Source organism: Mesobacillus sp. ABV4_180, assembly GCF_056158485.1.
In genome coordinates this window covers 2,274,943-2,332,613 of record NZ_JBSWTJ010000001.1, presented here as the reverse complement: position 1 = coordinate 2,332,613, position 57,671 = coordinate 2,274,943, and the positions used below count along the sequence as shown (strand labels likewise).

The window sequence follows — 57,671 nt, the reverse complement described above, 5'->3', positions numbered from 1 at the left end:
CCTTATCGGCATTTGCGGGATTGTTATCGATAAGTGCTTGGTAGGAAACCTGTCTGATCGACGGGTCCTCAGGCTGGGCATATAAAGGCACCCCAAGAACGAGTTTGTCCCTTGAAACTCCATGCTGGTCAAAGAGACCAGTCCAATAGTATACGATATTGGCAGAATAAGAATAAGGCGATAAATTTGCAGCATTGTATTCACCGTCCCATTGGCCGTCATAAGCCATAAGGTTTACATGGTCAAAGTAATGAAACATCGTTGGCTCGAAGACGACAGAATGGATTTCTGCCCCTGTTACACTATGCACCTTTGCGTTAACAGCTATGGATAATTCCTTGCCCTGGGGCTTGAGTTTTGTACCTAATTCTTTGGCAAAAGCAGCTAAAGATTGAGCATCGGAAGTTGATCGAGGGTGTTCAAAATCGATATCGATTCCATCAAGGTTCTCTTTTTCTGCCAAACTAACTAGCTCGTTAACTAGTTTTTTTCTCGATACGGGGTTCGAAATAGCTGATTTAAAATAATCATAGGATTCACCGCCATTTATATGGAACCATCCGCCAATCGCAAGCATTACTTTTGTATCTTGCTCTCGGGCTTTCGTAACGATGGCACGAAGGTTTTTTACAGCCATGTCGCCATTCAAAAGCAAATCGCCATCTGCTGTAGGATGGGCAAAAGAAAAGATGATATGGGTAAAGCTTTTGTAGTCAATCTCTTCAGGGTTCCTGTAATCCTGTACATAGCCGATCAACACTTTTGATTCTTGCTCTTTCAGTTTAGGTTCTGGTTTAGATGAAGGGTTTTTGGCCGAACGGGATGCTTTGGAGCTGTTAAAGAGTTTATTTGTTCTTTCTGTATCCGAGTATATGGTACCTGATATAAAACCGCCGATAAAGGTAAGGGCGACTACCAACAAAAGCAGAGATTTTTTTTTCATAACGAATTCCTCCTGAGATTATTCGACATCAAAATTGTATCAAAGAAAGCCCGCTAATAGGTGTGGTAATATCAGCCTATCTGAATGGCCATAGATGCTTTATCAGCTAGGATGGCATTTGAAGTGTATTATGGGCAATTAAGGGAATAACGTAAGTATAAACCTAGGATAGGAGCGTTAAGTATGGATGCTAAAAATATGAAGGCAGGAACACAAGAAATATCATATTTTGATGAAGGGAAAGGCAATCCGGTTGTACTGGTACATGGTTTTGCCGGGGGCAAGTCATATTGGGAGAAAATCATTCCGGAGCTGGCTGGCAGCCATCGTGTAATCGCTCTGGATTTGCCAGGACATGGTGAATCCGGCATGGCAATGGAGATTTATTCAATTGAGGATATGGCTGAGACAATTAAGCAACTGCTTAACCACTTAGGACTGGAAAAAGTGACATTGTTCGGGCATTCGCTTGGAGGATATATCACCCTCGCATTTGCAGAGCGTTTTCCAGAGTATTTAAATGGATTCTCATTAGTACATTCAACGGCTAACCCAGATTCTGAAGAAGCCAAAGCTGGCAGGGAAACGAATGCCAAGAAAGTTCAAAAAGAAGGCTCAGAATCATTTATTCAGGGACTTTCCCAAAAGCTTTTCGCTCCAAGCAACACAGAAAAGAATGCAAATGAGATTGATCAAACTGTGAAAATCGGTCTTTCGACTTCAACAGATGGCCTAGTAAGTGCATTATTGGCAATGAAAAACAGACCAGACCGGAATCATGTCCTAAAGGAAACGGATTTGCCAGTAATTTTGATGGCAGGGGAACAGGATCAAATTATCCCGCAAGAGAAGACATTTACCGTAAAAAGGCCAAATATAGAACAGCATGTCATTAAGGGAGCAGGGCATATGAGCATGTATGAACAGCCTGCCGAACTATTAAAAATCATGAAAGAATTTTTGGCCAAGATCTAGCTTCATTTACCTCTGCCTGCCCTTTTAGGGCAGGCATTTTTGTTCGAAATTGGGGCTGTAATGGACATTTTTGTGTGTTAATGCGTGAGAAAGTCATATAGTGAATTTCTAATGGACGATTTCTCAGAGAATCAGTGTGAGAATGTCCGATAGAGGGGCACTAATGGACGATTTGCATAAGGAATAGCATGAGAAAGTCCGTTAGAGGAGTTCTAATGGACGATTTGTATATGGAATAGCACGAGATTGTCCGATGAAGATATTATAGTCTTTATACAAGTTCAAATATCACTCAGTTCATTGGGATGTCTCCTATGGGATTTCATCAAGTAGTTCCCCCTTAACAAATTCGCTAATTAAGGTATAATATTATCTGTGAACGGCTGCATCCAAATTCAATTTTTTGAGTTGTGATGCAGTTAACTGATATAAGTTGAAAGAGAGTGGGATATATGGGTCGTAAATGGAACAACATCAAGGAGAAGAAAGCTTCCAAGGATGCCAATACTAGTCGTGTTTATTCAAAGTTTGCACTTGAAATTTATGTTGCCGCAAGACAGGGTGAACCCAATCCGGATTCCAACCAGGCCCTGAAATTCGTACTGGAAAGAGCCAAGACATATAATGTACCAAGAGTCATTATTGACCGCGCGATCGACAAAGCTAAAGGCGGTTCTGAAGAAAGTTACGATGAGCTTCGTTATGAAGGATTTGGTCCAAGCGGGTCAATGATCATCGTCGACGCATTAACAAACAATGTAAATCGCACAGCTTCCAATGTACGTGCTGCTTTTGGCAAGAATGGCGGAAACATGGGTGTGAGCGGATCGGTTTCTTACATGTTCGATGCAACTGCTGTCATTGGATTTGAAGGGAAAAATGCTGAAGAAGCTTTAGAGATTTTGATGGAGGCTGACGTGGATGCCCGTGATATCATTGAGGAAGATGATGCAGTAATCGTATACGGAGAGCCGGACCAGTTCCACGCCATTCAGGAGGCGTTCAAAAATGCGGGAATCACAGATTTTGCCGTTGCTGAACTGACCATGCTTGCCCAGAATGACATTAAACTTGATCCGGAAGCACAAGCGCAGTTTGAGAAACTAGTGGATGCTCTGGAGGATTTGGAAGACGTCCAGCAGGTTTACCATAATGTTGATTTAGGAGAATAAATGATGAAGCAGCCTCTAGCTATTTAGCGAGGCTGCTTTTTATTTGCGGAAAGAAGTATTCATTAGAATTCCCCTGTTTTTACAGGAAGGTATTTCCCATTTGGCAGCTTTTTAACCAAATCAAATTCAACCAGTTTTTTCAATGAAAGATTACAGTATGCAGAAGCATCGTATTTATCCCGTCCTACTTTCAATCCTATCTCTCTAGGACCAATCCCGGGATAATCGAATTCATTTCTATTGCTGCTGGACAACTCACATAATGCGTCATAGATTCTTTTATCTTTTTCGGTAATCTGTTTATTGGAATTCAGGGGCATAAGATCCTCCTGTAGAGATATGTGTTATCTATTTTATACCAAAGTATCGCCCCCTTCTCAATTGTCATCAAGCAGGTGAACCACTGCACATGTGAATGGGTAATTATTTTTCCCAAATAATCTATGCCACATGATGGGGTATTTCCATCATCGAAATAAATTATTTGATTGATCGAGCGGATTTGCCTCGTATATTTCCCAAGTTTCTGTTCCTTGGTTTTCTTTGATTAGAAAAGCAACAATTTACGAGAAAGATATCTTTTATAAAAAAATTATGGATGGCATGTGTTATATTGGCTGTAAAAGGAAATTGCAGGGAAGTGGAGTTTAATGAATTCACGTGATAAATGGAACCGAAAATACCTTGAGAGATTATCTAGTCCGGCAGTACCCAAAGCCAATGAGAGGCTAATTAAACTGAAGCATTATCTGGCTGGAGGGGATGCAATCGATATCGCTTCCGGACTTGGAGGAAATAGTTTTTTCCTTGCGGAGAATGGCTATTCGGTAACGGCGGCCGACCTATCTGAAATTGCGGTTAATTTTGTAAGAACACAGGCAGAAAGCCGCGCTTTGAAGATAACTCCCATTATTGCCGACCTTACGGAACCCGACAATGATCTATTTAATGCTAAATACGATTTGGCAGTGATTACCTATTATTTAGACCGTTTGATTTTACCTGTTTTAAAGGAAATGGTGAATGAACGAGGATTTTTCTTCATGGAAACATACTATAAGATTGATGGTAGACAGTGCCAGCCAGTTTCGGACCAGTACAAGCTTGAATCGAATGAATTGCTAGAGGAATTCAGAGAATGGAAGATTCTCTTTTTTGAAGAAGATGAACGTGAAGGCAGGCAGACGATTCTTTGCCAGAAACGATAGTCTCGATGCTGGTAGATGGTTGAAATTACTATAGTATGAGCAAAAACAGTCTCCTCTTTTTAAGCTGTTTACCTCATAAAGAAAGGCAACCCCTTATTAATCGGGATTGCCTTTTATTGTTCCTGGAATCTTATTGACAGGCTTTGTAGTAAAAACTTTTCTTAATAACCGACGGACTGCTGCCCAGTTCCTGAAGGAATTGAAATCCCCATTGACCTTAACGTGTCTTTCGCCTGTTTTAAGTACAATTCTGCTTGTTCTTGCCATTGAATAATGGTCTTCATGAACGATTTATATTCAGGAGGCGCATCTTCCTCCATTATCATTAAGCCTTCACGCACTTTTTTATCACGGTTTTCCGCATTTAATATACACGCTGCCAATGTGTCTATGAGGGATTGCTGCTGTTCTCCGTTTACCAGCCTGCGAGCGGACCCTGCAGCTGAAATGCGGTGGTAGGAAGCGGGTACTAATTGATTATGCATCTCGTTATTTCCCTTTAAATCTTGAGTTTGTGGTATGTGGTAAAGCTCACTGCTCATAGAGCATACCCTCTCTTCTGCATACATGCTATTAAGCAATGAATTTAAAACAGGCTCCCAGTTGTTAACTCGAAAATGATAATACGGAAACATGATCAACATCTCCTTATTTTACTAAATTGGCTCTTATCATAATTATGACTTTGAATGCGATTTGGTGTAGAGAGACTAGGTTGAATTAACTTCTTGATGATTAATTATTGAAAATTATTACCGAAAAGTATTGCTGTAATTTTTTTATGTGCCAATTAACCGAATGAATGATACAAGGTAATTCATATATTAAAATTATGGCAAAGCAGGAGGGGAAAGCTGTGTATAATATACTTTTGTTTACAGATTCAGGAGTGGACGACTCGTTGGCCTTGATGTATGCACTCTTACATCCCGAATTAAATGTAGTGGGTGTTGTTACTGGGTATGGAAATATCACAAAGGAGCAAGCAATCAACAATACTGCATACTTACTAAAGCTGGGAGGGAGGGAGGACATTCCAATCATCGCTGGATCCTCAGGCCCTTTATCTGGCGAGCTGGCTACCTTTTATCCCGAGATTCATGGACCAGAAGGACTGGGGCCGATCAGGCCGCCAGCAGATTTAGGAGAAGTGAAGGTTTATGATATCAATAAAATCATTGAGATTGTCAAACAATATCCAGATAATCTTGTGATTGTAGGAGTAGGGAGGCAGACGGATCTTGCCATTCCCTTCATATTGTATGGTCAGGAAGCATTTAAAACTGTGAACGCATTTTATATAATGGGCGGTGCGTTCCTAGTCCCAGGCAACGTCACTGCGGAAGCAGAAGCGAATTTCCATGCTGACCCGATCGCAGCCAATCAAGTACTAGAAAAGGCCAGAAATGTATTCCTTCATCCTTTGAATATTACCAATAAAGCAATCATTCCACCGGCAGTAATCGATTACCTCGCTCAAAACAGCCAATCACCATTCAAGGATCTGATTAAACCTGTTTACGACTATTACTTTGAAGCATATAAAAAGAATGTTCCTGGAATTCAGGGAGCACCACTCCATGATGTTATAACATTAAGTGCACTGGTGAATAGAAACCTTGTGAAATACCTGCCAAGGCGGGTAAAGGTAGAACTGTTTGGCGGAGCAAGAGGAAAAAGCATAGCCGATTTTCGGCCTAAGCCAGATCCGGAACCAGAGGCAACTTTGGACTGGATAGGAATGGAAGCAGATATTCCGGCGTTTATAGAGGATTTTACTATGATATTCATGGATGAGCAAAAAGCCGAAAGTTGAATTAAAAAGAACTCCCATCATTAAACGCCGGGAGTTCTTTTTAGTTTAAAGACTATGCTTTATTTCTTTACCGTTTTTTCTGATTGAACTCGAGTAAATCATTACGATAATGCTTGTAGTAATTAAGGTTCCGTGAAAAATCCAGACCATTTTAGTTAACGATAAGGTTTCCATTAGAATAGGGGCGATAACGAATCCAAATGCAAACCCCAGTGACTTCAATAGCATACCTACACCGAAAATCCTGCCTCTAATATAATTATCAGTTTTTTGCAGGATCGTAGCATGCAAAGTAGTAAAGCATGAATCAAAAACACCTGTAAGAAAAGCGAATGTTAGGACGATCCAGGGGTTTATATTGGACAAAAAAGTAATAAAGCCTGTAGACATCAGGATTGCTGAAATGAAGTATGTATAATAAAGGCGGCTGGCCAGCATGAACCTCATTCTTGGTAAAAGGATTGTTGCCAACACAGAACCGATTCCCCAAACACCCCATATCAACCCGTAATACAAGCTTTGTTTATTGGTATCAATAGATTCAGCCAATAACGGAATTCCGAGATTGTGCGAGGCACCAGCAAAGGCTCCAACCAGGAATACTAGATTCACAAGAAGAAGCATTGGCTTTAACATGATGAAAGAGAATACCTCTTTTAAGTCTCTTCCGATTTCAATAACCTTCTCTTTTATTCCATTCGAAACAATTTGGCTCTTAACAGAAACAATGGTTTGCCATTTCATTTTAACGAGGACTGCTGCTGATAAAAGATAAGTTACCGCGTCGATGACCAAGGTTACCTGATATCCAAGGAAGTCAGTAATCACCCCAGCACCGATAAATCCAAACACTAAACTGATGGACGTCAATCTCGAGATCAAGGAATTCGTTTCCAGAACTTTATCCTGACCAAAAATTTGCGGTATTTCAGCACTATAGCTCACAGCAAAAAAGCTGCTGGTCAAACCGATCAAGAAACAGACAATAAGGATCATGATTGGATTGGGGAAGGGAATCAAACATAGGATAATCATTGCCCGAATTAGGTCAGTCCAGATCATGATTTTCCTGCGGTCAAAGCGGTCAGCCAGGACCCCTGAAAACAAACTTGACAAAACTCCGCCCATAGTACGAAACGCCATTGTAGCAGCAAGCCATGCCGGACTGCCAGTGGCAACATACATCAACACATTGATAGCAATTAAATCCATGAATGTTCCTAAATCTGAAAATGCTTTTACATATAGAAAGATTTTGCGGTTCATAGTTTCTCCCTTTAACATAAGGTACTGGTCAGTTTTATTTTAAAGATTTTGAATTTACTTCGCAATACGAAGTTTTGAAAAAATGTCAGCAGAAGTTTAGTGATTGACTATCTTAATACATAATCAACCTGATGTAATAGCCCCCTGAAACAAATCAAGGAGCTCGATCATTTAACGATCTAAATCATCCTACCAAGGACGGCCATACCATGGACGTCGGCCATAGCCATACCAAGGACAGCAGCCAAAACCATACCAAGGCCTGCGGCCATACCAATACCTCGGGCGACCAAAACCATACCATGGACCCCAATAACCGTACCCGCCATAAAAGGCAGGAGCTGCAGCTGCAAGGAATAATAACGGGATAATTCTCTCATCATCTTGCTGATCATGTCTTTGTAGATAATCTTGAGGATAATTCATTAAGCAACCTCCTATACATTTATCCATATATGATATGTGTCCAGAAAGCTATTGGTATTAAAGGGAAAAAAATAGACAGAAGCACATATGTTTACTGTTTGGGGTATGACAGTATGTATATATCAATCTATCAGGTACAATGATCAAAGTGGATAAAAAAATTAAGAAGGTGAAAAAATGTTAGACTCGATCAGCAAAACGGTCATGCACAGTTATCCCGGGATGGTTGCTCTTGTAACCGTAACACATAAGGAAGAACAAAATATTATGGCTGCAGGCTGGCATTCATTAATTTCTTATGAACCACCAATCTATGGTGTTGCAATCGGCCCTGAGCGGCATACTTATCAATTAATAAAAGAATCGGGTAAGTTCGCCATTAATTTCCTGCCCTTTGAAAAAGCGAACATAATCCAGCAAGCAGGTGTTTATTCAGGTGCGAATGTGAATAAATTTAAACAACTTAATATCAACTTTGAGGAAGGGAAGGCAACTAATTCCCCGATATTACATGATGCATACTTAGCTTATGAGTGCGAAATGATCGACCGGCAAACATATGGAGATCATGACCTTTTCGTAGCAAAGATTGTACAATTCTACCTTGATAATGAAAAATTCTCGGAAAGCGGTATTCCAGATTTCCAGAAGCTTTCAATTCCTCTCTATATTGGAAGATCGTTGTATACTAGTGTAAATAAGGACAGTCGGTTCATTTCACATCAATTAAATGAATGATAAAAGGCAGGAGCCGAAATATTAAAGTAATTGTCGAATGATTAAACTAGGCAAAAAATCATGTGTTCGTTATAATGAACTCGAGAAAAAAGTTCTTCGGGGAGGTATTGAAATGGCGAAAATGATGGTAATTTATGATCAACCTAAGGATCAAGAAAGGTTTGAGAAGCATTATAATGAAGTGCATATCCCGCTCGTGCAAAAAATTCCTTCTTTGCAAGGAGCAGAAATCCATCGTGTGCTGCAATCAATGTACACAGAAGAGAAACTGTATTTAGTTGCAGAGTTAATGTTTGAAAGTCCAGAAAGCCTAACTCAGGCACTGGCAACACCAGAATTCAAAGAAGTCCAGGCAGATGTTGCGAATCTCCTTAAATATTTAAACAAACCGCCAGTTGTCATGATTGTAGATTAATTAATGACGAGAATAGAGCATTGATTTAGTCAACGCTCTATTTTTATCAGGCAGTCTTTTTATGGATAGAGGTTTATTCATAGGGTTTAAAGAAATGGGTGAGTGAAGGTCATTCTAGCCTTATAAAAATCCATTTTTCTAGTTTACATAACATAAATTCTAGGAAGTTGATTATCAGAATTGAAATGATGTCTCAATATCTAAGTATACTTAAATTAGTGAGACGGAATAAAAAATTTAATAAAAATTTCAGATCCATCTATAAATCTTTAATTGATTGATTATTAATGAACTGAGTTTTTTAAAATGAATTTATTTGTTCCTTAAGTTTATCTATTTCTTTATTTAGCTAATTGTTTCTTTAATTAAGTAATTATCATTCTATAGTTGCTTAAGGTTTTGGAAAATCTTATAACCCAATGTTTACCACTATACGGCTATATTATTTACTCAACTTAATTAGTTAACATAATATTGTTATGTAATTTTACCTGAATCCATTCGCGGTGAATCTTCATTATAAGCAGCAATAATAAAACTGATCCTCCCTTCTGTTTTCCAAAAGTAAAACACAGGTTTCATACCTGTGTTTGTTGAGATTTTTCCCGTTTGATTGAATTCAGATATTTTCTTGGTGTCCCGTAGTACAACACTTTATTGAATTCAGGAAAAATAGATGAGAATTTTACATAAATTGGTGTATCAAGGAGCCAGGGATAATATGTGAAGAAGCTCCTGTCACCGTAAATGATTGCCGTTAAAGCTAAATCAAGTTCTTTTTTAAAGATCATGTAGCGGATTCTGGACATATTCTTATCGAATTCGCCGTTGCTTATATAGACATTTCCATAAAGCAAGTATTCACCATTCATAGTGATCCAGTCTGCTAATACTTCATCTCTCATTTTATAATTGAGTGCTTGATAATCATACACATTCCCAATACTTAAATATAGCTCACCGGTCATGTCTGAATGCGTAAGTGTGTATTTCCTGTTGTCAACAGGCACAAAAGCAGTTGCCGGAGGAATGTATTTAACGGACAACTTTTCGGGCTTGAATTTGCTCATAGGTTAAGTCTCCTTCCAGAGAATCCTTTTCCCATAGCTTATGCCTGGCATTAATAATGCGTGACAAACGCCCAGTTTAAGGGGTTTTTAAGCTTTTAACTCTTGTATTCACGAGATTCCATTTCCCGTTCTCGTAAAACCAGGTAGATTCCACAAATGCGATTCCATCAGCATTGTATGCACCACTAATGCGTTGGCTGCCGGTTAAGCCGTTGAGCTTATCCTTAACAACAATCGGTTTGAGTGTTCCGAATGGAAGGACCATAAGTTCCGTAGGTTCATTTAATTTTCCATCCTGGTAAAGCCCCAGGCGTTCATAATCGTCTTTTCGGTCACTTAAATCAAAGTTGTAGGACTGCCCTGTTTCCTCAATAGTAATGGTGGCTTTATAGCCATCTTCGAACCTGCTGCTTATTGTCAAAGGCTCAGGAACCGTTATATCAGTGACCTTAAAGTCCTTTAATGTGTATAAATAAAAATTTGAAAGGCCTCCGCTTCCTCCGGTTGGAACGCTTACAAAAATATCTTTTATCCGATCATGGTTGAGATCCTTAAATGAAATCGCAGGATCGTAGCCGCCCTCAAGTTCGATTTTATATGTTTCGCCATCAGATGCCTTGATTTTTAGAAAGATTCGTTTCAGGAACTGCGCCCCTTCTTCGAACGGAACTCCCTTAACATATATAATATCCTTCTTTCCATCTCCAGTGACATCAATACGGTTCTCCGAAATGGTCGCTGTTTTTTCCTTGGATTCTCCTGCGTATGCCCCAGTCAGTGCCGTTAACGACATAAAAAAGAAAGCAGTAAATGTTAACAATAGCTCCTTCTTCATATGCATCCCTCCAATATATAGTTAACTTGTCCATTTTTGGAAAAAGCATGCATAAAAACCCTCTGATTAAATCAGAGGGTTTTACAGAATGTATTCTCTGTGTTTTTCAACTTGTAATTATTGATGATCCGATTCTGCTTCACTTTCACTTTTCCAGAGTTTAATCAGTTTTCCTGTTTCACTTTCGTCAACCAGGAAGGAACCGTTCGTATATCTGTCGCTAAAGCGCAATTCGGATGCTTTTACGGTAATAACTTGCTGTTTTTCCGATTGAAAGAAGATTCCATCGTTATCACGGACTGATTCAACACCAACAATCCGGTGTGGATTTGATTTTAATTCCCTTAGCATGACAACTCCACGTTTAGCGCGGGTGCTCTTTTCAAATTCGGACAGTTTCATTTTCTTGACTGCACCACGCTGCGTGGCCACTACGATAGTTTGGGATTGATCCAGATCCAGGAGTTTGCCGCCAATAACATAATCCCCATCTTTTAGGTTGATTCCTTTCACTCCGGCAGCTCTGACCCCAATCGGGCTTACCTCTTCTTCGCTAAACCAAAGGGCATATCCAAGATGTGAAGCAATGAAAAGATCCTTGGTACCATCGGTGATATGCACATCAATAACCTGATCATCACCTTTTACATTGATGGCAGTTAAAGGTTTAGAATAACGTTGTGCTTTATATAAATTCAATTCGGATTTCTTGACCATGCCATTCCTTGTTACAAACAGAAGATACAAGCTCTGGTCAAAATCATTAATCGGAATTGCTTTAATGATTTCTTCATCTCTGTCAATCGGAACTAGGTTCGCTACATGCTGCCCAAGGTCCTTCCAGCGGATATCAGGAAGTTCATGGACAGGCAGGTAAAGGTAACTGCCCTTATTGGTGAATAACAGAAGAACATCTTTTGTATTCATGTTCAACTGGGATAGAAGCCTGTCGGTATCCTTCATCGCAAAATCCTGGCCATTCGATGCTGCATACGATCGCTGGCTCGTCCGCTTGACGTATCCATCCTTTGTGACAGTTACAATAACGTCTTCACTTGCAATCAGGACTTCGAGGTTGATTTTGATTTCTTCGATTTCTTCCTCGATTTTCGTTCTGCGGTCATCTGCGAAACGCTTTTTGACATCCTTTAGCTCCTTTTTGATGACGGATAAAAGCCTTTTCTCGCTTCCAAGAATAGCAGTTAGTTCCTCTACCTTTTTGGCAAGTTCCTCAGCTTCTGCCTGAAGGGCTGTAATATCTGTATTCGTTAAGCGATATAGCTGCAAGGAAACAATCGCTTCAGCCTGAACTTCTGTGAACTCAAACTTCTTGATCAAATTATCCTTTGCGTCCCGTTTATCCTTGGACGCACGGATCGTGGAAATCACTTCGTCAAGGATGGAAAGGGCCTTCATCAGACCTTCAACAATATGCTGTCGTTCACGAGCCTTTTGAAGGTCATACTGGGAACGCTTTGTCACGACATCCTTCTGATGGTCAATGTAAGCATCAAGTAGCTCAGCAAGGCCCATTAAGACCGGTCGCTTCTTATTGATGGCAACCATGTTGAAATTATAAGTGATCTGCAAATCACTGTTTTTGTATAGGTAATTTAAAACCCCGTTAGCATCTGCTTCTTTTTTCAATTCGATGACTACACGGAGGCCGGTGCGGTCAGTCTCATCACGCACTTCAGAAATACCTTCTACTTTGCGGTCAAGACGGAATTCATCCATTCTTTTGACGAGGTTAGCCTTGTTGATTTCATAAGGTATTTCAGTAATGACGATCTGCTGTTTGCCGCCGCGGACTTCCTCGATTTCAGCCTTTCCTCGGACAATGACTTTTCCTTTACCTGTCTGGTATGCCTTCTTGATGCCTTCCACACCCTGAATGATCCCGCCTGTAGGGAAATCTGGACCTTTAATTACATTCATCAGGTCCTCCACAGTACAGGCAGGGTTGTCCATCCTCATGATGACCCCATCGATGACCTCTGACAAGTTATGAGGTGGTATATCGGTTGCATAACCAGCAGATATTCCTGTAGAGCCATTCACCAGCAAATTAGGGAACATCGCCGGGAGAACGGTCGGCTCACTGGAAGTATCGTCGAAGTTTGGAATGAATTCTACGGTTCTTTTTTCGATATCCCTTAACAGTTCTCCTGCGATTGCAGATAACCTTGCCTCTGTATAACGCATGGCTGCTGGAGGGTCACCGTCGATACTTCCGTTGTTTCCGTGCATTTCAACAAGATAGTTCCGCACTTTCCAATCCTGGCTCATACGAACCATTGCGTCGTAGACCGATGTATCACCGTGTGGGTGGTAATTACCGATTACATTTCCGACAGTCTTGGCTGATTTACGGAAACCTTTTTCACTTGTATTTCCTTCCACGTGCATCGCATATAAAATCCTGCGCTGAACTGGCTTTAGCCCATCCCTTGCGTCAGGGAGTGCGCGTTCCTGAATGATATACTTACTATAGCGGCCAAAACGGTCGCCCAATACATCTTCTAAAGGGAGGTCACGAAATTTTTCTACTGAACTCACTCTCCAGCAACCTCCTCTGTAACAGAAATATTTTCATTTTCTAAAATGTTTCCATCTTCTTCAAGACCGAATGCAACGTTGGATTCAATCCATTTTCTGCGCGGCTCAACCTTGTCACCCATAAGGGTGGTAACTCTTCTTTCAGCTCTTGCTGCATCATCGATTCTAACACGGATCAATGTTCTTGATTCCGGGTCCATCGTCGTTTCCCAGAGCTGGTCAGCATTCATCTCTCCAAGTCCCTTATAGCGCTGGATCATATAGCCTTTGCCAATTTTCTTAATTGCGCCCTTTAGTTCATCATCACTCCATGCATACTCAATGACTTCCTTCTTGCCAGTCCCCTTGCTTACTTTGTATAGCGGGGGCAGAGCAATGAACACCTTCCCAGCTTCAATAAGGGGCTTCATGTAACGGTAAAAGAATGTCAATAACAGTACCTGGATATGGGCACCATCCGTATCAGCATCGGTCATGATCACGATTTTGTCATAATTGATGTCATCGGTATTAAAATCGGAGCCTACTCCGCCGCCAATTGCATGAATAATTGTATTGATTTCCTCATTTTTAAAAATATCCTGCAGCTTTGCTTTTTCAGTATTGATAACCTTACCACGCAAAGGCAGAACAGCCTGGAACTTCCTGTCACGGCCCTGTTTTGCAGAACCACCAGCAGAGTCTCCCTCTACAAGATAAAGTTCGTTTTTGGCTGGGTTCTTAGATTGAGCAGGTGTCAATTTGCCTGAAAGCATTGCATCAGAGCGTTTCTTTTTCTTGCCGCTCCGTGCATCCTCACGTGCTTTCCTGGCAGCTTCACGCGCCTGGAAAGCCTTGATGGATTTACGAATCAGAAGCGTGCTGATATCGGGATTTTCTTCAAGAAAATAGGAAAGGTGTTCAGAAACGACGGAGTCAACTGCAGACCTCGCTTCGCTTGTACCAAGCTTTCCTTTTGTCTGGCCTTCAAACTGCAGTAGTTCTTCCGGTATGCGGACTGACACGATTCCCGCTAAGCCCTCACGGATATCTGCACCCTCGAGATTCTTTTCTTTTTCCTTGAGAAGACCGACTTTGCGGGCATATTCATTAAACACCCTAGTCATTGCAGTCTTGGCGCCTGCTTCATGCGTGCCGCCGTCCTTCGTGCGGACGTTGTTAACAAAAGACAGCACATTCTCTGAATACCCGTCGTTAAATTGGAAGGCAAATTCTACTTCGATTTTGCTGTATTCCCCTTCAAAGCTTACGACTGGGTGAAGAACATCTTTTTCCTCGTTCAAGTATTCTACAAACGCCTGAATTCCTGTTTCATAATGGAAAACATCCTTTGCGTCATGGCGATCATCAATTAATTCGATTTTTAACCCTTTTAAGAGAAATGCGGACTCCCTGAGTCGCTCGGATAAAGTGTCATAGTTATATGTCAGAGTTGAGAATATCTCGGGATCCGGTTTGAAGTGGATGGTCGTACCAGTCTGATTGGTTTTCCCAATCTTCTCAAGTGTTGTTACTGGTTTGCCTCCATTTTCGAATCTCTGCTCATAAATGAAACCGTCCCTCTTGATGGTAACGACCAGCCACTCGGACAATGCGTTAACGACGGATGCGCCTACACCATGAAGGCCGCCGCTCGTTTTATATCCACCCTGTCCGAATTTTCCGCCTGCATGCAAAACAGTCAGGATCACTTCTGGTGTCGGTTTACCCAATTTGTGCATCCCGGTAGGCATTCCCCGCCCTTTATCCTGGACACTGATCGAATTATCTTTATGGATTTTAACAATAATCTGATTTCCGTACCCTCCGAGTGCTTCGTCAACGGAATTATCAACTATTTCATAAACGAGGTGATGAAGACCTCGTGTATCTGTGCTGCCAATATACATACCCGGTCGTTTACGGACGGCTTCCAGGCCTTCTAATACCTGTATGGCATCATCATTGTAATCAAAAGCTTGCTGATTTCTTGCCACGAACATACCCCTTTCATTCCTTGCAAACAACATTGACGTTTTTTATGTATAGTGTCAATGAATTCGATAAGTATTCGTTTTCTAGTTAAATCGAAATTAGGATGATATAGCCATTCATCGTCAACAGAACAACTGTTCCCTTATTTATTTTACCACATTAATGGTGTCTATGCTTAATTGTAGCGATTAATTGGGATTTGGCAAACGGATTTAAAGAATTAATTGGAATTTTGTCATAAAAAATCGGATATTTGGTTACTTGCATGAAGGAAAAGGGATTCGTTTTACCTAGAACGGCATGTCATTATCAGCCCCTGGATACGCAATCGCTTCCATCTTTCTTCTCATTCTGGGCAACTTTTTGTTTGTATTTTAAACTCCCAGCGATTTCCGCCGTTATTTTTTACAGCTGTACTGCAACATAAGAACAAATTCTTTTTTTGTTTTGGGAGGGCTCTTGATATGAAAAACATGAAGGTTTTTGTGCTCGGGGCGTCATTAATCCTTCTTCTGGCCCTTACAGCCGGCGGAGTTTACAAACGCGGACAGGATAATGACCATGAAGCAACAGTAGAGGCGCAGTCGACAGGAGATCGGAATATTAGGGGCTCCATCAGCACCGGGATGGTACAATCATTTGCCGATGTTAACAATGTTCAACTAGGTGAAGGCATTAAGAAACAGCTCGATACTCAAGATGAGGTCACCCCTATTTATCATAACAAAAAAAACACCAGTCACTATTATGATCATGAAGCTGCCGTGGATTTTATAAACGAGCCAAGCGCAGAGGAAATTGACCAGATTACTCGTGACATAAAAGGCTGGGTAATCAAACAGCATTTGGACGCTATTTATATATTCAGGTCTACTTCCATGGAAACGCCACAAATGATTGAGTATTTTAATAAAAACGCTAATGTCGAATATGCAGAACCTAATTTCATTTTAATGCAGAATGAAGTAAGCGGTCCTAATGATCTTCTCTACCAGGAGAACTATCAATGGAATTTGCCGGTGATTGGTACGGAACAGGGATGGAATGTAACACGCGGGAACGAAGAGATCGAAATTGCGATTGTAGATACCGGTGTTGACCTTGATCATCCAGATTTAAGGAACAGGCTGGTAAAGGGCTATAATGTAATCGACGAAAATGCTGAACCAGATGATGATAACGGTCACGGGACACATGTAGCGGGAATCATTGCTTCTGAAACCAATAATAACGAAGGCATTGCCGGAATGACCTGGTTCAATAAGATCATGCCAGTAAAAGCGATGGGAGCTAAAGGTTATGGAACGACATTTGATATAGCAAAGGGTATAGTCTGGGCTGTAGACCATGGAGCAGATGTCATCAATTTAAGCCTTGGCAATTACCAGCCATCAAAAGTCCTTGAGGAAGCAGTGAAATACGCATATTCTAAAGATGTGGTAATGGTATCCGCAGCAGGTAATGATGGTTCAAACCAGCCTACCTATCCTTCAGCATTTCCAGAAGTCTTGAGCGTTGCTGCAGTGGATTATGATGGGAACAGAGCGAGCTTCTCAAACTTCGGAGAATATATCGATATTGCTGCTCCTGGTGTTTATATTCCTAGTACCTATTTTAATGCACAATATGCAGCTCTTTCAGGAACATCCATGGCTGCTCCGCATGTTGCTGGCCTGGCAGCGTTAATAAAGTCTGCTAATCCGGATTTGAGCAACAAACAGGTGATGAGCATTATTGAAAAGTCCGCTATCGACCTTGGCGACCAAGGTAAAGATATAGATTATGGAAATGGGCTGATTGATGTGAACTCTGCTTTGCGTGAGGTACATCAAAAGGAACTGAAACTTAATCAAAAAAACAAAACACTGCTTCAGTTGCTGAGATAGTTAACCAAAAAGCCAAAAGCCGCCAGTCCCCTGGCGGCTCTCATTACAAGGTTTCGTATAAATGTTTATCAACCAGTTGGATCAGCGGGCTGATATGACCTGTTGAGAGGATAAATAATTCATGCATTGCCCTCGTGCATGCGGTATATAACAACTTCCTTTCCTCATCTCTTGTATAGACAGAGGAATCGTAAAGAATCACGCCATCGAATTCAATGCCCTTTGCAAGATAGGCTGGCACCACGTTGACACCATTTTCGAAGGTTAATGTACCTTTTTCAATAAGTCTTGCATCATAGTCTTTGATAATTGCCTCAAAGGCAGATTTGCTTTCCGCTGCGGTTTTGCATATGACAGCAATATTCTTATGTCCTGAAGCTTGCATGGATGCAATCAATTCATTTACTTTGTCAGCCTGTTCAATGGCATTTTGAACTTGAAAAAGGACCGGCTTTGGTCCAGTTCGATTAAATGGTTCAATCAAATCCCCGCCTTCAATCAACTGGCGGGTGAATTCAACGATTGGTCTTGTAGACCGGTACGTTTTCGTAAGTGTGTAGGTTTCTTTTTCTCCAAAATCCAGCTCCCCTTCTTCCAGGATCGAAGACGCTCCTGTAGGTCCCGAATAAATAGCCTGATTTATATCGCCCAAAAGTGTCATTTTGCTATAAGGAAACAGCTTCTTGATATAGGCAAATTGAAAGGGTGTATAATCCTGCGCTTCATCAATAAATACATGACGGATCGAAGTATTGGACCTCCTGCCCTCTAGTAAATCCTGCAGGTATAGAAACGGTGTTGCATCCTCATACAAAATGGATCTTTCTTCAAGGTGATGTATAGACCTTGCACAAGAGGAAGCCCAGTTTACTGGAACCGTATCTCCATATCCCTGTGTCTCTTTAATGAAATCAATGAAAATGGTTCTGATATCAATGAACTTTAACTTTTTGACGAAGTTAAACAAAGGTTTGAACCGCTTTTTCACTACCATTTCTGAAAGCCACCTTTGTTCGCGATCGTAATCGTTGAAAGTATCATTAGCTCCGCCCTGTTTTAGCTGGCTTTGTTTAAATGCCTCAAGATAATCTTCCTTTTCAAGAAATTGAATCTCCTTCTCTACCCAATCCTGAAAAAGTTCAGCCTTTGTTTTTTTCTTTAATTCCTTCGTCAGCCATTCCTTTAAAAGCTGGATCCTGTTAGGGATTGAAATTTCCGCATCAAGGGAGGCATAATAAGCAGCGATTTCATTTTTGGAAATAATGACCCGCTTTTTGAACCCTATACTTTTAAAGGCGAGGGCTTCTTTGGATAATTTTTCGGCATAACGTTCAAGCAGGTATTTAAAATCCAGGCTCGATTTGAATCGAATGCTTTCAACTCTATTATGATAATTTTCATCTTTTTCAGCATCCAACAGATATTCCATTTGTTCAAAAGGGTCCTCAAGCTTATAATTGCTGCCAAACCGGGTTAAAAGATATTCCTGGAATGTAGCCTGCTGCATGTTTTCTTCTCCTAGTTCAGGAAGAACTGTAGCCACATAACTGTTGAATAAGGGATTCGGTGAAAATAGCATGATGTTTTCTGATTTAATGATATTCCTGTATCTATACAGCAGGTAGGCTACTCGCTGCATCGCTGCAGACGTTTTGCCACTTCCTGCCACACCTTGAACTACTACCAGGCTGCTGGAATCATTTCGGATGATTTGATTCTGTTCCTTTTGGATTGTTGCGACAATCGTTTTCATCTGGGTATCTGCATTATTTCCCAGTACTTCCTGAAGCATCTCATCCCCAATGGTTACCCCGGTTTCGAACATCGCTTTTATTTTTCCGCCTTTGATGACAAACTGGCGTTTGAGATCCATATTTCCTTCTATTGTATCTGTTTCTGTCCTATATAGAGCTGGACCTGGGGAGTAATCATAATAAAGTCCGGATATCGGTGCACGCCAATCGTATATCAGGAAATTTTCTTCCTTTTCATCCATTAGTGAGGCAATTCCGAGATAGATTTTCTCTGACTGGATTTCTCCATCCTCTCTAAAATCGACTCTTCCAAAATAAGGGGAGAACCTTAGGCGGGACAATGTCTGCAGTTGTTTGATCATTTGGGATTGTGTCCGTTCTCGTTCTGAAAGCAGTGCAGCCTGCTGTTTGATGCTTGTGAAGGTTTCTGCTACATCATCGGCTTCATCGAAGTTAACCGTTACGTCCTCCCAAAAGGTTTTCCTGATATGGAGTGCATCTGAGCCTACATCACTTGAGCTTTCATTCCACTTTGCTGCTTTTTTGTCAATTTCTACAATGATGGACTCTACTCTATTTTGTTCATATTGTAACTCTTTGAGCTGTTTATCTTCCATAGCATACACTCCCCGACGTGATACTTGACTTTTGTTATATTTTGTGTTAATGTTATTTTAGAGTTTTTGTGTCTAGTTTTGATAATTTATTTTTTAAATCAACTACCATTTTACTATGCACATATTTATAATACAAATACATAGATCTTGAAATCACCATGATTGGTGATTTTTATTTTTAATGTAAACATATATAAAAAAGCCGCGATGCTGAAACTGCTCTGCACGCGGCTTTTTTATATTTATTTACATAACTTGATCACAGAAGCGATATTCGCTGAAAGTCTTTCGACATATTCTTGTGCGTTTTCAAAGGCTTCTTCTAATGATATAATTCCTGGCACGATACTGAATACTGCATCGATTCCATGTTCGTGGACGATATGGCTGTCGGCTGCTACATTTCCTGCAATCGCAATGACTGAAACATCATGTTTTTTGGCAGTCTTGGCAACTCCAATAGGTGTCTTGCCAAAGATCGTCTGTCCATCAATCTTCCCTTCGCCAGTAATGACGAAATCAGCATCCTTGAGATGATCATCGAGGTTGGTTGCTTTAATGACAATATCGACACCTCTTTTTAATTCTGCGGAGAGAAATGCCAGCAAACCGCCGCCGAGCCCGCCTGCTGCACCTGCGCCTTCTATGTGTTCAATATCCTTGCCGAGATCCCTTCGGATGATTTGTGCATAATGCTGAAGGTTTGCGTCTAATGCCTGCACCATATCAGGTGTCGCGCCTTTTTGCGGTCCGAAAATTGCAGATGCTCCCCTTGGCCCTGTAAGCGGGTTATCGACATCGCATGCTACCTCTATTTTTACCGAAGTTAACCGGGAATCAATTCCATCCATGTCAATAGCTGCGATGGATGCAAGTGCACCGCCGCCTTCGCCAATTTCAGCACCTGCACGATCCAGGAACTTGATGCCGAGCGCTTTAGCCATACCTGCCCCGCCATCATTGGTTGCACTTCCGCCGATTCCAATAATGATCTGTTCAACTCCATAATCAAGAGCAGCGGAAATCAATTCTCCAGTTCCTCTTGTGGTTGTTATCAATGGGTTTCGCTTATCTGCTTGAACAAGATGCAGTCCCGATGCAGCAGCCATTTCAATGACCGCTGTCTTTTCATCTCCGGATATGCCGAAGAATGCGTTGACGGGTGTCCCTAGTGGTCCAGTAACCGTTTTAGATATGATTTTGCCGCCCGTTGCATCGACAAGCGATTGTACAGTGCCTTCCCCTCCGTCTGCCATTGGAACTTTGACGAACCTTGCTTCCGGAAGAATTTTCGCCATGCCTTTTTCGATTGCCAATGCTGCCTCGAGTGCAGTGAGGCTCTCTTTAAAAGAATCAGGTGCAATTACGATTTTCATAATCAGATTCTCCTCTCACTGATTGAAAATAAGGATTTTTTTTCTTTAATTTGATGAGGGTAATAATATTGTTAATGAACGGCCCGAGTATCAAACCCGGACCACCCTGAAAAATTCTTATCCAAAGAACTTAAAGATTCCGAAGATCAGAGTAGAAACAATCGCCAATGTCAAACCTACTGCTGTTTCGTATGGAATCAGCTTTAGACGTTCCTTGATTTCCATGTTGACACTTCCTCCTGTAGCATGGAAGAAGCTGCCGTGTGGGAGGTGGTCAAGAACTGTAGCGCCAGCGTGAACCATTGCGGCACCGGCCAATGCTGTTACGCCCATTTCCAAAATGGTTGCACCGAAAACTTGTGAAGCAACTGCTGTACCAGCAGTAGTAGAAGCTGTAGCGGCAGACATAAAAATCCCTGAAACTGGCGCAAGGACGAATGCTGGAAGACCCAGTGCATCCAGGCTGTTGATGATTACATCTTTCAGTCCGGAGTTAGCGATGATTCCAGCCAATGTACCTGTACCAAGAAGCATGATTGCTACACCTGACATTTTTCCGAGTCCTGCAACAGCATAGTCATTGATCTGCCTGATTTTGCCCATAGCGAGTGCTCCGGCAATTCCTCCAGCCGGGAGTGCAATCATAGGGTCAATATTGATATCAAATAACGGTCTAAGTGCAAGGAGGATGATTGTTACCAAGGGTGCCACTATTGCAGGAAAGATAAGCGGAAGCTTGCCGATAATTGTTGTTTCGCTTTCCTGTGCTGTAACCACAGACCCTTTTTTCACCAGCTTTTTAGCTAAAATATAGGTTACTGCCAGTCCAAAAATAGCCGGAATGATACCAACAGCCATAACAGATGTCAATGGGATTTGGAATGCGTCAGCTGCAGCGATCGCATTCGGGTTGGGTGACATGATGTTACCTGCTTTGCCGCCGCCGATCATTGCAAGCAAGATTGCTGTTTTAGAGATGCCAGCCCGGTTAGCGATTGCCAGAGCGATAGGTGCAACAGTGATGACAGCAACGTCTATGAAGACACCGACTGTTGTAAGGATCATTGTAGCGATGGCTAGTGCCAGCAGTGCACGTGTCTCGCCTACTTTTTTTACGATTGTTTCCGCAATTACCGCTGCAGCGCCTGATTCGATCAGGACACCTGCAAGAACCCCGGCAGCCAGTATTCTCATTACGGCAGGAATAATTCCCTTTGCCCCCTCCATCATTAAGGTGACGGTGTTTGTGACATCCACTCCGCCTGCAAGCCCGCCAATTAATGCACCAGCAATCATACCGTATGCTGGAGATACCTTCTTTAAGATTAGGAAAATGGCAACAATGAGAGCAACGATTGCGCCGAAAGCGCTTACTTGTACGTCCAAGATGTTTTCCTCCTTCATTAATTCTGTTAGCAACTCAATTGTAAGCGCTATCCTATTGATTTACATTAGTCAAAACATCAAAAAAAGACCTGTAAAAGCTCAGGTCTTTTGTGCATTTGCACAATTCAATCCAGCAGATGAATTAAAAATGAAAGGTAAAGATGGAGCAAATCGGTTGTTTTCCGTGGATCTTTACCTGTGATTTCAGTGATTTTATCCAGGCGGTAGCGGAGAGTATTCCGGTGGATAAAGAGTTTTTTGGCAGCATTGTTCATGTCCCCATTTGTATCAAGGATCGCCCTTAAAGATTCGGTCAACTCCCCTTTTGGATCTTTTTGTATCAATACACGATAATATGGCTGTAAACCTGTCGTAATTCCGGATTTCGAAGCCGTTAACAGGAATACAGGCAGGTATAAATCCTCAAATAAAAAAATTTGATTTTGGGCCTCTGATTTCAAACCCGCTTCAAGTGTATTGGCTGCTTGCTGATATGAGCCAGCCATTCCGCCAATTCCTTCATGGTATTGTCCGATGCCAATTTTCATTTCAATGTTTAAATTGGACTCAATTCCATGTAACCAGCTTTCTGCGATATTTTTTAAGTAACTATAAGTATCTTTTAGTGGGACTATTTTTAGAAGTACAATCCTGTCGTGCTGCATCAATATAAGATCATCTTTTTCCAGGCGTTTATTTAAATAGGAAATAGTTTTCTTTCGGTCGGATGTAAGGAAGATCATTGCTGCCCTAGGCAAATCCAGATTGATTCCTAAACGTTCAGCCCTTTCATGAAAAAGCGTATCGGGCTTTCCATCAGAGTGGATGAGCTGACTGACAAGCTCCTCCTTCAGTCTTTCATCCCATTGAATTTCCTTGACCAAAACAGCCTGCTGCAGGCTAAGTTCGGCAGCCATACGGACAAGTTCTCCAAAGCTTCTGATTTCTTCTGGTGGCCCTGTTATGCCGACAACCCCTACTAATTTGCCATCAAAGGTTATTGGAAGGTTAATTCCAGGTTTTACACCATGCAGCTTATCAGCTTCAGCTTCGGTAATTTCAAAACCGAAACCCTGTTCAAGCACGATTGCCGCACCTTGATGCACGTCATCGATTCGGCTTGAGTCACCTGATCCTATAATCACTCCCTGATTATTCATTACATTGATGTTTCTGCCAATGATGCCCATCGTCCTGTCTACGATTTCCTGAGCCAACTGCCTGTTTAGAAACTCCATTCATGATCCCTGCCTTGCATTATTTCATAATAATTCATTATCTCTGATTTTTTAATCGAACAAAAGAGAAACGTGAGAACATTCGTCCTCACGTCGTAAAAGTTATTTGGTTAAAGCGTGTTCGACCTTGATGCATCGATCCATGATCACGGTATAACCCTTTTCTTTTAAAAATTGATAAGCTTCTACATCTTCAAGACCAAGTTGAGCCCAATATACGTCAGCGTCTATTTCAGCAAATTCTTTCGCAACTTCCATCAGATATTCTGAACGCCGGAATACATTGACAATATCGATATGTCCTTCAATATCCTTTAATGTTTTGACCGCTTTTACACCGAGAACTTCGTCAACAGAAGGGTTGACCGGGATGATGTCGTAGCCCGCAGCCTGCATTGCCTTTGAGACCATGTAAGAGGTCCGCTGTGGGTTATCGCTTAAACCCACCACTGCAATTCTTTTTGCCTTTTTTAAGATTTTGCCGATTTCATCCCTGCTAGGATTTTCAATTGCCATTTACGATCACTCCCATGTATAAGTAATAATCTTCATATTCCATTTTAACGTACAGACGGTGTGAATCATAAGTAATTGCTTGATATAGCGGGATACGGTGCTGCCATATCATAAATTCCTACCCATTTTTCTTTCATTACACAATTGAACTCTTCCGCTTTCTAAGTTTTGCAAGAGTTAACTGGTCGCAAATGACAGCAATCAGGGTGCCGAGGATTAAACCGTTATTTAAAATTGATACTAATACTGGAGGGATGTGGCTGAATGCTGCTCCTGGGATGAACATCACTCCCACGCCTGCCATCAGTGAGGTACCAATTACGACTCTTGTCCTTTTTTTATCTGGTTCCCGATCGAATTCTGAAAATGCGATTCCAATCATATTTGCAAAAATAACAAATGTCACTGAGTAGCCAACAGGTGCAGGAAGAGCAGCAAAGAAAGTCATAACATTCGGCATTAGGCTCGCTCCAATGATTAACAGTGAACTGATGATGAAAGGGAGGATACGTGTTATGCCAGTCGTTGCGATAAAACCTGCAGCTCCAGAAATAGGGACAGAACCAATTGCAGAAAATGCGCCTCCCAGCAACTGGTTAACGCCAGCCACAAATCCACTTGCGCGGTACCGGAAATTACCATCTTCATGGCCCATATCCTTCAAGACTTGCCCAGTTACCCTTATGCTGGCGAGCATATTGGTGATCAGCAGGAACGTGATAAAAACAGAAGTTACCATCAAGCCAGAATCGAATACCGGTTTCCCAAACGCAAAAAGCTTTGGAATCGTGAATATGGGTCCATCATAATCCTCGAAAGATTCTCCCTGATTCAATACCGAATAAAGCAGCCACCCTGCGGCCAGACTTATCAGGATGGCGTACTGGCTCACCCATTTTTTTGGGTGTCTGGTTAAATATAAGGTAATCACAACCAGGATTACGCTGAAAAATGCGATTGAAAGGTTTATTTCATTTTGGTTTCCCTCTAGTCCCATCATACCTTTCAGGAATGAACCGCTGAGCTGGATGATAAGCAGCAGCAAATAAACGCCGCTAACCACTGGAGTAAATAATTCAGCAAGCTTTTCAATTAGCTTGAACAAACTTAATAAAAAGAAAACGACACCACTTATGATCATTGCTCCTTCAAGTGCCTGTAAAGTTTCGATGCGAGAAGAAAACAATGCTGTGCTTAATCCTGCATATATTGTGAAAACTCCCCACCATAGCCCGGCGGGACCCTCATTGATTGGCAAGCGATGGCCAATCAATGCTTGCAGCAGACTCGAAAGACCCAAAACGAACATAGTGCGTTGCACCAGGCCTGTGGTTTCCACTTCACTCAGCATGTATAAATCCGCAATAGCAATCGGTGCAACGATTGAGCCTGCGATAATAAATGCCATCCATTGTACGGATGAAAGAAGAACCTTCATTTAAAATCACCATTTTCTATTCTTTTAATTTTGTTTGAAGTCAAAGACCAAAACGGACATTGAACGATCATATCCAATCAATTAATTCGTTTTCCAAATCTATCCTTTTATTCTAGTTATACTATTATGGTACTTAAAGTAATTGAAAATGAGAAGTGATTTTTGAAGTTAAGTACTTACCAGGTTTATACGAGCCAAAAAAGACCTCCTAAATGGAGGTCATTGCAATCAATAACTTGTAAATCTTAATATTTTTTGAATCCAGTAAATCATGTATTTAAAGGGGGTCATTTTATCTTTGTTTTCTTCATAGTCGATGGTGTAGTTTCCATCTTTGTTATTCCATAGTCTGTCAAAGTAAGAGTCAACATCTTTTATGACCAAGCTGTCATCTGGTGCCTCAATTTTCAGGTTTGTTTCCAGATTGAAGTCGTCAAGGTTCCTTCTCGTGAAATTCGCAGAACCCCCAATGATCAGCCCTGTTTTCCCGCGATCGAAGTAGATCATTTTTGTGTGATATTGCTCCTGTCCGGCATCGTACCATTTGATTTTTATATTTTCACTTCCAAAGTTCTCGATCTCGGCAGAAACAGGTATGTTTGGCAGTCCTGATTTTTGGTTGCCAAAGGCATTCGTATTAGGGTCAAGGATGATGTTTATTTTTGCCCCGCGGTCTGCTGCCTTATCGATTTCATCGATCACATTCCTCTCAGCCAGATAAAACATGCCAATCCAAACCTGATCCCCTTTTTTCGTTTTCTTCAATTCGGCCAAAAGGTGCTTGAAAATCTTGCCTTCCGTAAGGACTTGAACTTTGGCTGCTCCTTCTTCTTTTACATCTTTGAATTCAGGAAGATTGCCTCCGCCCGAAAAGTCAACTACCCCTTGTTCGGCTTTCAGAATGTCACCAATGATATTCCCATTCGTTTCGAAAGCAATATTTGAGTGAAAGCCACTTGCATCATGCGGATTTGCAGAAGCCACAATGGCCGTTTTTTCCGTTACAAACACTTTCCTGTGATTTGCTTTAAGATTCAGAAGCTCCAGATAAGAACGCAAAGTCACATCCGGAGCGTTTTTCGCCATTGGATTCGGCAGCCAGCCTTCACCGGATTGTCCGAACCATTGGAAGAATATACGCCATATTGCAGTATATAAAGGATTGGAGTCCCTCAATGGATCAAGGTTGGTAAAAATGACATCGATGCCGTTATCGCGCAATTCCTTCAGTACACCTGATTTGTGTGAACCGTACGTAAGATTTATTTCATCAGTGATGAATACCACCTTCAGATCCTTGTGCTTCTTTTTCTGGGCAATCAGCTTTTCTCCTATATTTTCGCTGATTTCCGGATAGCCCATATCTTTCTTGTAGTAACCATTGAATAAGAACATATCGAGAACAATGAATTTCTCTGCTTCTTCTATTCTTTTTAAGATTGTGTCAAAAATCTCATGTTCGTATTTTTTTTCGCCATCATTATCCGTATAGGTTAGATCGTATAAAAATCGGACATCCTTGACGTTATGGACTTCTCCCTCATAGGACAATCCTTCAGGCAGTTCTTTATGTGTATGGTGATATATTGTCCCTCCAACAATAAGAGCAAAAATGAGTAAAATGATTAATTTCTTTCTCTTTAAGATTGCGCGGGGCATCCACATTACTCCTTATATTTGATAGTATACTTATTCACTTATTAAGCAATTTATAAACTTAGCTAGTATGTGCAGCATGTATGGCGATCCTGCAGTATTAAAATCAACCTAGGTTAGTTAAAATCTATTGGGATAAAGGCTTTTGTTTAAGATTTGCATGGAGTTTTTAATAGAACATGGTAAAATAAAAGAACCGTAAAATGTTTAAAGGAGAAAATTTCATGGTATTAAACGCAATCATTATTTTACTGGCTTATTTGCTTGGATCGATCCCTTCAGGCCTGATTGTAGGAAAGGTATTCTATGGGAAAGACATCCGTGAACACGGAAGCGGAAATTTGGGTGGCACAAACACCTTTCGTACTTTAGGTGTGAAGGCGGGAATGGCAGTAAGCATCGCAGACGTATTAAAAGGTACCCTGGCTGCATTTCTGCCGCTTATTTTCAATGCTGACCTCCATATGCTTGCCGTTGGTGTATTTGCTGTAATCGGCCACATGTACCCTGTTTTTGCCGGTTTCCGGGGTGGAAAAGCAGTTGCTACATCCGGAGGTATTTTGCTGGCATATGTTCCTTTTTTATTCTTGTTCATGCTGCTCTTCTTTTTTGTCAGCTTGTACATAACAAAGTACGTTTCGCTTTCATCGATCCTAACCGCTATCGCTACATTCATATACTCGCTTTTCACGAGAGATCTTCCTTTGATTGTTGTTGTGGCTGTTCTTGCAATTTTCGTAGTTTACAGGCACCGAGCTAATATTGTTAGAATCAAGAATAAAACTGAGCCAAAAATCAAGTGGCTATAAGAATTTGACAGAAAAAAAGCCTGCAAAACCACAGACTGGTTTTTGCAGGCTTTTTATTTTCTTACAATCCCAAAGGCTTTTAATGCCTGGCCCAAATTATTGAACATTTTCACTTCATCAAAGTTGATGCCGAGTGTGACAACAGAGTGTGCCAGTTCAGGCCTCACTCCGGTAATGTTCACATCAACACCCGTTAATTTCAGGCTGTCGATGATTTTGAAAAGTTCCTGGGCAACCATTGTATCCACTATGAAAACGCCTGACATGTCCAAAATGAGACAGTCTACTTCTTGTTTTATTGTTTCACGCAATGTGTGCTCCATTAAAAGCCTGGCCCTGTGAGTATCAATATCCCCGATAATCGGAAGCACAGCTACTCCATCAACTATTGAAATGATTGGAGTACTTAGCTCATTTATGACCTCCTGTTGTGCACGGAGTCTCTTGTTGGCAAGTCCGGTATAAGATTTGGCGAAAATTAAAATGAGTTTGTCGATAAAATCGTTGATGATTTTCCCCAGTTTCATGCTTTCACCAATGGATAGCTCTTTTTCGCTTTCAGCAATTATGGAAACATTCTCCCATACGACATCGCGGATGATGGTGAAATGCTGTATTGATTGATTTAGAGAGAGTCCCAAACGAACCTTATCTTCACTGACAATCATTCCCCACTGTTCAAGTTGTTTTTCTGTACTCTCGCCAACTGTATATTTTTCAAAAAGAAGAACGAGTTGTCTAATATGTTCTTGATAAATTCCCGCTTTTGACTGATGTGCCAGTTTAATAAAAGCTTCAGGCTGTTTTTTGTCGATTGCATCCAATATGTCATTAATTAATGTTTCTTGGTGCATTTGCAGGAAATCATTCAAAACATTTTGTGCTTTAGTCATTGCTTTGCTCCTTTGTGAAGATCATCGGTGTTTTTGTTTTCTATAGTTAAAATCAGTTTTGATGGAATATTGTAAATGAAAATGTCATATACATCCGAATAGGATCGAACATTAGGTTGCCCGCTTCAATGTATGGTAATTCCTGTAGAAATTACCCGATATCAAATCGATTCAAACAATGGTCGACAAAATAATTCAAAAAAGAAGGGATTTACATGAAAAAGAACGCTGGAATATCTTCTCCCCGAAAAATGAATGATTGCCAATCTATTTGGGAAATTCATCATCACGCTTCCGGAACGATGTCTGTGGCCGGTATGGTACATGAAATCAGGAACCCGTTGACAACTATAAAAGCATTTCTTCAAATGTTACTCCCGGAACTCCAAACGATTGGCAAGCTGGAATTGGCCGAAATGGCTTTGGCAGAGATCGACCGGACCAATGATTTACTTACTGGCTATCTTTCAGATATTAAGGCTGGATTAAAGGAAAAACGGAAAACATCTATGAATCAAATTGCCAAAAAAGTCGCTGGTTTATATGCAGGTGATGCCATTCTTAATAGAATTGCAATCAGTATACACACACCAGCCGAGGATTTATTTGTACAAGCAGACGAAAATCAGCTAAAACAAGTGATGGTTAATTTAATGAAAAATGCTGTAGAAGCAATAAAGGAAAACAAAAAGATTCACGGAAATATTAATATATCCGTCTTTGAAGATAACGGTTATGTGAAATGTTCTTTAATCGACAATGGTGGCGGCATTGATGAACGCTCTTTAGAGCAGATTTTCACTCCCTTTTACACCACAAAGGAAGACGGCAATGGTATTGGCCTGGTCATCAGCAAAAAAATTATAGAAGATCATGGCGGATGCATGAATGTCGAATCTGCAAATGGAACCACAAATTTTACCATCTCACTCCCTGCTATATTTTAATCAAGGATATTCGTATTATTATTAGTTGGAAAATTGTCAAAATATTATTGGGGATGGATCCTTTTCATTGCTACAATTGAGGAAAGAATATCGGAAAGAAGGCTGACAAAGATGGAAGAAGTATTAAAGTCAATGGACAAATACGTATTTACTACTTCAACTGCTGAAGTAATGTCGCCAGATGATTTTGTTGTTGAATTCATTGAAGATATGGAGCAACAAGATCGACCAGTTATAAAAATAAAAAACCTCGATGAATTGATGGATTTTATCGAGGGAATGGAATGTTGATTTAACTAATAAAAAAGTGCGGTTATAGATACCGCACTTTTTCTTATTATAAAAATGTTCAGGTGTGGATAATTACATGTAGTAATCTTAATCTAGCTCCAGCGCATAGCCCCTCGAGGCGCTTGCGCTTTTTGTTCTTATATCCTCTGTACGAAAAAAATCGAATCATGACAAAAATGTGAAAATAAACCTGAATTTTATACATTTATCATCATACTTATAATATATTATCCTTAGAGGCTTAAATATAAAAATGCCTAATCTTTTTTTGGGGAGATTAAAATGAGAAGAAAAAGAAAGAAAACTGCGTATGCGGTATCTTTATTTGCGGGGTTGGGGATCGTAGCATCGGCATTGACGTTCCAGATGTATCACGAAGCCGAGGCAAAAGAACCGAATATACAGGTGAAAAGCCAGAAACCACATCTATCAAGAAGCATGGATGTTTCCGAAAAAAATTATACAGAGAAGATTAAATTGGGGGCAATCGGTGATATTCTGATTCATGATACGGTTTATGAAGACGCCTATGTGAATCCAGGATATGATTTCAAACCAATGCTCAGCAATGTAAAGGACTTTTTAATAGAACCTGATTTGCTGCTTGCTAACCAGGAAACACTCCTTGGCGGTGAAGAAATTGGTTTATCAAGCTATCCCATGTTCAACAGTCCTGTCGAAGTAGGAGATGCCTTACTTGATGCCGGTGTGGATATTGTTTCAAATGCAAATAACCATTCTCTTGATAAATCGGAACGAGGTGTGCTGACTTCGATCAGCAACATGGAAACTGCAGGACTCCCTTATGTCGGTTCATTCAAGGATGAAGATGACAAGGAGAAGCTGCGAATCCTTAATAAAAATGGAATCAAAGTGTCTTACCTTTCCTATACTTATGGAACAAATGGAATTCCTGTACCCATTGGCAAGGACCATTTGGTCAACCTGATTGACCGCGAGCTCATGAAGGCTGAAATCCACCGGGCAAAGGCTGAATCAGATGTTGTCGTCATGAGCATACATTGGGGAAATGAGTATCAGCGATTCCCGACGAGTGAACAGCAGGACCTTGCGCAGTTCCTGGTTGATGAGGGAGTCGACATTATTTTCGGACATCATCCGCATGTCCTGCAGCCAATGGAATGGCTGACAGCTGCCGATGGAAGAAAATCACTGGTTGTCTATTCTCTGGGCAACTTCCTGTCAGGACAGATGTGGGATTACAAAGATATAGGCGGTTTGGCGACTGTTGAGATCACCAAGAGGATCACTCCTGGAGGAACAGAGGTGGTCCTTGACAACCCAGAATTCCTTCCTACCTTTGTTTCCAGCAGCAGACAAAGCAATTATAAGGTTGTCCCTCTAAAAGAAGCTGGTAAATTCGGACTTGCCGGAGCTGAGAATAAATATAACGAAATTATGAATCATATGACTCAATTCATAAAAGAATAACGTTGAAAGTGCCTGGCCCATGCGAATCAAAGCGTATATTAATGGGGCCAGGCATTGCTTATGTTATAATCGGTCTATCAGTTATGGAAGGAGAACGAAATGAAAATTACGATCAATGATAATGCTGCGGCCTGGTATGAGGACGAATTGGAACTTTCATCAGGCAGTTACTTGCGCTTCTTTGTCCGGTATGGAGGCTTCAGTACCGTACAGAAAGGCTTTTCATTAGGTGTCTCCAAAGATGAGCCTGATCATATTGGGGTAAAAACTGAAAAGAACGGTGTTACTTACTACATTGAAGAAAAAGATATATGGTATTTTGACGGCCATGACCTCATCGTTGATCTTCATCCAGTGGGCCAGGAACCTGAATTTAAATTTGAAAAAAGCTAAGGCAGACGCTATTTGCGCCTCCCTTAGCTTTATTTATGAGATAAGAAAGTATAAATTTCACTTCGAGAATTGTCCAGCTCCTAATCTCGTTGCTTGTCGGGTTTGACCAAGTCTCTTCCTCTATTCTTGACCAAAGGATTCATAATTCCTTCTTCACTTAAAATCTCTGCCTGTTTAGCTCCGAACAGATCGAAATGAGGGTAGTCCCTTTTCCGTTTGTCAATCCATTCTGGCCTTAAGTTATAGTGCTTTCCCCACTCTGCTAATTTTTCAAGATCACTGCAGCCGACCTTTGTCACTGTTGAACAACCTGGAAATCGTTCATCAATCCAATAATGTGTCAAAAAAGCAATTTCGCCTCTTTTAATTTTTGCTTTCCATTCATTGAGCTCACTGCGCTTGATGCCAAAAGCCAATCAGACCTGCTCCTTTTCTGGCTTTTTCATAGCTTGCATGTATGCTTCATGCCAGTCAGGATAAGTTCTTTTCAGTGAAATCGGCCTAAAGCTGTCCTTCTTGACACAAACATGCTTTGAGCTGCCTGTAAGAGCAAGCTCACCTTCGCCGTTATAAATTTCATAATTATAGACGCAGCGGATACCATCATATTCTTCAACCCAGGTTTTAATTGTTGCAGTATCTCCGTACCTTAGCGGCTTTTTATAGGAAGCCTGGATGTCAAGAACTGGAGAAATGATCCCATCCTTCTCCATCTCAGCATAATTGAATCCGAGCTCCTTGATCAAATGTGTTCGGCCAAGCTCCATCCAAACGAGGTAATTGGCATGGTATACCACACCCATCTGGTCAGTTTCAGCGTAGCGTACCTCTATTTCCCTTGATGAAATCTTCATCTTTATTCCCCTTTTATTTTAGTAAAAGCTGCTTCAAAATCATGTTTTTCCAAGTGTAAAACTGTTTCATCGAATTGGTCGAAACCTCCATCCCCCATCAAGCGGTAAGCTTGTGATTGGATGGCTTCGTCCACTAAATTGGTGGCAAAACGGCCGTTTCCGTTAATGTCTGTTTCGGCCAGTTTTTTCGTTAAAAAAGAAGTCGCTTCTTCGGTCAGCGTATATTGATACTTACCTGCATAGGACTGGATGATAATCAGCAATTCTTCCATAGAATAATCAGGGAAATGGAAGAATTTCTTAAAACGTGAGCGAAGTCCCGGATTACTTTCAAGTAGCATGTCCATCTCAGTCGGGTAACCTGCAAGGACAACGACAAGATTCTCATTATGCCTTGTCATTTCATCTACGAGAGTGTCTATGACCTCCTTGCCGAAATCTCCGGTACTTTTGCCCAGCAATGAATAAGCCTCATCAATGAACAAGACACCGCCTAATGCCTCGCGAATTTTCTTTTTTGTTTTAATTGCAGTCTGGCCCACATAGCCTGCTACGAAATCCGCCCGGCTGCTGACGATTAAATGACCTCGTTTCAGCATTCCACATTCCTTTAGCAGTTCAGCGTAAATTTTAGCTACCGTAGTTTTTCCAGTTCCAGGGTTTCCGGTGAAAACGGAATGCAGCTGGATTGGGACAGAAGGCAGTCCCTTTTCCTTGCGCAATTGCTGCATCCTGACGAAAGAAATCAATGAGGTTACTTCAGTTTTAACATTATCCAAGCCCACCAGTTCCTGCAATCGGCTGAGAGGTTTATCTGCTGTTTGAGTGATAGCTGTTTCAAAATCCTTCTTTTCCAATAAGGTATATGTTGCAAAATCGTCGTCTTCTACCCCTCTTGATCCCTTTTTAAAAATGGCTTCCAGTACGAGGTTGCGAACTGTCCGGGCATTACCGAATGTGTCATCCACGCGCTCTTTCTCAATTCGGCCTATGAGCTCCAGTTTGGCTTGCTCCGTGATAGCAAAATCATTATCAAGTGCGGCCTGCTCAGCAATTTGCAATAATTCATCATTAGAATAGTCAGGAAGATGAATAAAATTGGACTGAGGGAATCTTGATCTTAAACCCGGATTGGCATCCAGAAATTGACGCATTTCTTCTGGGTACCCAGCAAGTATGACTGCAAATTTTCCGCCATACTCATGACCCGTCATTAATGATACAAGAGTATCGACTGCGGTCTGCCCATAATCATTTCCTGTCTGGCCCTCCCGTTTAAGGCTATAAGCCTCATCAATGAATAGGACTCCTCCAAGAGCTTGTTCAACGACCTTGCGAACATTTTCTTCTGTTTGCCCTACATATGCACCAACAAGCTGTGAGCGGTCCGCTTCGATGATCTCTTCTCGCGGCAGCACACCAAGATGGTGATAAATCCTGGCAAGCTGTCGAGCAAGCGAGGTTTTACCTGTTCCAGGATTCCCAGTAAGGACCATGTTCAAGCTTTGGTCATCCTTCGTCTGCAAACCCATTTCCTTACGCTTTTGCTGATATTTTAAAAAGCGGTAGAAATCGTTCACTCTCTCTTTTACAGACTGCAGTCCAACCATTTTATTGAGTTCAGTAAGAGGGTCAGAACCCGAATCCTTCTTTTCCATTAGCTCGTCTTTAAATTCTGCTTCCCAAAGAAGCTTTAATTCATCAAGATTGCCAAGCCTTTTCTTGATCTCTTCATAATGAACAGCAGTATGGAAAACCCCAGTGACAGATTCTTCGTAAAGTTCTGTTGCTTTTAAAAGTGCAGCTGTCTCCTCTATCGCCTTTTCTAAAAGACCTGTCAATCTCTCGAATTTTGCCCCGTGCTTGGTTCCTTGCTCAAATGACTGCAGGTTTAACTCCTCTAACTGCTCTTCGGCAAAAGTTAAAAAACGTTGAGATATCTCTATATATTGCTCAGCTGTTTTTTTCTTCAATGCACGATTGTCTGTTTCCCGGATTCTTGGATAAACCAGCTGTTCAAAAACATGGCCTTTGTTTTTCCATTGGTTGCTGGCATGAAGATTTTTGGCCTTTGAATTCACTGGATTATATTCAATCGCATTCTTTAGCCATTCAAGAACAAGTGAATCGAAACCTGTCCTTTTTGCCCTGGATTGAGCAGCAAGTGTCAGGACCTGTGATAATTTGAAGTAATCTTTGTGATCTGTAAGCTGTTTGATTGATGTAATCAATGAGGCTTCATTACGGATGAAACCTGTTTCTTCAATTTCTTTTTCCCATAGAATCAACTGTTCTTCTAATGGGATTTTTTTATTTTGATGCTGCATTTTTATCACTTCTTTTTTTAGGTTTACAACCCGTATATTATCACATTTTCCCTCAAACGGAAAAAGACCCGTCTTGTAGGGACGGATCTTTAAAGGGAAATCCTTATACTTATTGCTGGTTATTTGCTTCGTCTTTAATTTCTGATCTGAACGCATCAATGCTTTCACGGCGGCGTTCATTCTTCGCTTTGATTCTTTCCTGGTCTTCAGGACTGGAATTAACCATTGCAGCTTCAGCGTCCTCCATATTCGCAATGGTATGGTGGATCATGGACTGCAATTTTTCCACATTATCGCTTCGATCATCTGGCTTTGGTGTATGGTTTGCCATTTTGAAGTACCTCCTTTTAAAAAGTACATCAATAGTATGCGACGGCTGCTCATTAATATGAGCGGAAATCAGTGGATGGACTTTCTTTATTCCATATAAAAACCTGCCATGCGCCAGGCAGGTTTAATACCAATGATTATTCACCTTTTGTCTGGATCACCTGGGCATGCTCGCCAGATTTATCGTTCATTTTTTTGCCTTTGTTGCCGCTGAATCCACGCGGCTGAGTTCCAAGGTGGCTTGGAACATAATGCTTGCTGTCCTTCTTTGGATTGCTCATGTTATCCCCTCCTCTTTAATAAGTTTTACCTAAATTAGAGGGAATCATTTATGGAAAAGAATGATATTTACTCTGCTTTTCCCATGCGCTTTTGTTCTAATCTCGTCTCAATTTTTTCGAGGGCATCACGGTCGTTCAAAAGTTGACGTTTATTTTCCATTACAAGTTCTTGAAAAGAACGTTTTCTAGGTTTTCTCATCGTGTTCACCATCCTTTTTCATCATTCTAACAGTTATTATGTCCGGAAACGGTTGCAATTATTACAACTTTTTGAAAATTTAATCGTATTTTATACATACCCGCTTTTTCTGCTGATTTACAAAGCAATTTTTTCCAAAGAAAAAATAAGCATCAGTCCGCTGACGATCATCTTATTAGTTCCTCCATTTGTCGAACACTCATGACTCCTATGTGTTTTTCCACTATGATTCCGTTTTCGTCAATGATAAAAGTTGTAGGTATTGAAATGATTGAGTAAGTTTGCTGTGTTGTACCATGAACGTCCAGTAAAACCGGGAAGGTTAAGTTGTTTCTTTCAATGAAACCCCGGACATCGTTTTGTGGATCTAAATTCACTGCAAGGATTTCTATTTCATGTTCATTATACAATTTCTCCATCCCTGGCATTTCCTCTTTACACGGTGGACACCATGTTGCCCAAAAGTTCAGCATTACTTTCTTTCCGCGGTAATCCTCCAGGTGTACTTCTTTACCTTCAAGGTTTTTGAGAGTAAATGACGGGGCAAGCATTCCCACGCCTATGGCAGTCGAGGCTTTAGTAACTTCAGTGGCGTCTGAAACATCACTCTTGTAAAAATGCTGGAAAATCGCAACCAGCACAAGACCCGTAAGTATTCCGGCAGCTATCGCTTTTTTGACCATTATAGTTTTACTCCTCTAAAATATTTTTAAATAGGATATCCCAAGTATACTAAGTTAATGAAAGTGAAAAAGGAATAAATATGAGGATTATGTGAATTTTGAACAATGAAAAAATGCCGTGAATTCCACGGCATTTCCTTTTTTTTATTAATTAGTAAACAAACGAGGCAATTCTTCGCTGTAATTATCACGCATAATCCCTTTTTCAGTTATGATTGCTGTAATTAAATGATTCGGAGTGACATCGAAAGCTGGATTGAATACTTTTACTCCTTCAGGAGCAGTTGATTTTCCGAATCCAGCTGTGATCTCTTCAGATGCCCTTTCTTCAATCGGGATTTCATCGCCAGTTTTTGTTTCCAGGTCGATCGTTGAAAGTGGTGCTGCCACATAGAACGGGATGTTGTGCGCTTTGGCAAGCAATGCCACCCCGTAAGTTCCGATTTTATTCGCTACATCACCATTTGCTGCAACACGGTCACAACCAACAATGACTGCTTGTACCATCCCTTTTTGCATGACCATTGCCGCCATGCTATCGGTAATCAGGGTAACATCGATGCCTGCCTGCTTTAATTCCCATGCTGTTAGCCGAGCTCCCTGAAGCAAGGGTCGCGTTTCGTCCGCAAATACCTTAATTTCCATTCCTCTTTCCTTGGCCAGGTAGAAAGGTGCAAGCGCAGTGCCGTATCGAGCAGTAGCGATTCCTCCAGCGTTACAGTGTGTCAAAACGGTCATGCCATCTTTAAATAAAGTCAGGGCATTTTCACCAATTGAGCTGCACACCTCTTCATCTTCCCGGCGAATCAAGTGTGCTTCTTCTGCCAATGCTATTTTGATTTCACTTACAGGCTTGCTGCGCTCATCATTGGCCCGAGTATCCATTCTTTTTAGAGCCCAGAATAGGTTTACAGCAGTCGGCCTTGAGGTTGCAAGATAATCTGCCTGCTTTTTGAAGAATTGATAAAATGTGTCGTAATCCTGTTCTGGAGCTTCTTTAATACCAACTACAAGTCCATAGGCAGCTGCAATGCCAATCGCAGGTGCACCCCTTACTTTAAGCTGCTTGATTGCGTCCCAAACATCTTCTATTTTTGTGATTTCCAGGAATTCTGTTACCTGAGGAAGTTTAGTTTGATCTAAAATATATAGTTTTTCACCGTCATATCTAACGGACTGCAAATAGGTTTCTTCCATGCTGCTCCTCCTTCGGTCTTTCATGACTATTCTGAACTAAATATCATTTTATCAATTATCAGTGTGTCCGCAAATAAAAATTGATGATCTTTTTGCAAAACATGTCTAAAGTTTTAATTATCGAAATAGTCTTACAATGTGTTATGTTAAAACAAGGCTTCGTATAAAATATAGTTGATTTTAGGGTGAGAGCAGTTTCTAAAGCTATAGGGGGGACTATATGCGAATTTTGGTCATTGGGGGCAGCCGGTTTCTTGGCAAGGCATTTGTTGAGGAAGCTCAAAAGAAAGGCCATGAAATCACAGTATTCAATCGGGGAAACAATAATGACGTACTCCGTGATATTGAGATACTAACTGGCGACCGGAATGGTAACCTGGATCAGCTTAAAGGGCGCCGCTGGGATGCAGTTCTAGACACATGCGGGTTAATTCCCCGCTCTGTCCGGAACTTAACTTCCACTTTAAAACAGCAAACAGACTTCTATGCATTTGTTTCGAGTATTTCAGTTTACAAAGACTGGATTGCCAAAGGGATTAAAGAGGATTATCCGGTACAATCAATGCCAAGTGAAAAAGCGGATGAACTCACAAAAAATTCTGAGGGTCCTTTCCTTGAATATTACGGACAGTTTAAAACTTTATCCGAGCAAGAAGCTGAAAGCAATATGCCAGGACGAGTGCTGAATATCCGCGCTGGACAGCTTGTTGGAGAAAATGACTATACTGACAGACTGCCATACTGGGTAGATCGAATCTCTCGAGGCGGTCAAGTTTTGGCCCCGGGAAATCCTGATTGTTCATACGTCCAGCTGATTGATGTAAAGGATCTATCATCCTGGATAATGAAGATGATCGAAGGAAAAAATGCTGGCACTCATAATGTGACTGGAAAACCGATGTTGCTTAGTGATCTCTTCACTAAAATTCGGGCTGTTACTGGCAGTGATGCTGAATTTATCTGGGCAGATGAAGACTTTCTCATTGAAAACAAAGTTGCGCCCTGGACTGAAATGCCTTTATGGCTTCCAAATCACACACCATTAACTCCTGATCAAAAGGAACCATGGAGTGGTGCCTTCCACATTAATATAGAAAGAGCTCTTGGTAAAGGTCTTGCTTTCCGTCCAACGGAAGAAACCATCCGGGAAGTACATAGATGGCTGCAATCGGTGATTGACGCTGATTATTCGTGGAAAGCCGGAATGAACAAGGAGCGTGAAAAAGCTCTACTTGACGCTTTGAAATCACGAAACGGAATACAATGTAAAAAACAGCGTCCCTGACGCTGTTTTTATTGCTTTCCTGTAATATAGTAAGGTGGAACTCTCAGCCAGCCTTTTTCTTGCATGAGAGCCTTGAAAGTCAATGAAAAAGTTATCTTCATCATGTGATATTTTGCAAACAGATACCCCACATCAGAACGGACCGATTCTGTAATCCCCCTTGTTGCTGCTGTAATCCCGACAACTAGATTATAGGCAATCAGGTTCGCGATTTCCTCGTCATTCATCTTTGCGCCTTCAGGAAGTGCCTGAAAATCCCCGACAATCTTTTCAGCTCCGACATCTGGTAAAGGAAGACCTTCGTCTTTGAAAAATTGTGTTAATTCTTCAATCATCGGACGGTGGACATTGTTGATAATATCTGTGATTTTTTCTTTAAGATCAGGATCCTGTGCCAAATTGTACCCATGCTGATCATAACGCAGTGTTTGTTCAGTTCCATGTAAGTAAAACCACAAATTCATGACTTCTCCAACATGCAGCGGTTTCTTGTCACCATCAATGAAAGGTATAAACGCATCCTTCATGACTTCAAACAGATTCAAAAACAGCACCTCCATTCGGAAGGATTATTTGCAGTTATTGTTGGAAATTAGATACTGTTTTATTCATCCTTTAACTTAATCCGCTTCTAATTCGAGATTTTGTTTTATTAATCCAATGAAATTTCTAGCTGGTGTGGATAGGTAATGCTGTTTAAGCCAGATTAAACCCACAGATGATTGGAGTGACGAATCGGTGATTTCCCTGGCATAAAGACTCTGGTGACCATAGGACTGGAAAACTGATTTGGGAACTATGGTTGCTCCAACGCCAGAAGAAACGAGTTCCATCAGGACTTTCATGTCTGAGCATTCACATACAACTTCTAAGGATAGCTGCGCCTTGGTGAATGACTCGTGGATGATATTATAGCTCCCTAGCCCTTCAGTACTAGGCAGGATTAACGGGGATATGCTTATATCAACTATTGATATCGGTCCCTCACCTTTGTATTTACACACGTATAAGAATGATTCATTGTAAAGATGCAGATAGTTCAGGTCATGGTTTGGCAATGGCAGCCTGATTAGTGCAAGTTCAATTGTCCGGTTTTTTACGAGTTCAGCAAGATAAGCTGAATCATTCTGAACGATTTTCAAGTACACCTGGGGAAATGATGTATGAAATGAATCAAGCCAATCTGGAAATTCAGGCACTGAAAGAGTATTGATCCCTATGGACAAATTCCCTTTCCTTCCTTCTTCCGTTTCCATGAGCTCACTTTTTACTTCCTCAAAGGAATGAACGATATTGAGCGCATGTCTGTAAAGCACGTTACCTTTGTCTGTCAATTCAAGTTTTTTTCCATTTCGTTCAACGAGCATCACTCCTAATTCTTCTTCCATTTGTTTTAATTGGAGGCTTAATGGCGGCTGTGACATATGGAGTCTGTTAGCTGCTGCTGTAATATTTCTTTCTTCGGCAATTGCAATGAAATATCTCATCTGTCTTATGTCCATAGGAACTCCTCTATATAAAATAAGTATGGTTTATATATTTATTATATATTTTTCATATGGTAAAAGTCTATGGTACGATATTTTCATTCGTTTCTGAACGGAAAAATTTATCTGTATTATAGAGAGGAGAAAAAAATGGATAAATTATTTCAACTTAATGCGCATGGTACAACGATTGGAAGAGAGTTATCAGCTGGACTGATCTCTTATATTACGGTCGTTTATATTATCATTGTGAATGCAACGATTTTATCTGCTGCAGGAATCCCGCTTGAAGCAGGGATCATTGCAACAATTCTGACTGTATTTGCAGGATGCTTGTTAATGGGCTTCTGGAGCAACACACCAATACTTGTGATTCCTGGTATGGGTTTGAATGCGATGTTTACCTATACGATCGTCCAGTCAGGAGGTTTTGCATGGCAGGAAGCGCTGGCGATGGTCTTCGTTTCTGGTATTCTTTTTATGGTACTGGCTTTCACTCCTTTGGCAAAAACCATCATTGCTTCAATTCCGGACTCATTAAAAGAGGCCATTACAGTTGGGATTGGAATTCTGTTGATATTGATTGGGTTTGACAATAGCGGAATCATCACAAGCTCTGACCACACCCTTCTTGCGGTGGGAGACTTAAGCAGTTCAACAGCATTGATAACATTGATCGGCTTGATCTTAACAGTAATCTTGTTCATTAAAAATGTACCAGGCAACCTATTGCTGAGCATTGTGTTTACATCGATTCTTTCGCTTCTTTTCGGGGATTTCAATAGGGGCGGAGTGACATGGAGCATGCCATCAATCTCAGAGTATACATCTGTTTTTGGGCAGCTTTCCTTCGCAAAGGCCGGTAATTTCGTTTTCTGGCTGACAGCCTTCTCCCTAGCAATGGTTGTCATTTTTGAAAATATTGGCTTAATCCATGGGCATACAAAAATGCTTAACCAGCCTCAAAAATCGAAAAAGGCACTCCAGGCAAATGCGATTTCTGTCGCTACTGCTGGCATCTTCGGAACTAGTCCAACAGTATCATCTGTTGAAAGTGCTGCAGGGATAGCTGCTGGCGGGCGTACAGGATTGACGAGCATCGTAACTGGAGTCCTGTTTCTTGCTTCCATTGTGCTGATCCCGGTAATTAAGCTGGTTCCGGAAAGTGCTGTTTCACCTGTATTGATATTAATCGGTGTATTAATGCTGCAGAATATCACGCATATCAAGTTGGATGACTTGCTTGAAAGCTTTCCTGCCCTGTTGATTATTGTCCTGATTCCACTGACATACAGCATTGCTGACGGCATGGCAATTGGTTTCATCCTCTACCCTTTAATGAAACTGTTAATGGGAAAGGGCCGAGACATCCAACCTGCTCTTTATATGATTGCACTTTTATTCCTGGGCAATTTCATTCTTCAATATGCCCTATAATAAAGTAAAAACAGCCTCGATTTCCGGGGCTGTTTTAATTTGCTCTTTTTATTACACATGCAGAGGCTTGAGTAACTACATTCGGGATATATTTGTTTGCTTCTTGAAGCAATTGGAACTGTGCTGCCTGTGCCTGGTTGATCGTTCCCATGCCATGCATCATAAGCGCCCTTTCAAGGCCCAGCATTTGATCCAGTCCATTGGCATAATAAAGACTTTCTCCTGCCCCTGGATAATAGGATTCCAGCGGCTTCTTGTTTGAGATGATATGATATTGAGCTTCCCCTTTTTGCGAGTAGCCTGCAAGCACTGCTTCAAAGGAACGACCGCTCTTAGAGTATGAGAAGTCCCCATCGAAAAAGGATGCCTGGATGGATTCAGCGATTTCTTTAAGGGAGAAACCCTGCTTTACAAGTGTTTCAGCAGCTGGGGCTGCCATGGCTGAAAACTCTTCATCCCCGGAAAAGGCAACTAAGGCAGTGTCAGGAATGATTTCTCTTAATCTGACACTTTCCTCCATCGTTTGCCGGCTTTTGATATCCGTAACTACCGAAATAAAATCTTCCCTGGCGACTATTGATACAAGGCTCATAGAGTTCACTCCTTCGATTCCATCTATCTTTAACATACTCTTCTTGTTGAATTTTTCAATAGGAGAAACTGTCGGTTTATAAGAAGTTTGCTCGGGTTTTGTAGGGTGACCATTTAAATGGTCGGATAGCTGTATATAAAATGATTTTAAGGGGATTTTTGCTGTTTGAAAGAGCTCATACACAAGGATTCTGAATCCAAGATGATGCGTGGAAACTCACTTTTAGGCATGACCAATCTAGTCTGGATTTCTAAAAAAACCGCTTTAATGGACATCTCAAGACGGGACGCTTGCCAATATGTCTAAAAACCCTGGTTTATTGGACATTTCAAGATGTGTCTCTAGCTAAAATGTCTAAAAATCCCGCTTTAATGGACATTTCAAGATGGGGCTCTTGTCAAAATGTCTAAAAACCTCGCTTTAATGGACATTTCAAAACGGGACGCTTGCCAATATGTCTAAAAAACCTGGTTTATTGGACATTTCAAGACGGGACGCTTTCCAAAATGACTAAAAAATTTAACCATATAATCATTTGGGTGTAGATTAAAGAAACTCGCCAATTATGTTAATTAGCTTGCAAAGAGTGAACCGTCCATCTGCTTAGTCAAAAAAACCCCCTGATCCAAGGATCAGGGGGTTTGGCATAATTATGCTTTTAATTTATCACGAAGTACCATTTGCAGGATACCGCCGTGACGGTAGTAGTCGATTTCGACTTCTGAATCGAAACGCACAAGTGCTTCGAAAGTCTTCTTGTTGCCTTCTTCATCAGTTGCTGTCACTGTGAGGATGTCGCGTGGACGTACATTTTCATCAATTTGGACATCAAATGATTCTTTTCCTGTCAGGCCAAGAGTTTCTGCGCTTTCCCCAGCTTTGAATTGAAGTGGCAGAACGCCCATCAATACTAGGTTAGAACGGTGGATACGCTCGAAGCTTTCAGCTAAGACAGTCTTGATTCCTAATAAGTTAGTACCTTTCGCAGCCCAGTCACGGGATGATCCCATACCGTAATCTTTGCCAGCCATAACCATAAGTCCTGTACCCTGCTCTTTGTACTTCATGCAAGCATCAAAGATAGACATGACTTCGCCAGTTGGCCAGTAAGTTGTGAAGCCGCCTTCTGTGCCAGGAGCGATTTGGTTGCGGATACGGATGTTTGCAAATGTTCCGCGCATCATGACATCATGGTTACCACGGCGTGAACCGTAAGAGTTGAAGTCGCGTGGTTCTACACCCTTTTCGCGCAGATATTTTCCAGCTGGAGTATCTTTGCCGATCGCTCCTGCAGGAGAAATATGGTCAGTCGTTACAGAATCACCGAACTTGCCAACTACACGCAGGCTGTTCAATGGTGCAACTTCTCCAGCTTCAGGAGTTAAACCTTCGAAGAATGGAGGGTTCGCGATATATGTTGAATCCTCATCGAATGTATATAGAGGATCGCTGTTTGTTTGGATTTCATTCCATTTCTCGTTGTCAGTGAACACTGTTTCGTACTCTCTGCGGAACAGTTCTGGTGTTACAACGCGGTGAACGACTTCATTCACTTCTGCAGTTGATGGCCAGATATCCTTGAAGAATACATCGTTTCCATCCTTGTCTTTTCCGATTGGATCGTTCTGCAGGTCGATATCCACTGTACCAGCAAGAGCATATGCAACAACCAATGGAGGTGAAGCAAGGTAGTTTGCTTTTACAAGCGGATGAATACGGCCTTCGAAGTTACGGTTTCCGGAAAGGACGGATGTAACAAGAAGATCACTTTCAGCTACAGACTTTTCGATTTCTGGCTTTAATGGACCAGAGTTACCGATACATGTAGTACATCCATAACCTACAAGGTTGAAACCAAGAGTTTCAAGGTAAGGAAGCAATTCTGAATCGCGAAGGTATCCAGTAACAACCTTTGAACCAGGAGCTAAAGAAGTCTTAACGAACTTAGGAACTTCCATTCCGAGCTCAACAGCTTTTTTAGCAACAAGTCCTGCGCCTACTAGTACATATGGATTTGATGTATTTGTACAGCTAGTGATCGCAGCGATTGCGATGGCACCAGTTTTCATCTTTGTGCTGTCGCCATTAGCGAACTCAATAACAGCTTCTTTTTCGATTTCTTTCTTTCCAAGGCCGAATCCCTGGTTTCCAGCTGGTGCAGTCAATGCTTCCTTGAAGGATTTCTGCATTTGTGAAAGCGGGATTAAATCCTGAGGGCGCTTAGGGCCTGACAGATTAGCTTCGATTTCGGAAAGATTGATTTCTACTACATCAGTGTAAACTGGCTCTAATGAAGGATCGAAGAATAGACCGTTTTCCTTGCAGTATGCCTCGACTACTTTAATGTGGTCTTCTGAACGTCCTGTTAAGCGCATGTAATCCAATGCTTCGCCATCTACTGGGAAGAATCCGCAAGTTGCGCCGTATTCAGGAGCCATGTTGGCAACTGTAGCACGGTCAGCAAGCGGAAGTGCCGTTACGCCAGGTCCGAAGAACTCGACAAATTTACCGACAACGCCTTTGCTGCGAAGAACCTGAGTCACTTTAAGTGCAAGGTCAGTTGCAGTAGCTCCATTCGGCATATCTCCTACTAATTTAACACCTACAACTTCCGGAACTGGGAAGTATGATGGCTGGCCAAGCATTCCTGCTTCAGCTTCGATACCGCCTACACCCCATCCTAGAACGCCAATACCATTGATCATCGTAGTATGTGAGTCAGTACCTACCAATGAATCCGGGAATGTTTCAAACTCGCCATCTGCATTTTCTACTGCATGGACAACGTTTGCAAGGTATTCAAGGTTAACCTGGTGGACGATCCCTGTTGCAGGAGGAACAGCACGGTAGTTATCGAATGCTTTCTGTGCCCAGCTTAAGAACTGGTAACGTTCTGCGTTACGTTCGAATTCTAGTTCCATGTTCACATTAAGTGCGTCTGGAGTTCCGTATTTATCAACCTGTACAGAGTGGTCAATTACTAGATCAACCGGCTTCTCAGGATTGATTTTTTGTGGGTCTCCACCCATGTCAGCCATTGCTTTTCTAAGTGAAGCAAGGTCAACAACTGCTGGTACGCCAGTGAAGTCCTGGAGAATGACACGTGAAGGCTTGAACGGTACATCTACTTCCTTAACTTCGCTAGTTCCCCATTTTGCAAGATTTTCAACATGCTCTTTTGTAATTACAAAGCCATCATGCTGACGGAGCACGGATTCAAGCAAAACCTTAACGGAGTATGGTAATTTAGTTACATTTCCGATTCCAGCTTTTTCAAGTGCTGCCAGGCTGTAGTAATGATAGCGTTTCCCGTCAATTTCAAATGAATTGCGGGCGTTAAAAACATCATGGTTTGACATATGTTTACCCCCTTCTTTTACGTAAACATCATAAACTAAATATAGGTAATTGTCGAAAAGTTTGAATTTTGTTAGTCATCCTAACTTTTCTCACAATTTCATATTAATATAACCATGTATATAAGTAAATAACAAGAAAGTTATTGTGCTTAATAAGTTTTTCTTATTATAAATATCATATTCATTATTAAAACAAGTTTTATGTGAGCTATTTGTGAGAAATATTTGGTCTTGATTTCAAAGGAAATTGGCAATTACTATTTCACGAAAATGAAAAAACGGAATTGTGCGAGGAGTCATGGGAAAAAATATGGCGTATGGAGGTGAATTTTATGGTGAAAAGAAAAGCAAATCATGTCATTCCCGGTGCGAATGCAGCTAAAGCGCAAGGCAATGGTGCAGGGTTTAATGAGGAAATGGCAAATGAGCCTATGACTGAAGTGGAAAAACAAAACAACAAGAAGCGAAAGAAAAATCAATAGAATAAAAAGCGGAAGGCCAACCTTCCGCTTTTTCTCTAATTAATCAATATTCACTTCATTCACAATGCTCTGAAGGTCCTGCCGGAATCTTTCAAGCTGGGCACGTTGGTGTTCAGAGGCATTTTCCAATGCGTTTTCTATTTGCTGGAATGCTTCATTCACTTCAGTTTTCAGATGTTTTAACTGGTGGCCATAGCTTGCACTGTCTCTTACGATTTCAGAATACAGTCCCTGAGCGTCTTCAAACCCCTGCTGCGCAGCCTGGAAAGCTTGTTGTTTATCTTTATGATAAGGCATATGTTGTTTCCTCCTGATGTGATAAATCTTATACCGTTAAATTGCACAGTTCTAAATAAATTATTCAGTATAAATTTAACGGAAAATCTAATCCTAAACTCAGGAGGGATGAGCAATGAACAAAAATGATTCCAAAGATATGCGCAAAAACGCACCTAAGGGTGACCAGGACAGCCAGCCAGCACCGTTAAGCGGTTCCAAAAAAGTAAAAAACCGCAACCATACTCGACAAAAACATAATTCAAGTCATGATATGTAAACAATAAAGGGCTGCCAGGATTTCCTGGCAAGCCCTTATAAGATTTGCTGCAATGCATCAAGAATGTGATTTTCTTCCTCATCTGTTACCGTACGCAAATCGATATGTACTTCTTCCTTATGGATCCGTACAATGATTCCGGGAGTAAATGCCGTGCGGAGCACTCTGGCAATTCTTTCGGCGCTTACCTCAGGATGGGATAATGCCGCAATGAAAGTTGGCAATTGAACATCCGGCATAGTTCCCCCGCCAACCTGGCTGGTTCCCTCTATCACATGGGCTTTCATTGGCGTGTTCAAAACATTGAGTTTATCAACAAATTGCACAGTACGGCTTTTGATTTTTTCCGAAGGAACAAGTAAATCTCTGAGTGCTGGTATATTCTTTAGGCCTTCCGCACCTTTAAGATAATCCATCAACGTCCCCTCTAATGCTGCAAGTGTCATTTTATCAACTCGGAAAGCACGAGCCAATTGGTGCCTTTTCAACATTTCTATCAAATTATTTTTACCGGCAATAATCCCGGCCTGTGGCCCGCCAAGCAATTTGTCTCCGCTAAAAGATACGATGTCTGCTCCCATTTTCAGTACTTCACCGACAACAGGTTCGTCTCCGATTCCGTGCCTCTTAAAATCATAGAGCACACCGCTCCCGAGATCTTCGTAAAAAATGACGTGTTCGTGCTTACCTGCGAGATGTGATAATTCCTCAGTTTCAATCGTTTTTGAAAATCCATAAATTTTGAAATTGCTTGTATGGACCTTTAGGACCATCGCTGTTTGATCGTTTATGGCATTTTCATAGTCGTGCAAATGAGTCTTATTCGTTGTGCCAACTTCAACCAAATGTGCTCCGCTTTCTTCCATGATCGAAGAAATTCTGAATGAGCCCCCTATTTCAACTAATTGACCCCGTGAAACAATGACTTCTTTATTTTTAGCGAATGCACTCAGGATTAAAAATACAGCAGCTGCGTTATTATTCACGACCATGGCTGCTTCTGCACCTGTGACCTGTTTTATTATGTTTTCCACATGACTATGACGAGAACCACGCTCTCCCTCTTGAAGCTTATATTCCAGATTGGAATAATTCATGGCGGTTTCTACTACGTGCCGGATGGCATTTTCGCTCAACCGCGCCCGTCCAAGATTCGTATGTAAAATGGTGCCAGTGGCATTGATGACCCTTTTAAGTGTATAGTCCAATCGGTCAGCAGCAGAAGCATCAACAAACTTAAATAGATGATCGATGAATGCTCCTGTACCGGGTTCCGGTCCTTCGTATGTTCCCTGTAACAAACTCGTTCTGATTTCAGCTAGAACTTGCTTCATTACCTCTGTAATATATTCGGTGTCGATGCCATGTTTTTCGATCAGTAATTTGTTTCTGGAATCTTTCTGCAGGTCATGAACCGCAGGAAGCTGTCTCAAAAAGTGTTTCAAGTCTATCTCCCCCAAAAAGATGGTGCATTGGTTAATTATATCATTATTGCCCGGCAATAAGTTTTTTCAAAACAGTGAATTAAAGGAGTTCATATCTGGATAAACTGCCTGTTTAGCCTTTTAAGTAATGTTAAAGTCTATAAATAGCGAAAAAACCTGGCGAATGCCAGGTTTAATTCTTTGATTCCATTTGTTTTATGATTTCATCTGTATCAGGAAAAACCCCTGTTTCCAGCTTTGAATAAAGTAGCTTGCCGTTCAAAGTAACTTCAAATGCACCTTTTGAAGCCGGTATAAGTTCCATCTTTTCTATCTGGCTTAGGAAATGTGTAAATAGTTCTTCCGCGAAACTCGCGGCTTTAGGAGCATAGTTTCATTGCATGCAAAATTGGACGGATACGTGAAGTTTTTCCATCTTAAAACCCCCTTGTGAATTTTCTATGTATTTATTGTCATTTTAGTGTAAAGTCAATCTCTGTGCAAATAATAGTAGCTTAAGGGTGATTTTAAAAATCAGAAAGAGTATACTTCTGTTGAGGTGATAAGGTTGAGTGAGCACGAAAAAATCCGTCTGACATCATTGTCAACAAAAGCTGGCTGAGGCTGCAAAATCAGTCCTGAGGACTTGACGCAAGTTTTGCGTCTATTACCGGAACAGGAGCCAGTTCCTGAATTGCTTGTCGGACATGAAACATCCGATGATGCAGGTGTATATAAATTGACAGATAGCATTGCCCTGATCCAAACCATTGATTATTTCACCCCGATTGTTGATGATCCCTATATGTTTGGCCAAATTGCAGCTGCGAATGCCCTAAGCGATGTGTATGCTATGGGAGGAGAACCAAAAACCGTCCTGAATATTGTCGGTTATCCCGTTAAAAAACTTGGACCGGACATTCTGGCTGAAATACTGAGGGGTGCCGGAGACAAAGTGAAAGAAGCTGGTGCAGTTACGGTGGGAGGCCACTCCATCGATGACCAGGAACCAAAATTTGGTTTGTCTGTTACTGGTCTGGCACATCCTGATGCAATCTGGAAAAATGTCGGTGCTGAACCTGGAGATCTCCTGGTGCTTTCCAAACCAATAGGTGTCGGCATCATGACAACGGGAATCAAGCGCAGTGCAGTGACTGCCGAGCAGGAACAAGAAGTGGCCGAAATGATGGCCTTGCTGAATAAATCTGCAGCGGAAGCCCTGAAAGAATTTAGCCCGCATGCTGTAACTGATGTTACCGGATTTGGCCTGCTTGGGCATGGAAGTGAGATTGCACGCGGCAGCAATGTGAGTTTCGAGATATCTTTATCTAAAGTCCCTGTCCTGGATGGTACATTTGACTTGGCTGAAAAAGGTATTGTACCGGGAGGGTCAAAATCCAACCATAAATGGCTTGTTGATGATGTGGAATATGATGAGATTTCTGCAGAAGAGCAACTCGTCCTTTGTGATGCAATTACTTCTGGAGGTCTTCTCGTCTCTCTTCCCGAAAATGAGGCAGAGCAATATGTTCAAACCTTAAAGGACAACGGACTCCAATATGCTTCAATCATTGGCAAAGTTACAGAAAAGAAAGATAAACTGATCTACGTAAAAAGGTGAAATCATGACGATTTCACCCTTTTTTTACAGGTAAGAAAGTATAAATTTCATTACGAGAATTGTCTAGCTCCAGCGCTTGTCGGGGCTAACCAAGGCGCTTGCGCTTTTCTTATTTATAGCTTCATTTTTAATTTTTCCAGCATATCAGCTGTCATGCTTGATAGATCATATCTTGCTTTGAATCCCCACTCTTCAGCTGCTGCAGAAGAATCGATAGAATTTGGCCAGCTATCAGCGATTGCCTGGCGGACTGAATCAACGTTGTAAGAGATTTCGAAACCAGGGATATGCTTTTTAATTTCAGCTGCAAGCTCCTCTGGATCAAAGCTCATTGCTGTCACGTTAAAGGCATTCCGGTGAATCAGTTTTGAAGGATCAGCTTCCATCAAATCAATGATCGCACCGAGAGCATCTGGCATGTACATCATGTCCATATAGGTTCCTTTATCGATGTAGGAGCTATACTTTCCATTCTTGATTGCTTCATAGTAGATTTCAACAGCATAATCGGTAGTGCCGCCTCCAGGAGGGGCTACATAAGAAATCAACCCTGGGAACCTTACTCCCCTTGTGTCGACTCCGAACCGGTGGAAATAATAATCAGCAAGCAATTCTCCTGCAACCTTATTCACACCATACATTGTCGTAGGACGCTGAATGGTGTCCTGGGGAGTATTGTCTTTGGGTGTGCTCGGCCCAAAAGCACCGATGGAACTTGGGGTGAAAAATTGCAGATTTAGTTCCCTTGCCGTTTCAAGTGCATTCATCAACCCGCCCATATTAAGATTCCAGGCAAAAACAGGCTTTGTTTCAGCGGTGGCAGAAAGCAATGCAGCCATATGCATGATGGTATCCACATTATACTTTTTTGAAAGCTCCACCATGCGGTTTGCGTCCATAACATCAAGAAGCTCAAATGGTCCATTGGCAGCAGCTTCTGAATCCGTCTTTCTGATGTCAGTTGCTATGACATTGTCTTGTCCGTAGATTTCCCGCAGTTTTACAGTTAGTTCAGAACCAATCTGGCCAAGTGCGCCAGTAATCAAGATTTTCTTCATTCTATGTACTCCTCCCGGTTGTTCATACAAAAGGATGCCGGCCTGGCAGGCAAACCGGCTTTTTTCCTATTCTTGCATTTGGTTATATGATCCCTAATTCCTTGCCCACTTTTTCATAAATTGAAATGGCTTGATCGAGCATTTCTTTCGTATGGGCAGCTGACGGCATATTCCTTACACGGCCTGTACCGCGTGGCACTGTAGGGAATACGATTGATTTTGCATATACTCCCTCATCATACAAGCGCTTGCTGAATTCCTGGGTCTTCACTTCATCACCAATGATACATGGAGTGATTGGCGTTTCGGAATGGCCAATATCGAAACCAAGTTTTTGAAGGCCATCTTTTAAGTAGTTTGCATTTTCCCATAGACGTTCGTTCAGTTCGGTACTATCCATCAGGATTTCAATGGCTTTTATGCTTGCAGCAACATCTGCTGGAGTAAGTGAAGTTGAGAAAAGGAACGGACGGCTTCGTACTTTTAGCCAGTCAATCAGATTTTGCTTTCCGGCAACATATCCACCGACGACGCCAATAGCCTTTGACAGAGTCCCGATTTGGAAATCGACTTTGTCCGAAAGCCCAAAATGCTTGACTGTGCCAGCGCCTTCACCCAGTACCCCGGATCCGTGTGCATCGTCGACATAAGTAATCAGGTCGAATTCTTCCGCAATTTCCACGATCTCAGGAAGCTTTGCGATGTCCCCGTCCATTGAGAAGACGCCATCGGTGATGACCATGATTTTATTGTATTGGCCCGATTCCTTGGCTTCTTTTGCTTTTGCGCGAAGGTCTTCCATATCAGAGTGGTTGAAGCGGATGATTTTTGCCCTGGAGAGGCGGCAGCCATCAATAATTGAAGCGTGATTCAATTCATCAGACAGGATGGCGTCATTTTTATCCATGACAGCTGATATCGCAGCCATATTACACATGAATCCTGACTGATAAGCAATAGCAGCTTCTGTCTTTTTGAATTTCGCAAGTTTTTCCTCTAGTTCAATGTGGAGCTTGAGTGTCCCGTTAATTGTACGGACTGCTCCTGCCCCAACACCATATTGATCGATTGCTTCGTCTGCAGCCTTCTTTAAGCTTTCATCAGTAGCAAGACCAAGGTAGTTGTTAGATGATAGATTGATCATTTCTTTTCCATTGATTGTAATGACTGGTCCATTTGGACTTTCGAGCGGGTCAATTACATTATATAAACCCTTTCCTTTCAAATCTTCCAGGTTTTCATTTAAAAATTGATCTAATACTTTGCTAGACATCGTAAATCCCCTTTCTGCCAACAGTTAGGCATGTCATTATTATGGATACAACTGTCTTTATGGAGTAGACAATGGTTCTGCCTCTCCTTCCATATATTCTGTGCGTTCACAAAATATACTTTACCATATTTATTTTGTTTGTACATCTATGAAGGACAGAAAACGCTTACTTTTTTTATTGGGTTAGTTTTCCCTAATAAGCGAAGAAAACATGAAAAATTGTGTTTTTTTTCATTTTACTGGTTTGAATGTTGTTAAGAGGGTATAGAAGATGGAGCCAGTCTGCAGCCAAGCAGTTATGGCGGGGGCAGTGAAGTCTTACATAATCATCACTCCCTCCTTATTTCAATAGAAATAGAAAATGAAAATGGGAGGCTAATTATATGAAATATCCATTGAATGTTACATCTGAAATTGGGGAATTGAAATCTGTGGTCCTTCACAGGCCTGGCAAAGAGGTCGAGAACCTTACGCCAAAATATCTGGAACGCCTGCTTTTTGATGATATCCCTTACCTGCCAGCGGTTCAAAGAGAGCATGATTATTTCGCTGATGTTCTCAGGAACCGAGGGGTTGAGGTTCTTTATTTGGAAAAATTAATGGAAGAAGCATTGAATACGGAAGAGTTGCGCAAGGCGTTCATTGATCAGGTATTGAATGAAAGCAAAAGCAATCTTAACGGTTCAAGGAGTACAGTCGAGGAATATCTCCACTCTTTTTCTACAGCTGAAATGATCCGTAAAGTTATGTCAGGAGTACTGAAATCTGAAATTGACCAGGAGAAAAAAATCCATCTGCATGAGCTTTTGGATGATTATTATCCATTCTTCCTTGATCCAATGCCTAATCTTTATTTTACAAGAGATCCTGCTGCAGTAATAGGAGATGGAATCTCTCTCAACAAGATGTGTGAAGGAGCAAGAAAACGAGAGTCGTTATTCATGGATTTCATCATTAAATACCATCCCAGATTCTCCAAACATGACATCCCTCATTGGTATGACCGGGATCAATATTATCCGCTTGAAGGCGGAGACGAGCTTGTCCTCAGCCAGAATGTCATTGCGGTTGGTGTAAGCGCAAGAACATCAGCGCTGGCAATTGAAAAAATGGCGAAAAGGATTTTCTCTCGGAATGGCTCTATTAAAAAAGTAGTGGCTGTTGAAATCCCCAAACTGAGAGCTTATATGCATCTGGATACTGTTTTCACCATGGTTGACCATGAAAAATTCACAATTCATCATGGTATCGAAGGACCAAATGGAAAAATGAAAATCTATATACTTGAGAAGAGCAATGATCCTGACCAGCTAGCAATTACCGAGCGATCGAATCTAACAGAAACGCTAAAGGAGGTTCTTAATCTACAGGAGTTAGTATTAATCCCCTGTGGAGGCGGTCATGAAATTGCAGCAGCCCGAGAACAATGGAATGACGGTTCCAATACACTTGCAATTGCTCCTGGTGTCGTTGTTACCTATGATCGTAACTATGTTTCAAATGATCTGCTGCGGAAAAATGGCGTTGAAGTTATTGAGATTCCAAGCTCAGAGCTATCAAGGGGCCGTGGCGGCCCGCGCTGCATGAGCATGCCGATTTACAGGGATGATCTATAAATTAAAAAAGCAGTCCTGCTCAGGACTGCTTTAAATGTATGTTCTAGTTGGCGGCCAGGTAGCTTTGCAATTCCTTGATCAATTGTTCTGCTCCCTCTCTGCTCAAGACGATTTTACCATCTGCTAGTGTCATGTTGTCATTGCTGATCGTTCCTGTAATGAAACAAGTTAGATCAGGCTGATACTTCTTCAGGATGATCATGTCATCATCAACGAATATCTCCAATGGATCATTCTCCCCTATGCTCAGCTTTTTCCTTAACTCCATCGGAATCACAACTCTGCCAAGCTGATCCGTTTTCCTGACAATTCCTGTAGCCTTCATGTAGCATCCTCCCCTACTGATAAATATATGGGATGTGGATGACTGTCCTGCGGATCGATTCTAGCCCAGTACAATTATAACAAAATGAGGCATAATTTTACATTTCAAATGTGTCAAATCATTCGACAAATCTGGAGAAATTAAAGCTCTGAAACTTACTCAAGTTTATTTAGTCTGTTTGTTTTGTACTACAATTAATATGCCTTCGCCCATAGGACCATTTTATCTGCTTTTTGGCCACAGACAACGCATTTCTCCCCTGTTTTTTCTTGTTCGAATGGAATGCAGCGTGATGTTGCTGACGTTTCTTCTTTGATTTTATCTTCACAGGCTCTATCCCCGCACCACATTGCTTTTATGAAGCCTGTTTCCTTCTCAAGGATGGACTTGAATTCATTTAGATCCAGGGCCGCATTTGTTTTTTCTTCGCGGTGGTCCTTTGCTTTCTCGTATAGACTGCGCTGAATATCATCGAGCAATATAGGGAGTTTTGTCTCCAGTTCGACAATTGGCACAAAGGTTTTTACTCCTGTATCGCGCCTTGCTAGGACTACCTGGCCTTTTTCGATATCTTTTGGCCCTACCTCCAACCGGACAGGAATCCCTTTCATTTCGTATTCATTAAACTTCCAGCCTGGTTTTTTATCGCTGGCATCGATGCCGACACGTGCTATAGCTTTTAATTTTTCTTTTAAATCATATGCAAAATCCAATACGCCTTCCTTGTGCTGGGCGATAGGCACAATCATCACCTGGATTGGTGCTGCTTTTGGTGGTAATACTAAACCGCGGTCATCTCCATGGACCATGATCATCGCTCCGATTACTCTCGTTGTGAAACCCCATGAAGTTTGCTGTACGTACTGAAGCTGGCCATCCTTATCCGTGTATTGTATGCCGAAAGCCCTTGCAAATCCGTCACCAAGGTGATGGGAGGTCCCTGTCTGAAGTGCTTTACCATCGTGCATCAAGCTTTCAATCGTGTAAGTTAGCTTTGCACCTGCGAACTTCTCTTTATCCGTTTTTTGTCCCTGAACGACCGGTATTGCAAGAATGTTTTCGCAAACAACAGCATACACTTTCAGCATTTTCACTGTTTCTTCAAGAGCTTCTTCGTCAGTCGCATGGCAGGTATGCCCTTCCTGCCAAAGAAATTCAAGTGTTCTCAGGAACGGGCGTGTGGTCTTTTCCCATCGTACGACATTCGCCCACTGGTTATACAGCTTTGGAAGGTCGCGATAAGAATGGATGATGTTCTTATAATGCTCGCAAAAAAGTACCTCTGATGTTGGCCGGACTACGAGGCGCTCCGCCAATTCTTCGGATCCGCCATGTGTGACCCACGCCACTTCGGGAGCAAATCCTTCAATATGATCCTTCTCCTTCTGCAGCAAGCTTTCAGGGATGAACAGCGGCATATACACATTTTCGTGTCCGGTTTCCTTAATGCGGTAATCCAGCTCATTCTTGATGTTTTCCCACAGTGAGTAACCGTAAGGACGGATGATCATGGACCCCCTTACACTTGAATAATCAATCAAATCAGCCTTAGTGACAACATCGGTATACCATTGTGCAAAGTCTTCTTCCATTGATGTAATTTCTTTTACAAAATCCTTAGCCATTTCTGCACCTCATTATTTTTTCTTTTTATCGTTAAACGCAAAAAAGGCCTTGATCCCAAAAGGGGCCAAGGCCTGGCGGTACCACCCTAATTCATAAAGCAATGCTTTAACTCTGCATGATAACGGAATTGATCCGCCGTGATCTTCAACCAATCCGATCCGGGACTCGAAGGCAGGTTCAAATGGCAGCCAATAGGAGCTTTTCAGCGTGCAGCTCCCTCTCTGGGAATGGCGGTTACATTCTACTGATCCTCGTCAGCGTCATTATATTTTTGATGATTATATATAGAAAAAAGGGAAATGTCAATTTTTACTTGATATTTCATTATTTCTGGACAAGTAGATTTTTTCAGCAACATAACTTGCTCCCAATCCTATGATAAAGGGCAACAGGGATCTGGATTCGGATGTAAAGCCGGATGAAGTCTTATTATATTGCTGATGGAAAATAAGAAGATCAATACTTAGTAGGTGGCCTGTTAAGTAAAGCAGACCAGTAATGATAATAAATGTGCCAAATGCTACTGAAAATCTGTTAAGCTTCATCGAACCATCCAATCAATTGTTATTATCTTCCTATAATAATTGAATCTTCAGGCTATTTCAACACCGAAAAGGCTAAATTCTATTAAAAGAATTTAGCCTTTCGTCTTATTTATGATGAAAAGGACATTGGCCTTCTATGGGTTTGCTGTCATCGCCGATAAAATACATTTTCCATTCCCGGTGGTCGGGATCACCATAATGGCTTATATTAGGGTGCTTTGGAAGGTTGTCCCACTTCTCAACGCGCTCTCTGACTTTTTCCCGTGACATAATTCCGCCCTTTGATGTCCCTTCCAGTCCTTCGAAAATTTTTCGCGGCTGGAAGCCAAGAACGAGACTATTGCCGAGGTCCCTTGTCTTTCGCTGTTTATAGGCTGGAGCATTACCGAAGGCAAAGAATGGTTCACCTGCAAACGAAAATGCCCATAAATGATGGTCAGGGTCTTTAGGATAATCTGCCGGCCATGGCTGTGTATCTTTTTCATGCAAGAATTGAAGTACATTCCAAAAGTATTCACGATAATATTCGATTGTTTTTTCTTCCATTTCAGGTTCGACGAATACAAACAACCCATGCCTTATCAGAGGCTTTGAATCATCAAACAATGCAATGAATTCTTCGATCGCGCCAGGCAGTTGATCCCAATTGTCCCGGCTGATATATGAGTAACGGAGTTCCCCTTTTTTCTCGGCAGACATCCCAAAGTAGCAGGGAAACTCTCTATTCGTTACGACATCCCTGAAATTTTTATATTCTCTGATCACCCATTCAGGAACAAGGTCAGGATTGACCATATCTTCCTTGGTAAACAAATAACTGTTGGTAACTGTCATGTTTTACACCTCAAATTAGTTAGTCAGTTACCTTTTACCCTGTTTCTATGGCAATAAACTATATAGTGGAAAAGTAAAAGCACGCAATCTGCGTGCCTTTACTTCAATCATTTTACTTTAGTCCCTGGCTCTGTGTTGTAGAGGAACTATTATTCTTCAATAAAACTTTTAATCCTTTCCCGATGTCTGAAGCGAGAATGTAATTCCTGTCAACGAAAACGCCCCAAATAT

55 protein-coding genes, 1 pseudogene and 1 other annotated feature (2 of these 57 only partly in view) are annotated in these 57,671 nt (G+C 41.4%); of the genes and pseudogenes, 18 read left to right on the top strand and 38 right to left on the bottom strand.

Annotated elements, in window-relative coordinates:
- Nucleotides 1-943: the 5' portion of a glycoside hydrolase family 18 protein gene (locus ACXAEA_RS11900; RefSeq protein ID WP_475096093.1), read on the bottom strand. The gene continues 206 nt to the left of window position 1, outside the view; only the first 943 of its 1,149 coding nucleotides appear in the window; its start codon is at nt 941-943; its stop codon lies off the left edge, out of view.
- A gap of 183 nt (nt 944-1,126) precedes the next feature.
- On the opposite strand from ACXAEA_RS11900, the gene ACXAEA_RS11895 reads away from it, so the two are divergent.
- Nucleotides 1,127-1,918: an alpha/beta fold hydrolase gene (locus ACXAEA_RS11895; protein WP_475096092.1), complete on the top strand. Its 792-nt coding sequence runs from the start codon at nt 1,127-1,129 to the stop codon at nt 1,916-1,918.
- 452 nt (nt 1,919-2,370) lie between these two features.
- Complete coding sequence (locus ACXAEA_RS11890) at nt 2,371-3,090, top strand: YebC/PmpR family DNA-binding transcriptional regulator (RefSeq protein WP_475096091.1); 720 nt, start codon at nt 2,371-2,373, stop codon at nt 3,088-3,090.
- Between the two features lie 62 nt (nt 3,091-3,152).
- On the opposite strand, the gene ACXAEA_RS11885 is transcribed toward ACXAEA_RS11890, so the two are convergent.
- Nucleotides 3,153-3,410: a hypothetical protein gene (locus ACXAEA_RS11885; RefSeq protein WP_475096090.1), complete on the bottom strand. Its 258-nt coding sequence runs from the start codon at nt 3,408-3,410 to the stop codon at nt 3,153-3,155.
- Between the two features lie 330 nt (nt 3,411-3,740).
- On the opposite strand from ACXAEA_RS11885, the gene ACXAEA_RS11880 reads away from it, so the two are divergent.
- Nucleotides 3,741-4,298: a class I SAM-dependent methyltransferase gene (locus tag ACXAEA_RS11880; protein ID WP_475096089.1), complete on the top strand. Its 558-nt coding sequence runs from the start codon at nt 3,741-3,743 to the stop codon at nt 4,296-4,298.
- A gap of 161 nt (nt 4,299-4,459) precedes the next feature.
- Here the strand turns inward: ACXAEA_RS11880 and ACXAEA_RS11875 are convergent, their stop codons facing one another.
- On the bottom strand, nt 4,460-4,933 hold the full coding sequence (locus ACXAEA_RS11875) for a hypothetical protein (protein ID WP_475096088.1): 474 nt from the start codon (nt 4,931-4,933) through the stop codon (nt 4,460-4,462).
- 221 nt (nt 4,934-5,154) lie between these two features.
- Between ACXAEA_RS11875 and ACXAEA_RS11870 the strand changes: the two genes are divergently transcribed.
- Nucleotides 5,155-6,114 (top strand): nucleoside hydrolase, encoded by a 960-nt coding sequence (locus ACXAEA_RS11870; protein ID WP_475096087.1) that lies wholly within the window; start codon nt 5,155-5,157, stop codon nt 6,112-6,114.
- A 45-nt stretch (nt 6,115-6,159) separates the two neighbouring features.
- Here ACXAEA_RS11870 and ACXAEA_RS11865 read toward each other — a convergent pair whose 3' ends face one another.
- Both ACXAEA_RS11865 and ACXAEA_RS11860 read right to left on the bottom strand, forming a co-directional pair.
- Nucleotides 6,160-7,380, bottom strand: coding sequence for an MFS transporter (locus tag ACXAEA_RS11865; RefSeq protein ID WP_475096086.1), 1,221 nt, complete (start codon nt 7,378-7,380; stop codon nt 6,160-6,162).
- Between the two features lie 189 nt (nt 7,381-7,569).
- Nucleotides 7,570-7,806 carry a hypothetical protein gene (locus tag ACXAEA_RS11860; RefSeq protein ID WP_475096085.1) on the bottom strand — a complete coding sequence of 79 codons (237 nt, stop codon included), beginning with the start codon at nt 7,804-7,806 and terminating at the stop codon, nt 7,570-7,572.
- Nucleotides 7,807-7,983: 177 nt separating this feature from the next.
- Here ACXAEA_RS11860 and ACXAEA_RS11855 point away from each other — a divergent pair, with 177 nt between their 5' ends.
- Both ACXAEA_RS11855 and ACXAEA_RS11850 read left to right on the top strand, forming a co-directional pair.
- Nucleotides 7,984-8,544, top strand: a complete 561-nt coding sequence (locus ACXAEA_RS11855; RefSeq protein ID WP_475096084.1) for a flavin reductase family protein — start codon at nt 7,984-7,986, stop codon at nt 8,542-8,544.
- A gap of 112 nt (nt 8,545-8,656) precedes the next feature.
- Nucleotides 8,657-8,959: an EthD family reductase gene (locus ACXAEA_RS11850; protein ID WP_475096083.1), complete on the top strand. Its 303-nt coding sequence runs from the start codon at nt 8,657-8,659 to the stop codon at nt 8,957-8,959.
- A gap of 578 nt (nt 8,960-9,537) precedes the next feature.
- Here the strand turns inward: ACXAEA_RS11850 and ACXAEA_RS11845 are convergent.
- The 4 genes from ACXAEA_RS11845 to parE form a co-directional block, all read right to left on the bottom strand.
- A complete protein-coding gene (locus tag ACXAEA_RS11845) occupies nt 9,538-10,029 on the bottom strand; it encodes a staygreen family protein (protein WP_475096082.1) in 492 nt (163 codons plus the stop codon).
- A 76-nt stretch (nt 10,030-10,105) separates the two neighbouring features.
- Nucleotides 10,106-10,864 (bottom strand): hypothetical protein, encoded by a 759-nt coding sequence (locus ACXAEA_RS11840; RefSeq protein ID WP_475096081.1) that lies wholly within the window; start codon nt 10,862-10,864, stop codon nt 10,106-10,108.
- A gap of 117 nt (nt 10,865-10,981) precedes the next feature.
- Entirely contained in the window at nt 10,982-13,423 is a 2,442-nt protein-coding gene (parC, locus tag ACXAEA_RS11835; protein WP_475096080.1) for a DNA topoisomerase IV subunit A, read from the bottom strand.
- A complete protein-coding gene (gene parE / locus ACXAEA_RS11830) occupies nt 13,420-15,399 on the bottom strand; it encodes a DNA topoisomerase IV subunit B (protein WP_475096079.1) in 1,980 nt (659 codons plus the stop codon). The genes parC and parE overlap by 4 nt, the downstream gene beginning before the upstream one ends.
- Nucleotides 15,400-15,861: 462 nt before the next feature.
- Between parE and ACXAEA_RS11825 the strand changes: the two genes are divergently transcribed.
- Complete coding sequence (locus ACXAEA_RS11825) at nt 15,862-17,283, top strand: S8 family peptidase (RefSeq protein WP_475096078.1); 1,422 nt, start codon at nt 15,862-15,864, stop codon at nt 17,281-17,283.
- Nucleotides 17,284-17,326: 43 nt separating this feature from the next.
- Here ACXAEA_RS11825 and helD read toward each other — a convergent pair whose 3' ends face one another.
- From helD to ACXAEA_RS11790, 7 genes are all read right to left on the bottom strand, one after another.
- Nucleotides 17,327-19,654, bottom strand: a complete 2,328-nt coding sequence (gene helD / locus ACXAEA_RS11820) for an RNA polymerase recycling motor HelD (RefSeq protein WP_475096077.1) — start codon at nt 19,652-19,654, stop codon at nt 17,327-17,329.
- A gap of 242 nt (nt 19,655-19,896) precedes the next feature.
- Entirely contained in the window at nt 19,897-21,030 is a 1,134-nt protein-coding gene (locus ACXAEA_RS11815; RefSeq protein WP_475096076.1) for a glycerate kinase, read from the bottom strand.
- A gap of 117 nt (nt 21,031-21,147) precedes the next feature.
- Nucleotides 21,148-22,416: a GntP family permease gene (locus ACXAEA_RS11810; protein ID WP_475096075.1), complete on the bottom strand. Its 1,269-nt coding sequence runs from the start codon at nt 22,414-22,416 to the stop codon at nt 21,148-21,150.
- 125 nt (nt 22,417-22,541) lie between these two features.
- Nucleotides 22,542-23,654 carry a CdaR family transcriptional regulator gene (locus ACXAEA_RS11805; RefSeq protein WP_475096074.1) on the bottom strand — a complete coding sequence of 371 codons (1,113 nt, stop codon included), beginning with the start codon at nt 23,652-23,654 and terminating at the stop codon, nt 22,542-22,544.
- A 102-nt stretch (nt 23,655-23,756) separates the two neighbouring features.
- Entirely contained in the window at nt 23,757-24,170 is a 414-nt protein-coding gene (locus tag ACXAEA_RS11800) for a CoA-binding protein (protein WP_475096073.1), read from the bottom strand.
- 136 nt (nt 24,171-24,306) lie between these two features.
- Entirely contained in the window at nt 24,307-25,608 is a 1,302-nt protein-coding gene (locus tag ACXAEA_RS11795) for a purine/pyrimidine permease (protein ID WP_475096072.1), read from the bottom strand.
- A gap of 228 nt (nt 25,609-25,836) precedes the next feature.
- Entirely contained in the window at nt 25,837-27,267 is a 1,431-nt protein-coding gene (locus tag ACXAEA_RS11790) for a phospholipase D family protein (protein ID WP_475096071.1), read from the bottom strand.
- 221 nt (nt 27,268-27,488) lie between these two features.
- Here ACXAEA_RS11790 and plsY point away from each other — a divergent pair, with 221 nt between their 5' ends.
- Nucleotides 27,489-28,073: a glycerol-3-phosphate 1-O-acyltransferase PlsY gene (gene plsY, locus ACXAEA_RS11785; RefSeq protein ID WP_475096070.1), complete on the top strand. Its 585-nt coding sequence runs from the start codon at nt 27,489-27,491 to the stop codon at nt 28,071-28,073.
- Nucleotides 28,074-28,126: 53 nt separating this feature from the next.
- On the opposite strand, the gene ACXAEA_RS11780 is transcribed toward plsY, so the two are convergent.
- Nucleotides 28,127-28,966 (bottom strand): STAS domain-containing protein, encoded by an 840-nt coding sequence (locus ACXAEA_RS11780; RefSeq protein WP_475096069.1) that lies wholly within the window; start codon nt 28,964-28,966, stop codon nt 28,127-28,129.
- 215 nt (nt 28,967-29,181) lie between these two features.
- Between ACXAEA_RS11780 and ACXAEA_RS11775 the strand changes: the two genes are divergently transcribed.
- From ACXAEA_RS11775 to ACXAEA_RS11760, 4 genes are all read left to right on the top strand, one after another.
- Nucleotides 29,182-29,913: an ATP-binding protein gene (locus ACXAEA_RS11775; protein WP_475096068.1), complete on the top strand. Its 732-nt coding sequence runs from the start codon at nt 29,182-29,184 to the stop codon at nt 29,911-29,913.
- Between the two features lie 111 nt (nt 29,914-30,024).
- Nucleotides 30,025-30,204 (top strand): hypothetical protein, encoded by a 180-nt coding sequence (locus ACXAEA_RS11770; protein WP_475096067.1) that lies wholly within the window; start codon nt 30,025-30,027, stop codon nt 30,202-30,204.
- A 282-nt stretch (nt 30,205-30,486) separates the two neighbouring features.
- Complete coding sequence (locus tag ACXAEA_RS11765) at nt 30,487-31,656, top strand: CapA family protein (protein ID WP_475096066.1); 1,170 nt, start codon at nt 30,487-30,489, stop codon at nt 31,654-31,656.
- A 99-nt stretch (nt 31,657-31,755) separates the two neighbouring features.
- Nucleotides 31,756-32,049 carry a HesB/YadR/YfhF family protein gene (locus tag ACXAEA_RS11760; RefSeq protein WP_475096065.1) on the top strand — a complete coding sequence of 98 codons (294 nt, stop codon included), beginning with the start codon at nt 31,756-31,758 and terminating at the stop codon, nt 32,047-32,049.
- A gap of 80 nt (nt 32,050-32,129) precedes the next feature.
- On the opposite strand, the gene ACXAEA_RS11755 is transcribed toward ACXAEA_RS11760, so the two are convergent.
- The 8 genes from ACXAEA_RS11755 to mtnA all read right to left on the bottom strand — a co-directional run bounded on the left by ACXAEA_RS11755 (nt 32,130) and on the right by mtnA (nt 37,920).
- Nucleotides 32,130-32,465, bottom strand: coding sequence for a hypothetical protein (locus tag ACXAEA_RS11755; RefSeq protein ID WP_475096064.1), 336 nt, complete (start codon nt 32,463-32,465; stop codon nt 32,130-32,132).
- Nucleotides 32,466-32,903 (bottom strand): acyl-CoA thioesterase, encoded by a 438-nt coding sequence (locus ACXAEA_RS11750; RefSeq protein WP_475096063.1) that lies wholly within the window; start codon nt 32,901-32,903, stop codon nt 32,466-32,468.
- Between the two features lie 2 nt (nt 32,904-32,905).
- Nucleotides 32,906-35,230 carry an AAA family ATPase gene (locus tag ACXAEA_RS11745; RefSeq protein WP_475096062.1) on the bottom strand — a complete coding sequence of 775 codons (2,325 nt, stop codon included), beginning with the start codon at nt 35,228-35,230 and terminating at the stop codon, nt 32,906-32,908.
- A 109-nt stretch (nt 35,231-35,339) separates the two neighbouring features.
- Nucleotides 35,340-35,561 carry a small acid-soluble spore protein Tlp gene (tlp, locus tag ACXAEA_RS11740; RefSeq protein ID WP_475096061.1) on the bottom strand — a complete coding sequence of 74 codons (222 nt, stop codon included), beginning with the start codon at nt 35,559-35,561 and terminating at the stop codon, nt 35,340-35,342.
- 136 nt (nt 35,562-35,697) lie between these two features.
- Nucleotides 35,698-35,841, bottom strand: coding sequence for an acid-soluble spore protein N (locus ACXAEA_RS11735; RefSeq protein ID WP_079509087.1), 144 nt, complete (start codon nt 35,839-35,841; stop codon nt 35,698-35,700).
- A 67-nt stretch (nt 35,842-35,908) separates the two neighbouring features.
- Nucleotides 35,909-36,040 (bottom strand): FbpB family small basic protein, encoded by a 132-nt coding sequence (locus ACXAEA_RS11730; protein WP_475096060.1) that lies wholly within the window; start codon nt 36,038-36,040, stop codon nt 35,909-35,911.
- 167 nt (nt 36,041-36,207) lie between these two features.
- Nucleotides 36,208-36,723, bottom strand: coding sequence for a peroxiredoxin family protein (locus ACXAEA_RS11725; protein ID WP_475096059.1), 516 nt, complete (start codon nt 36,721-36,723; stop codon nt 36,208-36,210).
- Between the two features lie 147 nt (nt 36,724-36,870).
- Nucleotides 36,871-37,920 carry an S-methyl-5-thioribose-1-phosphate isomerase gene (gene mtnA, locus ACXAEA_RS11720; protein ID WP_475096058.1) on the bottom strand — a complete coding sequence of 350 codons (1,050 nt, stop codon included), beginning with the start codon at nt 37,918-37,920 and terminating at the stop codon, nt 36,871-36,873.
- Nucleotides 37,921-38,140: 220 nt separating this feature from the next.
- Between mtnA and ACXAEA_RS11715 the strand changes: the two genes are divergently transcribed.
- The gene (locus ACXAEA_RS11715) at nt 38,141-39,205 is read left to right on the top strand and encodes an NAD-dependent epimerase/dehydratase family protein (RefSeq protein WP_475096057.1); all 1,065 of its coding nucleotides are present in this window, start codon (nt 38,141-38,143) and stop codon (nt 39,203-39,205) included.
- A gap of 8 nt (nt 39,206-39,213) precedes the next feature.
- On the opposite strand, the gene ACXAEA_RS11710 is transcribed toward ACXAEA_RS11715, so the two are convergent.
- On the bottom strand, nt 39,214-39,750 hold the full coding sequence (locus ACXAEA_RS11710; protein ID WP_475096056.1) for a DUF3231 family protein: 537 nt from the start codon (nt 39,748-39,750) through the stop codon (nt 39,214-39,216).
- A gap of 75 nt (nt 39,751-39,825) precedes the next feature.
- Entirely contained in the window at nt 39,826-40,707 is an 882-nt protein-coding gene (locus ACXAEA_RS11705; protein WP_475096055.1) for a LysR family transcriptional regulator, read from the bottom strand.
- 135 nt (nt 40,708-40,842) lie between these two features.
- Between ACXAEA_RS11705 and ACXAEA_RS11700 the strand changes: the two genes are divergently transcribed.
- Nucleotides 40,843-42,129 (top strand): NCS2 family permease, encoded by a 1,287-nt coding sequence (locus tag ACXAEA_RS11700; RefSeq protein ID WP_475096054.1) that lies wholly within the window; start codon nt 40,843-40,845, stop codon nt 42,127-42,129.
- 34 nt (nt 42,130-42,163) lie between these two features.
- Here the strand turns inward: ACXAEA_RS11700 and ACXAEA_RS11695 are convergent, their stop codons facing one another.
- Complete coding sequence (locus tag ACXAEA_RS11695) at nt 42,164-42,721, bottom strand: hypothetical protein (protein ID WP_475096053.1); 558 nt, start codon at nt 42,719-42,721, stop codon at nt 42,164-42,166.
- A gap of 650 nt (nt 42,722-43,371) precedes the next feature.
- On the bottom strand, nt 43,372-46,080 hold the full coding sequence (acnA, locus tag ACXAEA_RS11690; RefSeq protein ID WP_475096052.1) for an aconitate hydratase AcnA: 2,709 nt from the start codon (nt 46,078-46,080) through the stop codon (nt 43,372-43,374).
- Nucleotides 46,081-46,412: 332 nt separating this feature from the next.
- Between acnA and sspO the strand changes: the two genes are divergently transcribed.
- On the top strand, nt 46,413-46,562 hold the full coding sequence (gene sspO, locus ACXAEA_RS11685; protein WP_475096051.1) for a small acid-soluble spore protein O: 150 nt from the start codon (nt 46,413-46,415) through the stop codon (nt 46,560-46,562).
- A 39-nt stretch (nt 46,563-46,601) separates the two neighbouring features.
- Here sspO and ACXAEA_RS11680 read toward each other — a convergent pair whose 3' ends face one another.
- Nucleotides 46,602-46,859 carry a DUF2524 family protein gene (locus tag ACXAEA_RS11680; RefSeq protein ID WP_475096050.1) on the bottom strand — a complete coding sequence of 86 codons (258 nt, stop codon included), beginning with the start codon at nt 46,857-46,859 and terminating at the stop codon, nt 46,602-46,604.
- A gap of 115 nt (nt 46,860-46,974) precedes the next feature.
- Between ACXAEA_RS11680 and ACXAEA_RS11675 the strand changes: the two genes are divergently transcribed.
- A complete protein-coding gene (locus ACXAEA_RS11675) occupies nt 46,975-47,118 on the top strand; it encodes a small acid-soluble spore protein P (RefSeq protein ID WP_475096049.1) in 144 nt (47 codons plus the stop codon).
- A 35-nt stretch (nt 47,119-47,153) separates the two neighbouring features.
- Here the strand turns inward: ACXAEA_RS11675 and selA are convergent, their stop codons facing one another.
- Both selA and ACXAEA_RS11665 read right to left on the bottom strand, forming a co-directional pair.
- Nucleotides 47,154-48,563, bottom strand: coding sequence for an L-seryl-tRNA(Sec) selenium transferase (gene selA / locus ACXAEA_RS11670; protein ID WP_475096048.1), 1,410 nt, complete (start codon nt 48,561-48,563; stop codon nt 47,154-47,156).
- Nucleotides 48,564-48,735: 172 nt separating this feature from the next.
- Nucleotides 48,736-48,924, bottom strand: a pseudogene (locus ACXAEA_RS11665) (Rdx family protein); the annotation flags it as partial.
- A gap of 186 nt (nt 48,925-49,110) precedes the next feature.
- On the opposite strand from ACXAEA_RS11665, the gene selD reads away from it, so the two are divergent.
- Nucleotides 49,111-50,163, top strand: a complete 1,053-nt coding sequence (gene selD / locus ACXAEA_RS11660) for a selenide, water dikinase SelD (protein ID WP_475096047.1) — start codon at nt 49,111-49,113, stop codon at nt 50,161-50,163.
- 113 nt (nt 50,164-50,276) lie between these two features.
- Here the strand turns inward: selD and ACXAEA_RS11655 are convergent, their stop codons facing one another.
- Together ACXAEA_RS11655 and ACXAEA_RS11650 are read right to left on the bottom strand one after the other, a co-directional pair.
- Complete coding sequence (locus ACXAEA_RS11655; protein ID WP_475096046.1) at nt 50,277-51,221, bottom strand: L-threonine 3-dehydrogenase; 945 nt, start codon at nt 51,219-51,221, stop codon at nt 50,277-50,279.
- A gap of 82 nt (nt 51,222-51,303) precedes the next feature.
- Nucleotides 51,304-52,494, bottom strand: a complete 1,191-nt coding sequence (locus ACXAEA_RS11650) for a glycine C-acetyltransferase (protein ID WP_475096045.1) — start codon at nt 52,492-52,494, stop codon at nt 51,304-51,306.
- Between the two features lie 383 nt (nt 52,495-52,877).
- Here ACXAEA_RS11650 and arcA point away from each other — a divergent pair, with 383 nt between their 5' ends.
- Nucleotides 52,878-54,110 (top strand): arginine deiminase, encoded by a 1,233-nt coding sequence (arcA, locus tag ACXAEA_RS11645; RefSeq protein ID WP_475096044.1) that lies wholly within the window; start codon nt 52,878-52,880, stop codon nt 54,108-54,110.
- A gap of 43 nt (nt 54,111-54,153) precedes the next feature.
- Here arcA and ACXAEA_RS11640 read toward each other — a convergent pair whose 3' ends face one another.
- From ACXAEA_RS11640 to ACXAEA_RS11625, 4 genes are all read right to left on the bottom strand, one after another.
- Nucleotides 54,154-54,435: an AbrB/MazE/SpoVT family DNA-binding domain-containing protein gene (locus tag ACXAEA_RS11640; protein WP_475096043.1), complete on the bottom strand. Its 282-nt coding sequence runs from the start codon at nt 54,433-54,435 to the stop codon at nt 54,154-54,156.
- A gap of 194 nt (nt 54,436-54,629) precedes the next feature.
- Nucleotides 54,630-56,060, bottom strand: a complete 1,431-nt coding sequence (gene proS / locus ACXAEA_RS11635; protein WP_475096042.1) for a proline--tRNA ligase — start codon at nt 56,058-56,060, stop codon at nt 54,630-54,632.
- Nucleotides 56,061-56,117: 57 nt separating this feature from the next.
- Nucleotides 56,118-56,328, bottom strand: a binding site (T-box leader).
- A gap of 383 nt (nt 56,329-56,711) precedes the next feature.
- Entirely contained in the window at nt 56,712-57,440 is a 729-nt protein-coding gene (locus ACXAEA_RS11630; RefSeq protein WP_475096041.1) for a YqcI/YcgG family protein, read from the bottom strand.
- Between the two features lie 112 nt (nt 57,441-57,552).
- Nucleotides 57,553-57,671, bottom strand: the end of a protein-coding gene (locus ACXAEA_RS11625) for an LVIVD repeat-containing protein (protein ID WP_475096040.1). It continues 1,288 nt past the right edge of the window; only the last 119 of its 1,407 coding nucleotides appear in the window; its start codon lies off the right edge, out of view; its stop codon occupies nt 57,553-57,555.

What these genes read in the sequence shown, in the direction of transcription:
- ACXAEA_RS11750 (WP_475096063.1), bottom strand. Translation starts at nt 32,903, where the DNA reads ATGAAGATTTCATCAAGGGAAATAGAGGTACGCTACGCTGAAACTGAC.
- ACXAEA_RS11650 (WP_475096045.1), bottom strand. Translation starts at nt 52,494, where the DNA reads ATGTCTAGCAAAGTATTAGATCAATTTTTAAATGAAAACCTGGAAGAT.
- tlp (WP_475096061.1), bottom strand. Translation starts at nt 35,561, where the DNA reads ATGGCAAACCATACACCAAAGCCAGATGATCGAAGCGATAATGTGGAA.
- ACXAEA_RS11895 (WP_475096092.1), top strand. Translation starts at nt 1,127, where the DNA reads ATGGATGCTAAAAATATGAAGGCAGGAACACAAGAAATATCATATTTT.
- ACXAEA_RS11845 (WP_475096082.1), bottom strand. Translation starts at nt 10,029, where the DNA reads ATGAGCAAATTCAAGCCCGAAAAGTTGTCCGTTAAATACATTCCTCCG.
- ACXAEA_RS11890 (WP_475096091.1), top strand. Translation starts at nt 2,371, where the DNA reads ATGGGTCGTAAATGGAACAACATCAAGGAGAAGAAAGCTTCCAAGGAT.
- ACXAEA_RS11700 (WP_475096054.1), top strand. Translation starts at nt 40,843, where the DNA reads ATGGATAAATTATTTCAACTTAATGCGCATGGTACAACGATTGGAAGA.
- helD (WP_475096077.1), bottom strand. Translation starts at nt 19,654, where the DNA reads ATGGAAGATAAACAGCTCAAAGAGTTACAATATGAACAAAATAGAGTA.
- ACXAEA_RS11745 (WP_475096062.1), bottom strand. Translation starts at nt 35,230, where the DNA reads ATGCAGCATCAAAATAAAAAAATCCCATTAGAAGAACAGTTGATTCTA.
- ACXAEA_RS11705 (WP_475096055.1), bottom strand. Translation starts at nt 40,707, where the DNA reads ATGGACATAAGACAGATGAGATATTTCATTGCAATTGCCGAAGAAAGA.
- ACXAEA_RS11840 (WP_475096081.1), bottom strand. Translation starts at nt 10,864, where the DNA reads ATGAAGAAGGAGCTATTGTTAACATTTACTGCTTTCTTTTTTATGTCG.
- plsY (WP_475096070.1), top strand. Translation starts at nt 27,489, where the DNA reads ATGGTATTAAACGCAATCATTATTTTACTGGCTTATTTGCTTGGATCG.
- ACXAEA_RS11675 (WP_475096049.1), top strand. Translation starts at nt 46,975, where the DNA reads ATGAACAAAAATGATTCCAAAGATATGCGCAAAAACGCACCTAAGGGT.
- ACXAEA_RS11825 (WP_475096078.1), top strand. Translation starts at nt 15,862, where the DNA reads ATGAAAAACATGAAGGTTTTTGTGCTCGGGGCGTCATTAATCCTTCTT.
- ACXAEA_RS11725 (WP_475096059.1), bottom strand. Translation starts at nt 36,723, where the DNA reads ATGGTCAAAAAAGCGATAGCTGCCGGAATACTTACGGGTCTTGTGCTG.
- ACXAEA_RS11680 (WP_475096050.1), bottom strand. Translation starts at nt 46,859, where the DNA reads ATGCCTTATCATAAAGATAAACAACAAGCTTTCCAGGCTGCGCAGCAG.
- ACXAEA_RS11795 (WP_475096072.1), bottom strand. Translation starts at nt 25,608, where the DNA reads ATGAAGGTTCTTCTTTCATCCGTACAATGGATGGCATTTATTATCGCA.
- mtnA (WP_475096058.1), bottom strand. Translation starts at nt 37,920, where the DNA reads ATGGAAGAAACCTATTTGCAGTCCGTTAGATATGACGGTGAAAAACTA.
- ACXAEA_RS11790 (WP_475096071.1), bottom strand. Translation starts at nt 27,267, where the DNA reads ATGCCCCGCGCAATCTTAAAGAGAAAGAAATTAATCATTTTACTCATT.
- acnA (WP_475096052.1), bottom strand. Translation starts at nt 46,080, where the DNA reads ATGTCAAACCATGATGTTTTTAACGCCCGCAATTCATTTGAAATTGAC.
- ACXAEA_RS11760 (WP_475096065.1), top strand. Translation starts at nt 31,756, where the DNA reads ATGAAAATTACGATCAATGATAATGCTGCGGCCTGGTATGAGGACGAA.
- ACXAEA_RS11780 (WP_475096069.1), bottom strand. Translation starts at nt 28,966, where the DNA reads ATGACTAAAGCACAAAATGTTTTGAATGATTTCCTGCAAATGCACCAA.
- ACXAEA_RS11640 (WP_475096043.1), bottom strand. Translation starts at nt 54,435, where the DNA reads ATGAAGGCTACAGGAATTGTCAGGAAAACGGATCAGCTTGGCAGAGTT.
- arcA (WP_475096044.1), top strand. Translation starts at nt 52,878, where the DNA reads ATGAAATATCCATTGAATGTTACATCTGAAATTGGGGAATTGAAATCT.
- ACXAEA_RS11655 (WP_475096046.1), bottom strand. Translation starts at nt 51,221, where the DNA reads ATGAAGAAAATCTTGATTACTGGCGCACTTGGCCAGATTGGTTCTGAA.
- ACXAEA_RS11855 (WP_475096084.1), top strand. Translation starts at nt 7,984, where the DNA reads ATGTTAGACTCGATCAGCAAAACGGTCATGCACAGTTATCCCGGGATG.
- proS (WP_475096042.1), bottom strand. Translation starts at nt 56,060, where the DNA reads ATGGCTAAGGATTTTGTAAAAGAAATTACATCAATGGAAGAAGACTTT.
- ACXAEA_RS11800 (WP_475096073.1), bottom strand. Translation starts at nt 24,170, where the DNA reads ATGGCAATTGAAAATCCTAGCAGGGATGAAATCGGCAAAATCTTAAAA.
- ACXAEA_RS11765 (WP_475096066.1), top strand. Translation starts at nt 30,487, where the DNA reads ATGAGAAGAAAAAGAAAGAAAACTGCGTATGCGGTATCTTTATTTGCG.
- sspO (WP_475096051.1), top strand. Translation starts at nt 46,413, where the DNA reads ATGGTGAAAAGAAAAGCAAATCATGTCATTCCCGGTGCGAATGCAGCT.
- ACXAEA_RS11770 (WP_475096067.1), top strand. Translation starts at nt 30,025, where the DNA reads ATGGAAGAAGTATTAAAGTCAATGGACAAATACGTATTTACTACTTCA.
- ACXAEA_RS11815 (WP_475096076.1), bottom strand. Translation starts at nt 21,030, where the DNA reads ATGAAAATCGTAATTGCACCTGATTCTTTTAAAGAGAGCCTCACTGCA.
- ACXAEA_RS11775 (WP_475096068.1), top strand. Translation starts at nt 29,182, where the DNA reads ATGAAAAAGAACGCTGGAATATCTTCTCCCCGAAAAATGAATGATTGC.
- ACXAEA_RS11875 (WP_475096088.1), bottom strand. Translation starts at nt 4,933, where the DNA reads ATGTTTCCGTATTATCATTTTCGAGTTAACAACTGGGAGCCTGTTTTA.
- ACXAEA_RS11730 (WP_475096060.1), bottom strand. Translation starts at nt 36,040, where the DNA reads ATGAGAAAACCTAGAAAACGTTCTTTTCAAGAACTTGTAATGGAAAAT.
- ACXAEA_RS11885 (WP_475096090.1), bottom strand. Translation starts at nt 3,410, where the DNA reads ATGCCCCTGAATTCCAATAAACAGATTACCGAAAAAGATAAAAGAATC.
- ACXAEA_RS11850 (WP_475096083.1), top strand. Translation starts at nt 8,657, where the DNA reads ATGGCGAAAATGATGGTAATTTATGATCAACCTAAGGATCAAGAAAGG.
- ACXAEA_RS11865 (WP_475096086.1), bottom strand. Translation starts at nt 7,380, where the DNA reads ATGAACCGCAAAATCTTTCTATATGTAAAAGCATTTTCAGATTTAGGA.
- ACXAEA_RS11735 (WP_079509087.1), bottom strand. Translation starts at nt 35,841, where the DNA reads ATGAGCAATCCAAAGAAGGACAGCAAGCATTATGTTCCAAGCCACCTT.
- ACXAEA_RS11715 (WP_475096057.1), top strand. Translation starts at nt 38,141, where the DNA reads ATGCGAATTTTGGTCATTGGGGGCAGCCGGTTTCTTGGCAAGGCATTT.
- ACXAEA_RS11630 (WP_475096041.1), bottom strand. Translation starts at nt 57,440, where the DNA reads ATGACAGTTACCAACAGTTATTTGTTTACCAAGGAAGATATGGTCAAT.
- ACXAEA_RS11695 (WP_475096053.1), bottom strand. Translation starts at nt 42,721, where the DNA reads ATGAGCCTTGTATCAATAGTCGCCAGGGAAGATTTTATTTCGGTAGTT.
- ACXAEA_RS11860 (WP_475096085.1), bottom strand. Translation starts at nt 7,806, where the DNA reads ATGAATTATCCTCAAGATTATCTACAAAGACATGATCAGCAAGATGAT.
- ACXAEA_RS11805 (WP_475096074.1), bottom strand. Translation starts at nt 23,654, where the DNA reads ATGGAGTTTCTAAACAGGCAGTTGGCTCAGGAAATCGTAGACAGGACG.
- ACXAEA_RS11880 (WP_475096089.1), top strand. Translation starts at nt 3,741, where the DNA reads ATGAATTCACGTGATAAATGGAACCGAAAATACCTTGAGAGATTATCT.